Here is a 47417-nt window from a genome sequence, read left to right on the forward strand (position 1 = left end):
TCGTCGGTAACCACAAGCATTTCGCCGCGTTCGAAGGCGCGCAGCGCCTCCGCAACGCGTGTCTGGGACATGTCCACGTTTGAAGATCCTTTCAAGCCAAGCAGGTCGTTCGGGGTCACGGCGCCACCGGTGGCGGCGGCGATCCGTTCCGCGCTTTCGCGCGAGACCCAGACGCCCGGATCGTTGCACAGGGCGGTCACAGCCGCCGGCGACAGGCCGGCGCGGCGGGCAAAGGCCGACCGGGTTTCCTTGTTGAGGGTAAGCCAAGCATCCAGACGCATGCCCGGATGCTAGTCTCGGACAATTTCAGTTACAATGAAAAATATCGAGAAATTCAGTGATACTGAATTTATCCGACCTGCCCGCGGTGGCGCAGATAGTGATCGGCGATGACGCAGGCCAGCATCGCCTCGCCCACCGGCACGGCGCGGATGCCGACGCAGGGGTCATGCCGCCCCTTGGTCCGCACATCCACTTCCTCGCCCGACCGGGTCACCGAACGGCGCGGGGTCAGGATCGACGAGGTCGGCTTGACGGCAAAGCGCGCGACGACCGGCTCGCCGGAGGAAATGCCGCCGAGAATGCCGCCGGCATGGTTGGTGAGGAACACCGGGCGCCCATCGGCGCCGATCCGCATTTCGTCGGCGTTTTCCTCGCCGGTCAGGGAAGCCGCTTCGAAGCCATTGCCGATCTCCACACCCTTGACCGCGTTGATCGACATCAGGGCGGCGGCGATCTCCTGATCGAGCTTGCCGTAGAGCGGTGCGCCGAGACCTGCCGGCACGCCCTCGGCCACCACCTCGACCACGGCGCCGACGGAAGAGCCGTCCTTGCGGATCTGGTCGAGATAGTCCGACCAGCGCGCGGCCGTCGTCGCATCGGGACAGAAGAACGGATTGTTGCCGATCTCGTCCCAGTTCCAGCGGCTGCGGTCGACCTTGTGCGGCCCGACCTGCACCAGTGCGCCGCGCACCACGAGCCCCGGCACCACCTTGCGGGCGATGGCGCCGGCGGCAACGCGCGCCGCCGTCTCACGCGCGGATGAGCGCCCGCCGCCGCGATAGTCCCGGATGCCGTATTTGGCGTCATAGGTGAAATCGGCATGGCCGGGGCGGTAGCTCTCACGGATCTCGGAATAGTCTTTCGAGCGCTGGTCGGTGTTCTCGATCATCAGCGAGATCGGCGTCCCGGTGGTGCGCTGAACGCCGTGGTCGTCGCTCATCACGCCGGAAAGGATGCGGACCGCGTCCGCCTCGCGCCGCTGGGTCGTGTATTTCGACTGGCCGGGCTTGCGCTTGTCGAGAAAGGTCTGGATCTCGGCTTCGGTCAGTTCGATGCGCGGCGGACAGCCGTCGACGACGCAGCCAAGCGCCGGGCCATGGCTCTCGCCCCAGGTGGTGACACGGAAAAGATGGCCGAAGGTATTGTGCGACATCTGGGGATCCGGAACATGACCGACAAACGGACTGGCACAGGTCTTCTAAAGCGCCCGGCCGCGCAGGGAAACCGCAAAAGCGACAAGGGGCTTTCAGGCGGCAGCGCCGGAGGCTTGCTCTGCCAGCCGCTGCTTGAAATCCTGCGCGGCGCGCGCATAGCCGCCATCGGCTCCATCGATGAAATGGATATGGCGGTTTTCCTCAAGGCTGAAGACAAGGCAGGTCATCAGCGCCTCGTCCGAGAGATGCAGGCCGTAGACCAGGTGTCCCGCCGCCTCTCCCTTTTCCAGATAGGCGGTGAGAGCCTCCAGTTCGCGCCCGTCGAGGTCGAGCACGAGGCGCAGCATGTCGTCGAACTTGCGAAAGTCGGTGTTGAGCGCGAGCTGATGCAGATAGTGCTCCGGTTCGAACGGGCCGATGCGGCGGCCAGTGGCAACGCTGACGACGACGGCGACGCATGCAGCCATCCCGGCAAGGTAGGTGCGCCACCGGCTGCGGCGCCAGCCAACCATCCGCGCCTCGATCTTCAGCCCCGCAGGGGGAAAACGGAACTTCAGCGAACTTCGGCGCACCGGAGCGCTCGCGGGGTCTGCTCCCGTCAGATCGATGCCGAGCATGCCGCGAAGGTCGTCGAGAATCCCGCTCAACTCCTCCATGCGGCCGCTGGCGGGCCGCAGGAGCAGCGTCGCGATCCTGCCACGGCGCGCCGGCAGCGGCTCCCAGCGACAGGACAGGCCGTCGAGCGGCGCGGGCTCCACGACATCCGGCTCGACGAGCCGGTAGGGGGCGACGCGCGCCTCGTCCTTGAGAATCGTCTCCGCAAGCTCGATGCCGCCGCCCGAGAACATGGCCAGGTTGTTGCCCCGGCTGAGTTCGAACTTCGCGACCCGCAGATCGGCCCCCTCAGCCCGCAACGCGGCAACCGGAATGGCCGCGACCCGCAGATCGAGGCTGGCCGTCTCCCGCGCCATCGCGCGAACAGAGACGAGCGCACGACCGGCCTCCTCGGCAAGCGCCGGAGGCACCGCCACCAGCGCGCCGTCACCGCCGAACACGAACGGAAGCTCGATGCGCCCCGCCACGTTCAACACTGCAGAAACGACTGCCGCCGCAACCATATTGACATGTTTGTAGCGCCCGGCGGCGATGGCATCGCGCGAGCGGACGATGTCCGAGGCCAGAAGGATCCAGTCATCGGGAAGCGGCTCGAAGGCGGCCGCATCGCTCACTTTCGCGAACTCGCTGAACACCGGTAAGGCTTGGTAGAAGTGTCCGGTTCCCTCGGTCATATCGCTCACGACACCATCCTTCCGCCTCACGCGGCAGTGTCCGCCACCGCTGCACCGCAGGCAAGGCATTCCGCCCTGCCAGTTGCCGATATCAGGAGCGGATCGAATCTCTTCAAGAACGGATATGGGCGCCGTCAGGCCTCCAGCAGACGCTTCCGCAAAGCGTGCAGACGCCGGGAGAGATCCCTCACCTCCTCCGGGTCGAGTCCGACGGCGGCCGCGATGCAGTCGGGCACCGCGCGCGCCGCCTGCTCGAGATCGCGCCCTTTGGGCGTCAGATGAACCCGCACGACCCGCTCGTCCTCGGCGTCCCGCGTGCGCCGGATCAGCCCGAGGCTTTCAAGCCGCTTGAGCAGCGGCGTCAGCGTGTTGGACTCCAGATCCATGTGCCGGCCGATATCCTTCACCATGCGGTTGTCCGCCTGCCACAGCAGCAGCATCACCAGATATTGCGGATAGGTCAGGCCGATATCGGCCAGCGCCTGGCGGTAGAGATGGTTGAAGGCGTGGGATGCCGCGTAGACGGAAAAGCACAGAAGCTCTTGCGGCAGACCGCGGGTCGCCCCGTCATCGTCAAGCATGTTGGGGTCAAGCATGTTGGGGTCGGGCGTATCGGGCACCATGTCGGATCTCCTATGAGCCGGATATAGATCGCGCGCGATCTTTTATCAAGCCCTGTTCCCGGCCATGCAAAGCCGCCGCGGCCGACGCCCTTCGCCGGCTGGCGACCCGGTCGATGCGGCGACCGGCGCCATCGAAACGCCATGCTTGACTGGCAGACTGAAAGACGTGTGGACATTGCGTCCGGGCAGGAGGCGTAGCCGCCGATCACATCGGCGAAGCAGTCACAACTGGCACCCCGCTTCAAAGCGCCGATGAACCGGCGACGTCCATTCGCGCTTCTGCCGATCCCCACTTGACGCCAGAGCCGAGGTTTTGTTCGATCCCGCCCCGGACCATAAGGGCGGGTCCACGGAGAACACGATGAAACGCATGCTGCAGATGATCCTTGCCGCCGTCATGCTGACGCTTGCCGGAACGGCCGCGTCCCTGGCCGGCGAAGTCGAGGCGACCATTGTCGAGATTCGTCCCGACGCATCCGTGCTGGTGCTGTCGGACGGCCAGACCTATGCCATCCCGGTCGACTTCTTCGTCGACGACCTGAAGACCGGCATGCGGGTGCTGGTGTTCTACGACGAGACGACCAGCAACCGCATGCTGACCGACGTCCAGATCCTCGACTGACCGCCTCCGGCGGTCAGACCCACTCTATCTCCCCGTCCTTCCAGACGAGAAACCGATCCTGCGGGATGTCGAGCGTCGGGATCTCCTGAGGCGGCATCGGCAGCAGGCGGCCTTGCAGCACGCGCATCACTCCGCCGTGGGAGACCACCACGGCGGGGTGCGTGATCGTGGCGAGCCAGGCGTCGATCCGGCTCGACAGCATCCGGTAGCTTTCGCCCTCCGGCGGCACGAACCCCCACTTGTCGGCCTTTCTGGCCGCGGCCTGTTCCGGGGAGCGCGCGGCGATCTCGGGAATTGTATAGCCTTCCCAGGCGCCGAAGGTGATCTCCCGCAGCCGTTCATCGCGCTGGTAGAGATCCGTCGGCAGGCCGAGTTCGCCAAAGATCAGGTCCATGGTTTCGACCGCCCGCGACAGGGGCGAGACGAAATAGGACAGGTCCTGCAGCGGGATGTCCTGTTCCTTCAGGTAGTCCCGCAGGGCGGCGCCATTGCGCCTGGCCTGGTCGCGTCCCGTGTCGTTGAGCGGGATGTCGCGCTGCCCCTGCATCCGGCCTTCGGCATTCCAGTCCGTCTGCCCGTGGCGGATGAAGATCATGAAGGGGGGAGCGAAGCGGGCCGCACCCGCCCCGGAATTGTTCCCGGACTTGTTCATTGCACCTCCGAAGACGCGCCATCGCGGCCGACGCTCACCCGCCCTTGCGGACAGGGGGACCGCTGTTCGGCGCTCTTGCCATTTCGGGAAAGGTCAGTCCTTGACCACCGAGATGTCGGGAGCATCGACTGCCTTCATGCCGACAATGTGGTAGCCGCAATCGACGTGCTGGATTTCGCCGGTGACACCGCGCCCAAGGTCCGACAGCAGGAACAGGGCGGCATCGCCCACCTCCTCGATCGTGACCGTGCGGCGCAGCGGGGCGTTGTACTCGTTCCACTTGAGGATGTAGCGGAAGTCGCCGATGCCCGAGGCGGCGAGCGTCTTGATCGGGCCGGCCGAGATCGCGTTGACGCGGATCGCGCCCTTGCCGAGGTCCGCCGCGAGATAACGCACGCTCGCCTCGAGCGCCGCCTTGGCAACGCCCATGACGTTGTAATGCGGCATGACCTTCTCGGCGCCGTAATAGGTGAGCGTCAGCATCGAGCCGCCGTCGGTCATCAGTTTCTCGGCGCGCTGCGCGACGGACGTGAAGGAGTAGCAGGAGATCTGCATCGTGTTGCGGAAGTTCTCCGCCGAAGTATCGACATAGCGACCGGTCAGTTCGTCCTTGTCGGAGAAGGCGACCGCGTGCACGAGAAAGTCGATCTTTCCCCACATCTCTTCGAGGCGGGCGAAGACGGCATCGATGGTGGTCTCGTCCAGCACATCGCAATGACCGACCACCTGTGCGCCCAGTTCGGCGGCCAGCGGCTCCACCCGCTTGCGCAGCGCATCGCCCTGATAGGTCAACGCGATCTCCGCGCCGGCATCGGCGAGCGCCTTGGCGATCCCCCAAGCGATGGACCGATTGTTCGCGACACCCATAATAAGGCCGCGCTTCCCAGCCATCAGTCCCTGCGTCATCGCCATGCTCAAGTCTCCAGCAAGTCCATACACGCGGCGTTCGCCATACGGGCCGAACGCCAACCGCCCCGCACCGCAACCGGCAGTCCGGGACGGTTCCTATGGCACAGCCCCCCCACCGCTTCAAGCCATCGCCAGCCGCCTGTCCCACATCGACTGCTTCGCAAAATGTGATATGCGTGACCCTCCACGCTCCCTGTCCTCGTTTTCCAGATCCCGGTCCAGCCATGTCCGACGCCAGCCTCCTCGCCCCGCTCATCGACATTGTCGGGCCGCGCAACGCCCTGACCGACCCTGCCGATACAGCCCCCTATCTGCGGGAATGGCGCGATCTCTATCAGGGGCGCACACCGGTCGTGCTGCGGCCGGGCTCGCGCGAGGAAGTGTCGGCGATCCTTGCCCATGCCGACAGGACAGGCCTGAAGATCGTGCCGCAGGGCGGCAATACCGGGCTCGTCGGCGGGCAAATTCCCGATGATTCCGCTACGGAAATCGTGCTCAGCCTCGGCCGGCTGAACCGCATCCGCGATGTCGATGCGCAGGGCTATACGATGACCGTGGAGGCCGGGTGCACGCTGCAGGCGATCCATGACGCAGCCGGAGAGGTCGACCGCCTGTTCCCGCTGACGCTCGGCTCGCAAGGCTCCTGCCAGATCGGCGGCAACATCGCGACGAATGCCGGCGGCACCGCGGTCCTTGCCTATGGCAACACCCGCGACCTCGTTCTCGGACTGGAGGTCGTGCTCGCCGACGGCCGTGTCGTCGACGGGCTCCGGGGCCTGCGCAAGGACAATACCGGTTACGATCTGAAACAATTATTTATCGGCTCGGAAGGCACGCTCGGCATCCTCACGGCGGCGGTCCTGAAGCTCTATCCGCGCCCGCGCGCGCAGGATGTCGCCTTCGTCGGACTGGCCTCGCCGCAGGACGCGCTGGAGCTGTTCACCCGCGCCAGGGCCCGCGCCGGTGCCATGCTGACCGGGTTCGAACTGATGCCGCGCGTCGGGCTGGAGTTTTCCGTCCGCCACCTTGCCGGTGCGCGCGACCCGCTGCAGGCCCCCTCGCCTTGGTACGTGCTGATGGAGCTTTCCTCCGGCACGGACGGCGAGGAAGGCGAAAACCCGACCCGCATCCTGATGGAGACCATTCTCGGCGAGGCTTATGAGGCCGGACTGGTCGAAGATGCCGCCCTTGCCGAATCGGTCGCCCAAGCCTCCGCCTTCTGGCATTTGCGGCACGGCATGTCGGAGGTGCAGCGCGAGGAAGGCGGCTCGATCAAGCACGACGTCTCCGTCCCCGTCGCCAGCGTTCCGGCCTTTCTCGACGAGGCGATCGCCGCTGTCGAGGCCATGGTGCCCGGCTGCCGGCCGGTGCCGTTCGGCCACATGGGCGATGGCAACATCCACTTCAACGTCAGCCAGCCGGTCGGCGCCGACAAGGCCGCCTATCTGGCGCGCTGGGACGAGATGAACGACCTCGTCCACGGCATCGTCCTGAAATATGGCGGATCGATCTCGGCCGAACACGGGATCGGTCGGCTGAAGCGGGACCTGCTCGCGCAGGTCAAGTCCCCGGTCGAGCTGGAGCTGATGCGCCGGATCAAGGCGGCCTTCGATCCCAACAACACGCTCAACCCTGGGCGTATTCTCTGACCGTCAGAACAGGTCGAGCTGGCCGGCCGCGGGTCCGGCCGGCTGCTCCTTCGCCGTCTTTCCGACCGATGCCTCGCGCGACGACGGCGCCGGTCCGCCTGGCGTCTTCTCAAGGGTGATCGGCGCGGTCAGGGCCTCGTCGTCATCGCGAGCCGAATTGACCCTCCGCGACACCGGAACGGCCTCGAAGAAATCGTCCGGCGCCGGTTTGAGCAAGGCGACCGCCTCCTTGACCGGCGTGCCGCCGACATCGAGCCAGGCGTCGAAGTCCGGTCGCGCGATCACGGCCGGCATCCGGTGATGGATCGGCGCCAGCGCGCCGTTCGCCGGAACGGTCAGCAGGGCCCCCGTCTCGATCTCGCCGCCATCCGGATCGCACCACTCTTCCCAAAGACCGGCCAGGGCGACGAGGCCTCCCTGACGGGGCCGTATGTACCAGGGTTGCTTGGAGCCATCCTCGGCAAGGTGCCATTCGTAATAGCCGCTGGCCGGCACGAGGCAGCGGCGATGGCGAATGGCCGCGCGGAACGAAGGCTTGTCCGCAACCGTCTCCGCCCTTGCATTGACGAGCAGCGAGAAGGTCGAGGGATCCTTCACCCATCCCGGCACCAGCCCCCAGCGCACCAGGGCAAAGCGTCTCGCCCCATGGGCCTGGCGGATGGTCGCGATGGGTTGGGTCGGCGTGATGTTGAAGCGCGGGGGCATGCCCTCCGCACCCGGCGCGGCGCCGAGATAGTCGAAGACGCTGCGCAACTCCTCCGAAGAGGCCTTGAGGGCAAAACGGCCGCACATGAGATCCCGATCCTGTTGCCGGTCGCCGCCGGACCATCGTTTCAAGTTGCCAGTTATCGTATTCGCGCAATTAGGCAAATCGAAACCCCATGCAGTTAAAACTGCCGAGATGAGATCGTCAAAGGACGTCAAATGAGCCTCGCGGAACCGACATTGGGAGAAGGGCACCTATCGGCTGAGCGGCTCCTTGCGGCGAACATCAATCCGCGCACGGGGCTGGCCACCGACTACCTCAATCATTTCAACGAGGTGGTGATGCTGCTCGAGATGCTCCCGGATATGCCGGAATGCGCCGAGGACGTTCTTGACTGGCAGCCGCTCAGCTATGAGCAGCATTTCGAGGCCTCGAACTTCGCCGAGAAGCATCTGGCGATCGAGGCGTTCCAGGCGGCCCCTTCCACCGTGCGCAAGGCCCTGAAGGACGTTGTCGCGACCCTGGACACCGCCGTGTGCGAGAAGCAGGGCCGTTTGCGCGAAACCGACGATATCATGGCGGTGGCGCCGGCCGTCGCCCTGCAGACCGTTGAAGAGATCAAGCCGCTGATCGCCACCGCAAGCGCGATCATTCACGGCCATCTCGATGCGTCCGATGTTTCCGAGACGGACTCGCAAGCCTCGATCGACGCCCTGTTCGCTTGAGAGCCATGGGCGGTGCGAATCACCCACGGCTCGGGGTCAGCATTCTCCTGCAACAGCGGGACGAGGTGCTGCTGATCAAGCGTGGCAAGCCCCCCTTTGCCGGCCACTGGAGCCTGCCGGGCGGGACGGTCGAGTTCGGAGAGCGGCTGCGCGAGGCGGCGGCGCGCGAACTCTTCGAAGAGACCGGACTGTCGGCGCAACTGGAGCCGGTACCGGTCGAGATCGTCGAACTGGTGCCCGACACCGCCACCGGGACACGCCATTTCGTCATCGCCGTCTTCCTCGCCCGCCAGCCGGAAGGCAGGCTGCGGCCCGGCGACGACGCCGCGGATGCCGCCTTTTTTCATGCCGACACCCTCGGCGGGCTCTCCATGACGCCAGGAACCGCAGCGCGGATCCTTCGCCTGATCGGCGGCCTGCGCCCCGAATGAGGCGCGCCGCCTCCCCTTGCGGAATGAACCGGGACAGCGCATCTTGCCGGCCATGACCCGCCGATCCCGTTCCGCTTCCGGCTCCAAGCGCCTGCGAGCACTCGCCCTGCCGCTGGCCGTCCTGCTCCTTGCCGGGCTGGGGCATCCTGCCCTCGCCCAGGTGCCTCCCCGCACCGACGACCCGCCCTACGAGGCCGATCTGATGCGGCTTTCGGAGATCCTTGGCGCCCTCCATTACCTTCGCCCGCTCTGCGGGTCCCCGGACGGCAGCGTCTGGCGCGACCAGATGGAGGCGCTGCTGGAGGCGGAAGTGCAGGATGACGAGCGCAGGCGGCGCTTCATCGAGCGCTTCAACCAGGGTTATCGCGGCTTTTCCTCGGTCTATCTCAAGTGCACGCCAGCGGCCGAAGCCGCACTTGCGCGGTATATCGAGGAGGGCAGCGCCCTGACCCGCAATGTCACCACCCGCTACAACCGCTGAATTGCTAAACCGGCGTTAACCATATTCCGCGGATTTTAACGAATGAGTTAAGCTTTTCTTTACGGTCCCGCCGCGACTCACGCAAAGTGAGCGCATCAAAATGCCACGCCTTTTCCGGGGCGGAGGCCAGCAGGCGGGCCGAGATGCGCGACACCGACAACACCGACGCCGAGTTCGACGAGGCGACAGCCACCGACCAGGACATCCGGCGGATGGCGCTCGGCTATATCGACCATGCCTTCGCCGAGGCCGTGGCCGACGGTCTCGATTCGGCCGCGGTCGCGCATGCCGCCTTGTTTACAGCCTTTGCCGACCTTGTCATGACCTTTGGCGAGGAAGCCGTCGCGCAACTGGCGGAAGGCCTGCCGGAGCGGGTCCGGCGCGGCGACTACACCCTGTTCAAGCCCATGCATTGATCCGCCGCGCCTTTCGCGCGGCGCTTGTCGAGACGTCAGGGCAACCCACCTGACCGCCAAACCTTGGGCCCTGCTCCTACAGATACAGATGGGCGAAGATCGCGAGGCCGAACAGGCAGAGCGTGCCGCCCGCCACACGGTTGATCCACAGCAGCCAGGTATCGTTCATCCGCTCGCGAAGATAGGACACGAGCGAGGCAAGAACGATCCACCAGCCCAGCGCCCCGGCCAGCACGCCGGCAACGAGAAACACCGCCCCCATATAGTTTCCCGGATCGGGCGCCCAATCGCCCAGGCTTCCGAAGATCGCCAGAAACCCCAGAACGACGCCGGGATTGGTGATGGTCATCACGAAGCCGCCGGCGAGCCCCGCCGTGAACCCCTTGGGCGCAGCGGCGCCGGCCTCGAAATGCGGTCTGGTCATCAGGACGCGAAGGCCGAACAGGATCACGATCAGACCGCCCACCGACTGGATGATCCAGCTCTGCTTCTCCACGAAATCGGACACGACGGTCACGCCAAACGCCGCAAAGGCCGCATAGAGCCCATCGGCCAGTACCGCCCCCAGGCCTGCGGACAGTCCGGGCAACAGGCCGGATCGGAAAGAGCGCTGGATGACAGCAATATTGACGGGACCGACCGGAGCACTGGTGACAATGCCGATGCCGAGGCCGATGATGAAGAAGAAGATTGGTTCCTGCAAAAGCTACCGACCCTTTGCCCGCGGATGTGACCGCAGCTTGCCCTGTCGACAATCCCTATCCAAGGGCGCTGGCAAGCTCAACAGTCCGATAGAGACATTCGTGGATAGCCGCTTCGGGCGGCCGCCCATCCCTCGAAGGGCGTGGCAAACCACATACCTTGCCAAGGCGCGATTCCACCGCCAGATCACTTGGTATAGGGTCGAGTTCCACGACCTCCCCCAACGACAGGAAGGATCGACATGCACCCTGTTCCCCCGCTCGCTGCCCTCCTGCTCGCCGTCGCTTTCGGCGGCCCGGCGGTCGCGGAGGCCGCAACCGTGAAGACGGAACGGATCCAGGTGGCGCCGAGCGAGGACCCCGCAGACGGGACGCGGATCCCGTCCGACGCGCTGGAGACGCCGGCAGCGCCCCCCGAACCCGCCACCGACGCGTCCGGCGCGCCGGGCGTGCAGCCCGAGGCCCTGCCCGAGGTGCTCTACGGCGAGGCGGACCTGCCCAAGCCCGTCGCCCGCACCCGGTCCCAGTTGCTGGAAGCCGCCTATGCGGGCGACCTCGAGCGCCTGCGCATGGTGCTGGAGGCCAACGAGATGATGCCGACGCTGACCTTCGGCGAGATGGACGACCCGATCGAGTTTCTCAAGGCCAGTTCCGGCGACGGCGAAGGCCTGGAGGTGATGGCGATCCTCACCGAGATCCTTGAGGCCGGCTATGTCCATGTCGACAAGGGCACGGCACAGGAAATGTATGTCTGGCCGTATTTCTCGCGCATCCCGCTGGCCCGGCTGACCCGGGAGCAGAAGGTCGAGATGTACCGGGTGGTCACGTCCGGGGATCTCGCCGACATGGAAGCCATGGGAGCCTGGACTTTCTATCGGGTCGGCATCGGCCCGGACGGCACCTTGCATTATTTCGTCGCCGGCGACTGAGCGAGCGGCGGGCCGCAAGCAAGCGCCGCCCCGCATCGGTCCTGTCGCACCCGCCCGACAGCCAAGCGCCTATTGCCGCGTCATCACGACGAAATCGGTGCCAAGGCCCGAATGCAGGTTGAACGGCCGGTCGGTCACCATCAGCGACGAGCCGAGCGCCAGGTTCTCCTCGACGAAGGCGCGTGCCTCGTCGGCCCACTCGATCCGGTCGAGAATGGCGTTGGGTGAACGGCTGCCCGTTTCCTCCGCCGCAACGGTCATCCAGCGCGGCGCGGCGCCCGGTTCGACGTCGGCGATGGCCGTGAAGAGATGGGTGCCCAGCGGCTGATCCGCGTCCTTCAGCACCACGTTGCCGGAGTAAACCTCCTTGAAGTTGCGCCGCACATAAAGGCGACCGGTGGCAGGCCCCACCTCCCCGGCTTCGGCATAGAGGGCGCGCAGCACCAGGTCGGTCGGATTGCCGGTGATCGGCAGTTCTGCCCCCTCCTGGAACAGCCGGATGGCGGCACGGGTCTTTTGTCCCAGCACCCCGTCCACCGGTCCGGGACCATAGCCGAGACGGTCGAGCACGCGCTGCATGTCGCGGATGCGCTCCTGGGGCGATGCCGGCGTCACCAGGATGCGCAGCGGCTCGGTGGGAAGCTTCAGCCCGACATCGGCGGCACCGACGGACCCGACCGTCGCCGCATCGCCGTCCGTAACGGCGCCGGGCAGGCCGGGGCGCAGTTTCACGTCAAGGCTCGCGACCGCCATCGCCGGCAGGCGGAAGGCGGGCAAGGCCGAATGGCTGACCGCGCGCGGCTCGGCGCGTTTGCGGGTGACGATCACATGGGCACCGCGATCCGTCATCGAGAAAAGCTGCTGCGCGAAGCCGCGCGGCATCCGGATGCAGCCGTGCGAGGCCGGATAGTTCGGCACCACACCCTCATGCAGGGCAATGCCGGACCAGGTCAGGCGCTGCATGAAGGGCATCGGCGCGTTGTTGTAGAGATTGGAAAAATGCCGCCGGCGCTTTTCCAGGATGCTGAAAACCCCCGTCGGCGTGCCGTGCCCGCTCTTGCCGGACGAAATGCGGCTCGTCTCGACCAGGGTCGTCCCGCGATAGACCTCGAGCATCTGGTCGTCCAGTGACACGAGGATCTGCAAGGGCATGTCCGTGGCGGGCTCGGCATCCGTGCCGGCCGCCGCGCCGGCACCCGCGACTACGGTCATCGGCGCGGGATCGCGGGCGACCGCCGGGCCGCCGGAAATGGCCAAGGCTCCAGAGGCGGTCAGCATGGCGGCAAGGGCCAGCGGAAAGCGGCTCGCCACCGGGGACGTCTTGCGTGCGTTCTCGATCATTCGCCCAACCTTCAAAGTCTCGCGGATGCGACTTGGTCCGAAACCTAGCCGAAAGCCGTAAATCCCTCGTTATTTCCAGCAGATCCTTCGCATTCGGGGCCTCAACTTACCGTGATTGCCGTCACAGGCCTGCGTTTCCCGGCGCCGGGACCGATTCGCGACTGTCCACATGAAAGCGCCCATCAACACAAAAATAACCTTGCGCAGACCGGACAGTTCCTGATTGCGACTCAGGTCGCGATTCGGAATCGTTTAACCAAGACGGCCCCTCCGGCCGGGAAGCCCAGACGACAAGACAAATGATCGCGCCGCCCAAGTCGGGGCCGGCAAAGGAGATTGCCGTGTTCAAGTGCCAGAACAGCCAGAACCGCGCCAGCACCCCGCTCTTCACGGATATCAACGACATCCGCATGTCCGATTGCCCCGTCGAGGTCGACGCCCTGCCGGCGGTGAACAGGCTGCTGCATCATCATCCCTGCTTCCGCAACATGAGCGAGACCTTCGAGGCCGGGCTTTTCGACATTTTCGAGATGAATTTCGTGGAGTGCAATCCGGTCCAGGAGCGGGCCTTGCGCGAATTGGTGCATCTGCTGTCGCGGCGCATCCTCGACATCTTCGAGGCCTCGCTCCTGATGAAGCAGCTCGCGCTGGAGGACGGCACGGCGGTGCTGGCGAGCGGCCAGATCTCCGCCTTCATCGAGACCGCCCGCGAGGAGGCGCAAATCCAGTGCCTCGACATCAACGAGTTGCGGCCGGCCTCCGAGGACCTCGCCTATGCGGCGGTGCTCAGGACGATCTTCGAGGAACTGCGCGCCTATCTCGGCTTGCCGACGCTCGATCTCGAATTCCTCATCACCGACATCAAGACCTGCATGGATCTGGTGATCCAGCGGCATGTGTGGCGGCGCATCCGCATCGAGACGGAAACTCATCGCCGGGTCGGCGAGCAGATCGAATCGCTGATGGCGCTCGCCAGCGACGCGGGACACACCCGAATCCCCCGGCTCTTCACCATTCGCCCGATCCCGGCAAGCGCCCGCATCGCATCGATCACGGCGGTCTTCGGCAGCGGTCGCGGCTCCCTGCCCAGCCCGGCCTAAGCCCGTCCCCTCGCCCGTCCTGAACGCCGCGTTCAGCCGCGCGGCAAGGCTTCGTGAAACAGCACCGGCTCGCCGGTCGAGGGCGCGGCGAGGTCCCCCTGCCACATGGCAAGGCGGCCCCGCACCATCGTACCGACCGGCCAGCCCTGAACGGACGTGCCGTCATAGGGCGTCCAGCCGCATTTCGAGGCGATCCAGCCGTTGGTGATCGTCTCGCGGCGCTTCATGTCGACGATGGTAAAGTCGGCGTCATAGCCGAGCGCGATCCGCCCCTTGCGGGCGATGCCGAAGAGCCGCTGCGGCCCGGCCGAGGTCATGTCGACGAATCGGGCAAGGCTGAGCCGGCCGGCATTCACATGGTCGAGCATGATCGGCACCAGGGTCTGCACGCCGGTCATGCCGGAGGGCGAGGCCGGATAGTCCTTCCGCTTTTCCTCCAGAAGATGCGGCGCGTGGTCGGAGCCGAAAATATCCAGCAGCCCCTGCTCCAGGCCCCACCAGAGCCGGTCGCGATGGCGCTGTGCCCGCACCGGCGGGTTCATCTGCGCCAGCGTGCCGATCCGGTCATAGGCTTCGTCGGTCAGCGTCAGGTGGTGCGGCGTCACCTCGATGGAGGCGACATCCTTGTGCGGTATGAGGAAATCCACCTCCTCCGCGGTCGACAGATGCAGGATGTGGATGCGCGCTCCGACGGAGCGGGCGATGCCGACCAGCCGCTGCGTGCAGGTCAGCGCGGCGATCTCGTCGCGCCAGACCGGGTGCGAGCGGGGATCGCCCGGCCGGCGTTCGCCGGCGCGCTCGCGCAGGCGGAACTCATCCTCGCTGTGAAAGGCCGCACGCCGCCGCGTCTTCGACAGGATGCGGGCAACGCCCTCATCGTCCTCCACCAGCAGATCGCCGGTCGAGGATCCCATGAACACCTTGATGCCGGCGGCTCCCGGCAACCGCTCCAACTCGGGCAGGTCGTCGACATTGTCGCGCGTGCCGCCCACCCAGAAGGCGAAATCGCAATGCATGCGGTGCCGGCCGCGGGACAGCTTGTCTTCCAGCGTCGCGGCGCTGGTCGTCAGCGGATTGGTGTTGGGCATCTCGAACACGGCGGTGACGCCGCCCATCACCGCGGCGCGCGAGCCGGATTCAAGGTCTTCCTTGTGCTCCAGTCCGGGCTCGCGGAAATGCACCTGCGTGTCGATCACCCCGGGAAGAACATGCAGGCCCCGGCAATCGACCACTTCGCCGGCCGAGGTTTCGGCAAAGCTGCCGATCCCGGCGATCCGGCCGGCGGAGACGGCGATATCCCGTTCGATCGCACCGTCCTGATTGACGACGGTGCCTCCCTTCAGGACGAGATCGAACGTAGGGGACATGCGGCGCTCCTTGCTGCCTGGACCTGATCGATTGCATGAACGGCGAGCCGCTCAGGCCCCAGTTCATACAGGAGATCCGGCTCGACCGCACGCCAGCGTGCGCAACGTCCTTCCAGCGGCTCGGAGGCAAAGGCCCGCCCGCCGTGGTCGAGGCAGTCGGAGAGATAGAGCGTCGGCGCCTGGCCGTCGTCGGCGAAACGGAAGGCGAAGATCCGCGCGCCATCGCTGAAGGCGCAGGTGAGGCGGATCGGCTGGCCGGCCGTCCCGCGCCGCCCGGCGATCGCCATGAGCTGTGCCAGCGTCGTGCGAAGCGCGGTCGGCGCATCCTCGTCGAGACCGTTGGACAGCATCATCAGGAAGAACAGCTCCGAATCGGTCGTGCCCCGGCGCAAAGCGTAGTAGTCGTCGGCGATCACCGCCTCCATGTCGCGCCGCAGATGGCCGAAATTGCCGATGCCGCCATTGTGCATGAAGGCCCAGCGCCCATGGGTGAAGGGATGGCAGTTCTCGCGGGAGGACGCGCCGGTCGTCGCCGCCCGCACATGCGCCAGGAAGAGGCCGGAGCGCACCAGCCGGCAGATGCTCGGCAGATTGGTGTCGGCCCAGGCCGGCAGCACGTCCTTGAACAGGCCGGGTTCGGGAAGGTGGCCGTACCAGGCGATGCCGAAACCGTCGCCATTGACGCGCAGCTTCGCCTCCTGGGCATCCTGGCTCTGCACCAGCAGCGAGTGGCGCGGACGGGCGATGATGTTTTCCAGCGGAATTTCGGCACCGATATAGGCAGCCAGGCGACACATGTCAGCAAACCCCAGAAACCGCCGGACATGCCGGCTACAGGCCAGAAAGTGGAGTACGAGTCCGGTGAGGATGGTAGTGTCAATGGGGTAACAAACCGTGTCGAATTTTCGGCATCCGGTCCCGCCCTCAGGCTTTTGTGCGAGTTTCCCACCGAGCGGCCATGCAGATCCGCCCTCCCCTTGTTGGCCGCGCCGTTCAGGCCTAAGTCGCCAGAAACGGATTGCGGTCGGCATGAGTCGGACTGCACCATCGGCCTTCACCGCGACGAGATCGAAGGAGCGGCCACGCGATGAGTGAAGACACTTGCAGGACGGATCCCGCCCCGGCCACCGGCCAGGGGGCAGAGACCGTCTTCGTTCCCCTTCCCGCACGCGCCGTGCTTCGCGTCGCGGGGGCGGACGCACACGGCTTCCTGCAGAACCTTTTGACCTGCGACATGGACGCCGTCGATGCGACCGGAGCCGGCTATGGCGCCCTGCTGACGCCGCAGGGCAAGATCCTGTTCGACTTCCTGGTGATGCCGGCCGATGGCGGCTATCTCCTCGACACCTGGCGAGAGACGGCAAACGAGCTGGCGCGCCGGCTCGGCTTCTACAAGCTGCGCTCGAAGGTGGACATCGCCGATGCCAGCGAGACGCTGACGGTCGCGGCGGCCTTCGGGCGCAAGCCGGAGGCGGAGAGCTGCCTCGTCGTCGCCGACCCCCGCCTTGCCGGGTTCGGCTGGCGCGTGATCGGCCCGCCCGTCATCGTCGGCGCCCTTGCCGGTGGCGAGACCGAGGCGAGCTACCACGCGCGCCGCGTTGCCTTCGGCCTGCCGGAAGCGCCGTTCGATTTCGCGCTCGGTGATGCCTTCCCGCATGACGCGGACATGGACGATCTCAACGGCGTCGCCTTCGACAAGGGCTGCTTCATCGGCCAGGAAGTGGTCAGCCGCATGCGCCATCGCGGCACGGCGCGGCGCCGCATCGTCCAGGTGACCGGCGCGCGCGACCTGCCCGCCACGGGAACGGAGATCCTCGCCGGCGACAAGCCGGCCGGAACGCTGGGGACCGTCGCCGGCAGCGCTGGCCTCGCGCTTGTCAGGCTCGACCGGATCGCCCAGGCCCGGGCTCGCGGCGAGCCGGTGACGGCGGGCGGCGTGCCGATGGAGCCGGCCTTGCCGGCGTTCGCCCGCTTCGCCTGGCCGGAGCCCTCCGCCAGCGCCGAGACAGCCGAATGACGGCGGGCGCCCCGATGATCCGACCGGCACGAAAGAAGCCGGAGCCCGCGCGGGCCTGGCAGCGCATGCTGTCCGGCCGGCGGCTGGACCTGCTCGACCCCTCGCCGCTCGATGTCGAGATCGAGGACATCGCTCACGGCCTTGCGCGCGTCGCGCGCTGGAACGGCCAGACGGTCGGCGACCACGCCTTCTCCGTCGCCGAGCATTCGTTGCTGGTGGAGCGGCTTGCGCTGCGGATCGAGCCCGGACTTTCGCCGGAAAGCCGCCTGACGATCCTGCTGCACGATGCCCCCGAATATGTCATCGGCGACATGATCTCGCCGTTCAAGGCGGTGATGGGCGGCAGCTACAAGGAGATCGAGGCGCGGCTGCAGGCCGCGATCCATCTGCGGTTCTCCCTGCCCGCGACGACGCCGGCGGTCCTGCGCAAGCTGACCAAGAAGGCCGACCACATCGCCGCCTATTTCGAGGCGGTGGAACTGGCCGGCTTCGACGACGAGGAGGCCGTCCGGCTGTTCGGCGCGCCGACGGGGTTTCCGACGCGCCGCGGCCAGCCGCCCCGTCTCGGCCTGCACGCCTTGCCGGCGGCGGAGGCACAAAGACTGTTCCTTGAACGATTTTCCGAGCTGGACCGACGCCGTTCCCCGTCCGGCCGGTGACAGGCCCCGCGTCACACCCTAAATAAATCGGAACCTGGAATATAGAACCTCACCGCCCCCCAGGGCGACGAGCCGCACCGCAAACCGCCACCGGAGATGCCATGATAACCGTCTGTTCGCTCGCCCGTTTGCAGGACACCGTGGAGCGGACCGGCGCGCGCCGGATGATCACCTTGATCAATGCGGGAACGCGGGTGGATCGACCCGAAATCATCACTACCGAGAACCATCTGTTCCTGGCCTTCAACGACATCACCGCCCCGGCGGAAGGGTTGACGCCTCCCGGCGAGGCCCATGTTCGCGACCTGCTCGATTTCGTTCACGACTGGGACCGGACGACGCCGATGGTGATCCACTGCTTCGCCGGCATCAGCCGTTCGACGGCGGCGGCCTTCATCACCACCTGCGCACTGGCGCCCACCGCCAATGAGATGGCGCTGGCGACGGCCCTGCGCCGCGCCTCTGCCTCGGCAACGCCGAACTCCCGGCTCGTCGCGCTCGCCGACGAGGTGCTCGGGCGCAACGGCCGCATGGTCGAGGCCGTCCGCTCCATCGGCCGGGGAGCCGATGCCTTCGAGGGCACGCCGTTCAGCCTGTCCGTCGCACCGCGCGACCCGCGCCCGGTTCCGGGGCGCGCATGATCGAGATCGGTCTCAACGCCGTCATCGTCTCCGTTGCCGCTCCCCAGCCGCAGGTTCTGACCATCGCGGCCCCTCCCGACCCCCGCGTCCCCTCGCTCCCGTTCGGGCCCTTTGACCCGACCCGCCACCGGACCTTCGAGATCGGCCTGCGCGAATGGGTGGAGGAGCAGACCGCCTTGAAGCTCGGCTATGTCGAGCAGCTCTACACGTTCGGCGACCGGGGCCGCCACCACATCCATTCCGATGCCGGACCGCATGTGGTTTCCGTCGGCTATCTCGCGCTGGCGCGCCAGACCCCGAAGTCCGACGAAACCCTGACCCAGCAGAACGCCCAATGGCGGTCCTGGTACTCGTTCTTCCCCTGGGAGGACTGGCGCGACGGCATGCCGGCCATCGTCGAGCGCGAGATCCTGCCCGCGCTGGAGCGATGGACGAATGCCCCCGTTCCCAGACACAGCCCGCCGCGCGGCAACACCCGCGAGGACCGGGTGCACCAGGCCTTCGCCATCACCGACGGGATGTGGAACGAGGAGCGCGTACTCGACCGCTACGAGATGCTCTATGAAGCCGGGCTGCTGGAAGAGGCGCGCCGCGACGGGCGCCCCGCGGCGCAGGGGCGCGACAGCCTGCCGCCGCTCGGGCAGCCGATGCTGCACGATCACCGCAGGATCCTGGCGACCGCCATCTCGCGGCTGCGGACCAAGCTGAAATACCGGCCGCTGATCTTCGAGCTGATGCCGCATGTCTTCACCCTGACCGACCTGCAGCGCTGCGTCGAGGCGATCTCCGGCCGGCACATTCACAAGCAGAACTTCCGCCGGCTCGTCGAGAAGGGCGATCTGGTGGAGCCCACGGGCGAAACCTCGACCCAGACCGGCGGACGCCCGGCTGCCCTGTTCCGCTTCCGCCACGAGGTCCTGAAGGAACGCCCGGCCCTCGGGCTGCGGGTCGGCGGGCGCTAGAGCATATTGAATCTGGGCCGATTTCTTGTCGACCAGGTGGTTCCACCTGATCGGAAAGCGCTCTACCGCCCCGTCTTCTGCACATAGGTCTGCGTCGCCACCTCGGCCTCTTCAAGCAGATCCCAGAGCTGCGCCACCTTGTCCGGCCCCATGGCTCGGCGCAAGGCGCCTTCCGCCCGGCGCCAGCCGGAGACTGCCACCTCGAACTCCGTCCGGCCGGCCGCTGTCAGCGTAAAGCGGCGCTCGCGGCGGTCGGTCCCCGGCGCTCCCACGACCAGACCTGACGCATCGAGGCGCTCCAATGCCCGGGTCAGGGTGCTGCGGTCCGCCCCCACCACGTCGGTCAGTTCGGAAGCCGTCATCGCCTGGACTTCAGCAAGCGCAGCGAGAACGGCGAACTGCTGGGGCGTCAGGCCGCTGCCGCTGTCGGCGATGGCCCGCTCGTAGAGACGCGTGACGACACGTCCGGCCCGGTGGATGCGGTGACAGGAGCAAAGGAGGTTGGATGCCATGCAGCAGCCTATCACACCGACCCTATGCGTGCATAGGCACGCAGTTCCGGCATTCCCTTGATCGGAAGAAGCCCGGCTGTTCGCCCTGCCTGTTCAGCCTGGCGCGCTTGCGCCCGCTCTCGCCTCATGTTTATGTGCATATGCACGCTTATGAGAGGACTGACAGATGAATATCGAGACTCGGAGCTTCGGCCTTGCCGATCCGGCTGAAGCGGCAAAGCTCACAGGCATCGGGCAACTGGAGGCGATGCTGACTGGCCGCTTCCCGGCCCCGCCCATCTGCCGGACGATGAATTTCATTCTCACAGCGGCGACGGAGGACGGGTTCGCCCGTTTCGAGGGCGAGCCGTCCTTCGATCATTACAATCCGCTCGGCACGGTACATGGCGGCTGGATCGCAGCCATTCTGGACTCCGCCCTCGGCTGCGCGGTTCACGCAACCCTTGGCGCCGGTGAGGGTTATACGACCATCGAGTTCAAGGTGAACAACGTGCGGCCGGCCTTCGAGACCAGCGGCCTTCTCACCTGCGAAGGCAGGGTGCTGCACCGGGGCCGGCGCATGGCGACCTCCGAAGCCCGGCTCGTCGACAGGGCCGGGAAGCTGATCGCCCATGGCGTCGAGACCTGCATGATCTTCCCCGCCGGCGAGCCACGCTGACAGCAAGCCGCTTGCACTGGCGCGTTCCGGCGCTATTGATCCGCTCATGTCGAGCCAGCATCAGCCCCAAGTCCGGCCCCTGCCCGAGCGCATCTATGCCCCCGCACGCGAGCCGTTCCTCGTCGTGCTGCATCGCGACGCGGACATTCTGGTGATCGACAAGCCGAGCGGCCTGCTCACCGTTCCGGGCAAGGACCCGGCGCTTGCCGACTGCGTCGCGGCCCGGGCCCTGTCGCTCGATCCCGATGCCCGCATCGTCCACCGGCTCGACATGGACACGTCCGGCGTGCTGGTCCTCGCCCTGCATCCGGCGGCGCACCGGCATCTGGGCCTGCAGTTCGAGCGGCGCCATGTCGCCAAGACCTATGTGGCGCGGGTCGCCGGCAGCGTCGGCGAAGACAGCGGCACCATCGACCTGCCGCTTCGCTGCGACTGGCCCAACCGGCCCCGGCAGATGGTCGATCCGCAGCAGGGGCGGCCGGCGCGCACTCACTGGAGCGTCATCGCTCGCGAACCGGACGCGACACGGCTGCTGCTGGAACCGGTGACCGGCCGGTCGCATCAGTTGCGGGTGCATATGTGCGCCCTTGGCCACCCGATTCTCGGCGACCCGCTCTATGGCAGTGCTGAGTCGCGCGAAGCCGCTCCGCGGCTGCACCTGCACGCGGCCAGCCTGACGCTGCATCATCCCGAGGGCGGAAAGCGCATCACCTTCTCCTCCCCCTGCCCGTTCTAGAAACGCCTGTCCGGCAAACCAATTCCGCCGGTTCGGCGCTCCCGGCATTAACCAAGAGCAGGCCCGCGCTCCCCCGTCCGGCGGAAGATTTCCGCGGAGTTTCGGCCCTATTAACCCTCTCTCAAGGTTAAAAGGCGACGATCAAGTCGAACGATCCCGCGTCGGCCTCTGGCTCGGCGCTCAGACCCGATAGCCGCATGGACCGGAGTTGCCGCGTATGACTGGCACGGTGCAGACATTCGAACCCCGCCAGGTTCCGAGTTGGCTCCTCACACGGGACGTCGGCCCGACGCGCAAGCGCCGTAGCGGCAAGACCCGCAGGATTGCACGATGGCGCCTCGCGGTTCTCGCGCCGGCCGCCTATCTTGCCTGGACCGGCGGCATCGCCCAGCAGGACATCACCGCCCTCATCGAAGCGACCCGGGGCAACGCCCCGCGCTGGATGTCCGCCATCGAGGCGGCTCCGCATTCGAGCAGCATCGCGCCCAGCCTCGTTCTGGCCGATGCCTCCCAGGGGCGCACGCCCGACACGCCCGACTACGCCGTGACCAATGCGGCTCCCGGAACCGATGCCGCCGTCATTCGCGGCCTTGAGAACTTCGCCAAGGAAAGTGCGCCGAAGGCTCCTCCCGCGCAAACGCCGGTCAACCGCAAGGTCAAGGGCGATCGCTTCGTCTCGCTCGCCCCGGACCGCCAGATGACCGGCGTCGCCGCCGGCTCGGTCTACACCATGGCCAGCCTGATCGGCACCAAGAGCCAGCCCGACCTGCCGCACGTCGCCTTCGTGCGCCCCAATCTTCCGACCGCGGCCGAGACGACGGCAGTGGCCAGCGCCAAGGGCAAGACGAAGGGCGAGGCGCTCGACCTCGTTCGCCTTGCCATGGCCCGCAACGTTGCCGCGACGAGCGTTTCCTATGCCAGCGCCTATGCGCCGCAGGGCATGGACAACGTGCGCGCGCCGTTCGAGGCGCTGCTGGGCGGCTCCGGCCTGCCGCAGAGCGTGGAAGACGAAGCGGCGCTCGAGACCAATGCCAAGAGCGACCCGTTCTGGTGGGCGGACCGGGCCTTGCCGGCAAGCGTGATCACCGCCAAGGAGCAGCGCTGCCTGGCCGAGGCCGTCTATTTCGAGGCGCGCGGAGAGCCGCTGGACGGTCAGGTCGCCGTGGCGCAGGTCGTCCTCAACCGGGTTCGCAACCCGGCCTATCCGGAGACCATCTGCAAGGTGGTCTACCAGAACCGGCATCTGCGCAACCGCTGCCAGTTCTCGTTCGCCTGCGACGGCATTCCCGACGTGATCAACGAGAAGCCGCAGTGGGAGCTTGCCCAGAAGGTGGCGCGCGAGACGGTCTCCGGGCAGCGCTACCTGGAAAAGGTCGGAGCCTCGACCCACTACCACGCCACCTATGTGAACCCCCGCTGGTCGCGCTACATGAAGCGGCTGGAGCGGATCGGCCAGCACATCTTCTACCGCACGAAAGGTGGCGGCTGGAGCTGATCCGCCCGCCCGTCCCCCCGCTTTCCCGGCCGCGCGGCGGCGTTTTCCCCGCTATCCAGACGGGCTAGGCTGCCGCGCCGCGCGCCGGCAGCCTTCCGTTCAGCATTTCACCCTAAGCCGTTTCCCAGTTCCGGCGCGCCAGCGCATTGACAGCAATTCCATTCAATTGATCGATTTCCGGGAGACGGCGATTTCATGTTTCTCCTGTATGCACGCGCACAGCTTTCCGCAGTCATATCGTCATCCTCCACATGCAAATTGGACAGGCGTCAGTCTGAGTCGGCCTCCCTCCGTGACGGGCTGATGGCTCGCAAGGTCATGCGCGAGGCGACCGCGCCGGCGTCCTCCGGCGACGGGGGCACGAACCGCGAGGACATCCGAAAACCTTTGGAAGACGGCCAGCGAGCAAGGGCAACCGGAATGGCAGGGGCAACCGGAATGAAAGACACAGCCGAAGGGATCGCCGGCAACCGGCGTACCGGTCCCAGCCTGCCGCTCTTCATGACCCAGGCCGAGGCCGCGCTCGACTACGCCTTCCAGCCGATCATCGACATCCATTCGGGCGAGGTCTACGGCTACGAGGCCCTGCTGAGGCAGGTCGAGAAGCTCGGCTTCCGCGCCCCCCGCGACGTTTTCGATCATGCGGCCGACATCGGATGCCTCGCCGAAATCGAGACGCTGTTGCGGCGCAAGGCGATCGCCAAATTCTCCCGCATGGGCGTTTCGGACAAGATCAAGCTGTTCCTCAACATTGACGCGAGGAATATCGCCGCGATCGACGAGATGCTCGAAGCGACCGTCTCGGCGGCCAGGGTCTACGGCCTTTCACCCGGCAACATCTGCCTGGAAATCCCGGAGATCCACGAACGGCTGGCTCAGGACGGTCTGCGCAGCCTCGTCGGCAAGGCGCGCGATCGCGGCTTCGGGATCGCGCTCGACGATTTCGGCCAGGGCTACTCGCAGCTTAGGGTGCTGTACCAGTACGAGCCGGGCATCCTCAAGATCGACCGCTTCTTCATCACCGCCCTGCAGAACGACGCGCGCAAGCGGCTGTTCGTGTCGAGCGTCGTGGAACTGGCGCATGTGCTCGGCATCCGCGTCGTCGCGGAAGGCGTCGAGACACCGTCCGAGCTGCGCGCCTGCCGGGATGTCGGCTGCGATCTTGTTCAGGGGTATGTGATCGCCCGCCCGTTCACCGACCTTGCCGAGCCCCGTTCGATCTATGCCGTTCCCACGGACCGCCCGCACCGCGCCGACATGCGCAAGTCCGTCGACCGGGACTTCCTCGAACGGGAGATGGTCAGGCTCGAGGCGATCATTGAGACCGGCAGCGTCGCGCAGGCGCTGGAGATCTTCCAGGCCAATCCCCACCAGACGGTGCTGCCGGTGGTCAATTCGGCCGGCGAGCCGCGCGGGCTGATCCGCGAACCGGACCTCAAGAGCTTCCTCTATCTCTCCTTCGGCCGGGACCTCCTGCTCAATCCGACGATCGACAACCACCTGCGCCGCTTCATCCGCCCCTGCGCGGTGGCGGACATCAACGCGCCGCTCGACCGTCTCGTGGATCTCGGCTCGGACGACTTCTCCGACGGGCTGCTGGTGACGCGCGGCGGACGCTATGCCGGGTGCCTGCTCGCCGGTTCGCTGCTGAAGATTTCCAACGAGGTTCGCCTGCAGATCGCCCAGGACCAGAATCCGCTGACCAAGCTGCCCGGCAATTCGGCGATTTCCGACTATGTCTCGCGCGCCTGTGCCGACCCGTCCCGCGACCGCGCCTTCTGCTATGTCGACTTCGACAATTTCAAGCCGTTCAACGACGCCTATGGCTTTCGCATCGGCGACCGGGCACTGATCCTGTTTTCGGAGTTGATGAAGCGCCGGCTCGACACGCTGCGCGCCTTTATCGGCCATGTCGGCGGCGACGACTATTTCGTCGGGCTGGAGGAATGGTCGCCGGATCGCACCCTTCGTCTGATGTCGGATCTGCGCGGCGAATTCGCCCGCAATGTCGAGAGCCTCTACAGTCCCGAACACCGGCGGCAGGGCTATATCCAGGCCGAAGACCGCAAGGGACGGTCGCAGACCTATCCGCTGCTGACCTGCTCCATCGCCATCCTGCACATCCCGACCGGGCTTTCGATCGAGAATCTCGACCTGCTGAGCAATCACATCGCCCGGCTCAAGCACCGGGCAAAGGCCGAGCCCGGCGGCGTCACTGTTGCCAGCTTCGGCGCCGACGGCGAGGATCGCTCCTCCAGCGAGGCCCTTCACAGGATGGCCGACAGGCTGCGCGAGGCGCTGTAATCCGCGCGGTTCAGCCGATCTCGATGTCGAGCCCCAGGTCGAGCACCGGCGCGGAATGCGTGATCCAGCCGACCGAGATCAGATCGACGCCGGTTTCGGCAATCGCGGCGACAGTGTCGAGGGTCACCCCGCCCGAGGCTTCCAGCACCACACGTCCGCCGGCGATGGCGACCGCCTCGCGCAGCGTTTCGGGCGGCATATTGTCGAGCATCACCACGTCGGGACGCGCCTGAAGCGCCTCGCGCAACTGGTCGAGCGTGTCGACCTCCACCTCGATCCGCACGAGATGCCCGGCGAAACGCCGCGACGCCTCGATGGCGTCCCGCACCCCGCCGGCGACCGCGATGTGGTTGTCCTTGATCAGGATCGCATCATCCAGCCCGAAGCGGTGATTGGCGCCGCCGCCGCAGCGCACCGCGTATTTCTCGAAAGCCCTGAGACCCGGCGTCGTCTTGCGGGTGCAGACGATGCGCGCCTTCGTGTGGGCGATGCGGTCGGCGAACGCGGCCGTTGCCGTCGCCACGCCGGACAGGTGGCCGAGATAGTTCAGCGCCACCCGCTCGGCCGACAGCATGCCGCGCGCAGGTCCCCACACCCGCATCACGACGTCCCCCGGCTCCAGCCGGTCGCCATCGCGGGCGAGCCGCTCCACCTCGATCGACGGATCGCTGAGACGGAAGGCGGCGGCGGCAAGATCAAGGCCCGACAGGCGGCCGGGGCGGCGGGCGGCGATGACCGCTCTTGCGCCGATCTCCGGCGACAGCGTCGCCTGGGCAGTGATGTCGCCCGCCCTGCCCCAGTCCTCCAGCAGCGCGGCGCGCACGGCATCCTCCACCATCAGGGCAGGCAGAACCGGCAGGTTGGTCGCGGTACCCGCCATCAGCCCTCTCCCCCGGCCGGCAGCGCGGCGACGGCCTTGCGGCCGATCTCGCTCTCCGCCGCCTCGCGCACGACGGCCGCGACATCGCTCGCGGTCAGATAGGAGCGCCGGGCGAAGGCCGCATCCTCCTGCGGATAGTCGGCGCGCGAATGGCTGCCCCGGCTTTCCCGCCGCAGCAGCGCCGCCGCGGCGACCGTCTTGCCGGCGGTCATCATGTTGCGGATCGAGCGGCGGGTGCAGCGGGTCTCGAGCGCATCGATCACGGCGAGTGCCGCCGTCAGGCCCTCGGCCGTGCGAACGACGCCGACCCCGTCGGCCATGGTCTGGCGCAGCAGGCTGATCGCCTCGCGCTCCACCTCGTTGCGCCGGCTCGGCTCCTGGATATGGTCGTCGATGCCGGGCCAGTGGGCGGTGCGCGGGTTGGGCATCTGGTTCTGGATGTCCTCGGCGACGCGCGCGGCAAAGACCACCGTCTCCAGCAGCGAGTTGGAGGCCAGCCGGTTGGCGCCATGGGCACCGGTCGAGGCGACCTCGCCGGCCGCCCAGAGATTGTCCAGCGAGGTGCGGCCGTTGGCGTCGGTCAGCACGCCGCCCATGTGATAGTGCTCGGCCGGCGCCACCGGGATCGGCTGGCGGACGGGATCGATGCCGGCCTCAAGGCAGGCCGCATGGACGGTCGGAAAGCGGTCCGCGAAACTCTCGCCGATCGCCTCCCGGCAATCGAGAAAGGCGCCGCGCCCGGCAAGGTTCTCCGCGAAGACGGCGCGCGCCACCACATCGCGCGGCGCCAGATCCTTGAGGGGAACCTCCGCCATGAAGCGGCGGCCGTCGGCATTGATCAGCGTCGCACCCTCGCCGCGCAGGGCCTCGGAGGCGAGCGGCGCCGGATCGCGGCCGACATTGAGCGCGGTCGGATGAAACTGCACGAATTCGGCGTCGGCGATCACCGCCCCCGCATTGAGAGCCATGGCGAGGCCCTGGCCGTTGGCCTCCGGCGGGTTGGTCGTGACGGCGTAGAGATGGCCGATGCCGCCGGAGGCCAGCACCACCGCATGCGCGGGAAACGCCAGGCGCTCGCGGTCGCCGCGCCGGCGGGCGAGCACACCGGTGACGATGCGTCCCTCATGCTGAAGCTGTTCGCCGAGATAGCCCTCGACCACGCGGATCGACGGGGTCTTGCGCACCGCCGCCACCAGCGCGTCCATGATCGCCCGGCCGGCCATGTCGCCGCGCACGCGCACGATGCGGTTCATCGAGTGGGCGGCCTCGCGCGACAATTGCAGGCGGCCCTCCAGGTCCATGTCGAAGGGAACGCCATAGCCGAGCAGGTCGCGAACCCGGTCGCCGGCCTCCTCGGTCATCAGGCGGACGATCTTTTCCTCGCACAGCCCGCCGCCGACGGCGATCGTGTCGGCGGCATGGGCGGCGGCGCTGTCCTCGTCGGAGACGGCTGCGGCAATGCCGCCCTGCGCCCAGGCGGAGGAGGCGCCTTCGCCGATGGGTGAGGCGGAGAGGATGGTGACCGGGCGCGGCGCCAGTTTCAGGGCGCAGAACAGGCCGGTCAGGCCGCCGCCGAGAATGACGACATCGTCGATATGGGAAGTCACGGGACGTGGCGACGTCATGAATTTCGTCCGGAAGACCGGCTGCCGGGCGGCAGCCGGAGGAACGACGGTCGGGGCGGGCCGCCACGCGGCGCTGCCGGACGCCAAGCGCCCGGCATCGGCTCAGTTGCCGTTCGACCGGCGATCAGCTCTTGAGGTTGATCATCCGCTCGACCGCACGGCGTGCGCGGGTGGCAACCTGCGGATCGACCGTGACCTCATCCCGCATTTCCAGCAGGCAGTCGAGGATCTTCGACAGGGTGATGCGCTTCATGTGCGGGCACAGGTTGCACGGCCGCACATAATCGACACCCGGCGTCTCCGAGGCAATGTTGTCGGCCATCGAGCACTCGGTGACCAGCATCACCTTCTCCGGCCGGTTGGTCTTGACCCAGTCGATCATGCCGGCGGTGGAGCCGGTGAAATCGGCCTCGTCGACCACCTCCGGCGGGCATTCCGGATGGGCGATGATCTTCACGCTCGGCTCGATCTCGCGATATTCGCGCAGCTCCGCCGCTGTGAAGCGCTCATGCACCTCGCAGGCGCCGGCCCAGGTCAGGATCTCGACATCGGTCTGCCGCGCGACATTGGCCGCCAGATACTGGTCGGGGATCAGCAGCACGCGCGGCGCGCCGAGGCTCTCCACCACCTGCACCGCATTGGCCGAGGTGCAGCAGATGTCGCATTCGGCCTTCACGTCGGCCGAGGTATTGACATAGGTGACGATCGGCACGCCCGGGTGCTTTTCGCGCAAGGCCCGCACATCGGCGGCGGTGATCGACTCGGCCAGCGAGCAGCCGGCCTTCATGTCCGGGATCAGCACCGTCTTGTCCGGATTGAGGATCTTCGCCGTCTCGGCCATGAAGTGGACGCCGCACTGGACGATCACGTCCGCATCGGTCTTCGCCGCTTCCTTCGCCAGCGCCAGGCTGTCGCCGACGATGTCGGAAACGCCGTGGAAGATCTCCGGCGTCATGTAGTTGTGGGCGAGGATGACGGCGTTGCGCTCCTTCTTGAGGCGGTTGATCTCATGGATCACCGGCGCCAGCACCGGCCACTCGATCTCGGGGATCAGGTGGCGGACCTTCTCATAGATCGGCGCGGTCGCCTCGGCGACTTCCGCAGTATAGGCAAGATGAGGACGCGGCAGCATCGAATAGCCGCTGGCCCTTGCGGGTGCGGCGGTCGAGCATCCGGACATGCTGCCGATATCGAGTGCGATGGTGGCCATGGCGACCTCCTGACTTCATCCGGGCTGCGGCACCGCCGCGACACCCGCCCCCTACCGAGCGGCCTGACATCCATTGGCCTTTCGGCCGGACGAATGTCGTTTTGCTCAACTTGAGCATAAACTGGTGTTTAAAAAACGCGGCCTTAGCCGACGCTTATGCTCTCTTGGCGCATATATAGGCGTGCCGGACGCGCTTGCCAACGCGTTTGTTGAAGAGAAGCCGGCTTTTTGTCGGACAAATCCGGAAAACCCATTTTCCGCAAAGACTTGCGGCACGGATGCGGCGATGGACCGAATTGTCGCAGCCGGGGCCGACAGGCTGCCGGCGACCATCCTCCGGACGGCAAACCGGGCGCGGAAGCCGGGAGAGCTCTCCGTGCCGAGGACCGAGACCTTACGGACCTTGACTGCCGGATCGCATCCGACCGCCCCCAACTCATTCACGCCGTAAATGCAAAGCGCAAAGATCTTTCACTTTTCGACATGGGCGGCTTCCTCCATAGTCGCGATCAAACTGTCAGCCGGGCCCGGTCCAGCCGGGCCGCCGATCTCAGGACCCCCGTCATGACGTCCCCCGTCTCCGCCCCGCTTCCCAAGGCGTCCGTCAACCTGCCGCTGATCATCCTCTGCGGCTGCCTGATCGCCCTGCTCAGCTTCGGCCCGCGCTCCGCGCTCGGCCTGTTCCTCGCCCCGATGACCGAGGCGCGCGGCTGGTCGCGCGAGATCTTCGCCCTCGCCCTCGCCATCCAGAACCTCGTCTGGGGCGCGGCGCAGCCGGTCGCCGGCATGGTCGCCGACCGGTTCGGCACGGCGCGCACGCTCGCCTTCGGCGGCATCGTCTACACGCTCGGCCTGTTGCTGATGGCCCAGGCGGAAAGCCCGCTGCTGCTGCATGTCGCCGGCGGCGTGATGATCGGCCTCGGCGTCGCCTTCTCGTCCTTCTCGCTGGTGCTCGCCGCCTTCGGGCGCGCCGTCACGCCGCAGCGCCGCTCGCTCGCCTTCGGCATCGGCACGGCGGCCGGCTCCTTCGGCCAGTTCCTGTTCGCCCCGCTTTCCCAGGGCCTTATCGACGGGCTCGGCTGGCACGACAGCCTCTATGTGCTGGCCGGGCTGATGCTGCTGATCCCGTTCCTGGCCGTGGCGCTGAAGGGCAAGCCGGCCGCCTATGTGCCGGGCTCGGCCATTGCCGACCAGAAGCTCACCGAGGCGATTGCCGAGGCCTTTCGCACCCGCGGCTTCATCCTGCTGACCTTCGGCTTCTTCGTCTGCGGCTTCCACGTCGCCTTCATCACCGTGCACCTGCCGCCCTATATCGCCGATCTCGGCCTCGATCCGAAATGGGGCGCCATCGCCATCGCGCTGATCGGCCTGTGCAACGTCTTCGGGGCGCTGGCCTCGGGCTATATCGGCGGACGCTGGTCGAAGCCCTATTTCCTGTCGCTGATCTATCTCGGCCGGGCGATTGCCATCACCCTGTTCCTGATGGCGCCGGCAACGCCGCTGAGCGTGCTGATCTTCGCCGGCACGATGGGCTTCCTGTGGCTCTCCACCGTGCCGCCGACCTCGGGCCTCGTCGCGGTGATGTTCGGCCCGCGCTACATGGCAACGCTGTTCGGCTTCGTGTTCTTCTCGCACCAGATCGGCTCGTTCCTCGGCGTCTGGCTCGGCGGCCGGCTCTACGACCAGACCGGCTCCTATGACGTGATCTGGTATCTCGGCATCGCCCTCGGCCTCTTCGCCGCCATCGTTCACTGGCCGATCAAGGAAGAGCCGGTCGCGCGGCTGGCCGGCGCACCCGCCCAGTAAAGGCAGGCGGGACCTCCACGACACACGAAAGGGCGCGGGACCTGCCGGTTCCGCGCCCTTTTGTCGTTTTGCAGTGCCTGCCGTGTCAGCCGGCGATCTTCGAGAAGTCGGCGACCTCGCGGGTCGCCTCGCGGATCTCGGCGAGCAGCCGCAGGCGGTTGAGGCGCAGGTCCGCATCCTCGGCATTGACCAGGATGTCGTCGAAGAACCGGTCGACCGGCGCGCGCAGGCCGGCCAGCGCCGTCATCGCGCCGGCAAAGTCCTCGCGCGACAGCGCGTCGCGGATCTCGGCGCGCGCCGTGTCGATGGCCGCCGCCAGGGCGATCTCCGCCGGCTCGGCCAGGTGATCGGCATGCGGCGCGCCGGAAATGACAGTGCCGTCCTTCTTCTCCTCGGCGCGCAGGATATTGGCCGCGCGCTTGGTGCCGGCGAGAAGATTCGCGCCGTCCTCGGTCGCCAGGAACGCGCCCAGCGCCTCGACCCGGCGCACCACCATCAACAGGTCGTCCTGCCCCTCCAGCGCGAAAACCGCGTCGATGAGGTCGTGACGGGCGCCCTGCTCGCGCAGATGCACTTTCAGCCGGTCGGCGAAGAAGGCGAGAAGGTCGCCGCCGGCCTCTGCCATCGCGACATTCGCACGGACAAGGAGCCTGGACAGCGACAGCCGCAGCCCGTTCTCCAGCACGATGCGGATCACGCCGAGCGCAGCGCGGCGCAGCGCGAAGGGATCCTTCGAGCCGGTCGGCTTCTCGTCGATGGCCCAGAAGCCGGTCAAGAGGTCGAGCTTGTCGGCGAGCGCCACGGCGACGGCGACCGGATCGGTCGGCACCGCGTCGGACGGGCCTTGCGGCTTGTAATGCTCCTCGATGGCGCGGGCGACAGAGGCGTCCTCGCCTTGCCGCTCCGCATAGGTGCGGCCCATCTGGCCCTGCAGCTCGGGGAACTCGTAGACCATCTGCGTCGGCAGATCGGCCTTGGCGAGACGGGCGGCGCGCGCCGCCTTTTCCACATCGGCTCCGACCAGCGGCGCGATCTCGCGCGCCAGCGCCTCGAGCCGGTTCACCCGCGCGCCCTGCGTGCCGAGCTTCTCGTGGAAGACGACGCTGTCGAGCTTCGGCAGCCGGCTTTCCAGCGGCGCCTTGAGGTCGGTTTCCCAGAAGAAGCGGGCATCCGACAGGCGGGCGCGGATCACCTTCTCGTTGCCGGCGATGATCGTCGCCCCGCCATCCGAGGCAACGATGTTGGAGACGGCGACGAAGCGGTTCGACAGGCGGCCGGTTGCCGGGTCGCGCAGCACGAAGCATTTCTGGTTGGCGCGGATGGTCAGGCGGATGACCTCGTCGGGCAGGTCCAGGAACGCCTCGTCGAAGCTGCCGACCAGCACCACCGGCCATTCCACCAGGCCGGCGACTTCCTCCAGCAGCCCCTCGTCCTCGACCAGTTCCAGGCCAAGCGCCATGGCGCGGTTGCGCGCGTCGTTGACGATGATGTCCTTGCGCCGGTCGGCATCGAGCACGACCTTGGCCTTTTCCAGCTTGTCGGCATAGTCGTCCAGCCTCCGCACCTCGAAGGCGTCCGGCGAAAGGAAGCGGTGGCCGCGCGTCGTGTTGGACGAGACGATGCCGTCGATCTCGAAGGGCACCACCTCCGGCTCCTCGGTCTCCGGCCCGAAGGTCGCGACGATGGAGTGGAGCGGGCGCACCCAGCGAAGCTGCCCGGCGCCCCAGCGCATCGACTTCGGCCACGGGAAATTGCGGATGATGCCGGGCATCGCCTCGGCGACGATGTCTGCGGTGGCGCGGCCGGGCTTTTCGATCACCGCGACATAGAAATCGCCCTTCTTCGGATCGGAGACGACCTGCGCCTCGTCGATGGAGGCAAGCCCCGCGCCGCGCAGGAAGCCTTCCAGCGCCTTCTCCGGCGAGCCGACGCGCGGGCCCTTGCGCTCCTCGCGGGTCGGCTTCGACCCCGCCGTCAGCCCGGCGATATGCAGCGTCAGCCGGCGCGGCGTCGAAAAGGCCTTGGCGCCCTCATAGGTGACACCCGCATCGACCAGCGCATTGGTCACCAGCGACTTCAGGTCCTCGGCCGCGCGGCGCTGCATGCGGGCGGGAATTTCCTCGCTGAAAAGCTCCAGGAGAAGATCGGGCATCGGGAGGTCTCGAATGGTTGCGCCGCCGGAACGCGGCGGCCAGGACTGTTGCGCGTCCGTTAGCAAGAGCGGGGGAAAAAGTCACCCCCCGCGCGAGCTGTCAGAGCATGGGCGGGGCATGGGCCGGGCCTACCAGCCGCCGCCGCCGCCACCGCCGCCGCCACCGCCCGAGAAGCCGCCACCGCCGCCGCCGGAGCTCGACGACTTCGGCGCCGGCAGCGAGGAGGTGAAGGTCGACGACATCGCCCCGACGCTCTTGCCGAGCGTGCCGGCGATGTTGCGCGTGTCGAAGCTGCGCCCGGAATACCATTTCGGCGCATAGGAGGCGGCGACAGCCGCCCCGGCGGCGGTGAGAAGCCAGGCCTCGAACGCCTTCGACCACGGCTTTTCGACATCGAGGGCGACCGCATAGGGCAGCAGCGTCTCGAAATGCGAGGGGCTCATCTCCGGCGCGCCCTGCATGTTCATCCGGTCCTTCTCGGCGACCTGGAGATACATCTTCAGGCCCTCGATCTCGTCCATCACGCTGCGGCCGAGCGCCGTCGGCGCGCCGATCAGGAAGTAAAACAGGAAGTTCACCGCCAGCAGCGCCACGGCGACGAGCGCCAGCGGAGGGATGTCTCCCAGCGTCTGCAGCAGCAATGCGGAGACCGTCAGATGCCCCATGGTGATGATGGCGAAGACGATGAAGATGAAGGCGATGCGCACGGTCACCCCGCGCGAGCGGCGCATGCTCTGGCCGATATGGACGGCGAACAGGACGCCCATGAAGGTCACCATGAAGATCGGGGCCATCAGGGCGACCTGGTCCTCGGTAAGGCTGCCGAAGACGAGAAGAACGAAGATGGTGATGACCGACAGGACCACGCCGGGGATCAGATAGGCGCTGTTGGCCTTGTAGTAGCGATTGCGGTTCTCGCCCTCGATGGCGCCGCGGAAGGCCTTGCCGAGCGACTGGACCGAGGTGCCGTTGGCCTTGGAGACGGTGAAGTCGCCGCCGCGCTTGTCGAGCCAGCGGGCGATCGCCTTCTCGCCGCTGGGCAGGTCGGCGTAGTCGCCGCGCGCCGCTGCCGGGCGGATCATCGTCAGGTCGCCGGCGAGGTCGTCCAGAACCAGCTTGCCCTTGACCGCCAGGCTGAGACAGGCGGCGGAGAGCGCCCGCCAGCCCTCGTCGCCGAAGCCCTTGCGCGCGATGTAGTTGGACAGGGCCGGCGAGATGCCCTCCGGTCCCTCGAAACGCGGAAAGATCACGCCTTTCGGCGGATCGCGGCCGACCTGCCACCAGGCCCAGAAATAATAGCCGAACACCAGCACCAGGCCGATGCCGCCAAGGATCTCGCCGAGATGATCCTGGAGAAAGTAGCCGAATTCCTGCTGCGCGGTCGGCGCCGCCACCACTCCCTTGGGCATCTCGACGACGACGGTCAGCCCCTCGCGCGGCGCCAGCGGCCGCGTCGCGACGAAGAGCACGCTGCCGCCGCCGTCCTCGACGCGGGCAGTGGCGTCCCGCCCGGTGGCGCCATAGGCGCCGGTATAGGCGGCGTAGTCCGAGACGGTCGCCCCGCTCGGCAGCACGACGCGCGCCACCGCGCGGTCGATCGGGAAGCCCCACTCGTTGCCGGTGGCGTTCCAGTAGACCTCGTCATGGGTCTCGAAGAACCTGATCTGCCGGTCCGTGCGGTAGACGATGGTGTAGGTGTAGATGCCCGGCTGCAGGAAAACATCCTCGTGGCCGATATAGATGCGCACGCCGCTGCCGCCGCGGTTGACCGAATAGCCGTCCTCCTCGCCGTCGCGGGTCACCGAGACGAGATCGAACCCGGCCCGGGCGCGGCGCCCGTCCGCCGTCTCGAAGACGAGAGGAATGTCGCGATAGATGCCGCGGCGGATCTGATTGCCTTCGGCGCGAACCCGGATCGACTCGGTGACGGTCAGTTCGCCGTCCGGGGCGACCTCCACCGTGGCGTTGAAGGCGAGGATGCGTTCGTCGGCCCGCACGGTCGCGGGGGCGAGCAACAGGACCGCCAGGACCAGCGATGCGGCCAGGGCGTTGAGGAGAGAGAGGGCGCGCATGGTCGCGGCGCCCTCAGAAGCTGACCTTGGGCACCGCCCGGTCGGCGGGATCCTCGATCTCGAAATACGGCTCCTGGGTGAAGCCGAAACGGCTGGCGACCAGGTTGGAGGGGAAGCTCTCGACCACCACGTTGAGGGCGCGCACCGCGCCGTTGTAGTAGCGGCGGGCCATCTGCAGGGCTTCCTCGACCTTCTCCAGCGACGCCTGAAGCTCGCGGAAATTGTCGCTCGCCTTGAGGTCCGGATAGGCCTCGGCGACGGCGAACAGCCGCCCCAGCGCCTGCGACAGCAGCCCTTCCGCCTGCGCCCGGCCGGCGACGTCGTTGCGGTCGATGCCCGCCGCCCTCGCCCGCATCTCGGTGACCGCCTCCAGCGCCGCCCGCTCGTGCGTCGCGTAGCCCTTCACCGTCTCCACCAGATTGGGGATCAGGTCGGAGCGACGCTTGAGCTGCACGTCGATGCCGCTCCAGCCCTCGCGCACCATCTGCCGCTTCCGCACCAGATCATTGTAGAGATAGACGAGATAAAGGCCGATCAGGACGATCAGGCCGAGCACGATCCAGGTAGCCATCAGGCGACACCCTCTCCGGTCACGATTGGCGCTTACGCTACTGCAAGCCGGCCGCAGTGGAAACCGCGACGACGCCGGGAGATGTGACGCAGGTCACCGGCCGGGTGTTTGTCTCCCCGCCCGCGCCGGTCTCACGCGGGAGCGTAGCCCACTCCGCCCGCTTCCGTCTCTAGGAAGGCGGCGCCGCAGGCCTTGGCGAGTTCGCGCACCCGCAGGATGTAGTTCTGCCGCTCGGTGACGGAGATCACGCCGCGCGCGTCCAGCAGGTTGAACGCGTGGCTCGCCTTGATGCACTGGTCATAGGCCGGCAGCACCATCTGGTGGACATTGGTCCTGGCGGCGGCGCCGGCGGCGAGAATGGCGCGGCATTCGCGTTCCGCGTCCTCGAAGTGGCGGAACAGCATGGCGGTGTCGGCATGCTCGAAATTGTGCCGCGAATATTCCTGCTCGGCCTGCAGGAAGACGTCGCCATAGGTCACCTTCTCGGCGCCCTCGCGGCCGTTGTAGTTGAGGTCGTAGACGTTATCGACCCCCTGGATATACATCGCCAGACGCTCCAGGCCATAGGTCAGCTCGCCGGCGACCGGCGCGCATTCGAAGCCCGCCACCTGCTGGAAGTAGGTGAACTGCGACACTTCCATGCCGTCGCACCAGCACTCCCAGCCGAGCCCCCAGGCGCCCAGGGTCGGGCTTTCCCAATCGTCCTCGACGAAGCGCACGTCATGCAGCGAGGGGTCGAGGCCGATGGCATAAAGAGAGCGCAGGTACAGGTCCTGCAGGTTCTCCGGCGACGGCTTCATGATCACCTGGAACTGGTAATAGTGCTGCAGCCGGTTCGGGTTCTCGCCATAGCGGCCGTCGGTCGGCCGGCGCGAGGGCTGCACATAGGCCGCCTTCCACGGGCGCGGGCCGAGAGAGCGCAGGGTCGTCGCCGGGTGGAACGTGCCGGCGCCGACTTCCATGTCATAGGGCTGCAGCACGACGCAGCCCTGATCCGCCCAGAACCGCTGCAGCGTCAGGATCAACCCCTGGAAGGAGTTCTCGGGCCGCATATGCGCCGGCACCGTTTCGCTCGTCATCTGCGTCGTCCTTGAATGCAAGAATGGATTGGCCCGGCAGGGCCCGGGCGACAGGTGCCATCAACACCCGGTGCCGTCAAGGTGCGCGAGTGCCTAGATCCGCCGGTTTCGCCCAAGGCTGCAAACTGTGTCCGGGGTCACATCGCCTCAGCTCCCGTTACGTCATTCTCATGGGGCGATGACGATAGAGGAGGAAGATAAATCCCGCGCCATCGAGGACCGGACGCCGGGGATGGTCCCCGGCCCGACACTCGGAGGATTGAATCATGTTGAAACTTCGCACTCTTGCAATGGCCGGCCTCGCCACCCTGGCGATCGCCCTGATGGCCACCGGCGACATGGCCCATGCCAAGAACAACAATGGACAGGGCGGCACGTCGAGCGGATCCGATCCCTCGGGCGGCCGCGTGTGGAGCCACAAGGAACCCGCGGACGGCGTCATTCTCTGCGCCACGCGGAGCTGCATGAAATCGTCGCCCGCCGCCGCGGTGACGCATGTGCCCAACAATCCGAACGGGCGGCCGTACCGGCGGCCCATCGTCGAGAACGAGACCTGCAGCACGACGCGCTACGTCTATCCGAACGGCACGGTCATCGTGCAGTCGAGCTGCCCGCGCGCGGTGATGGGCGTCATCTCGACCCATCGCTAGGATCGGGCTTCGACGAAGATGTCAGACGCCTGAAAACGACCGGCAGGGGGCTGCGATCCGATCGCGGCCCCTGTCGTTTGCCTTACCGTCAGTCCTTGGGGCGGTAGCGCCCCGTCTCCGGATCCTGCTCCAGCGTCTTTGCCGGCAGTTCGCCGCCCGTCCGTCGGGCCGCCTCCGACACCCGGCGCTCGACACGGGCGATTTCGCGCCGCACCGCGCGTATCAGCAGATAGCCGCCAATGGCGAGGCCCGCCGCCGCGATCACATTGACCATCCCGTCCTCCCGATCCTCACAGTCCGAAGCGGGCCCAGAGCGCGCGCTGTTCCAGCGCACCGATCGCCTCATCCGCCCATCCCTGCGCCAGGCCGGCGCCGACCGCGACACCCACCCCCTGACGCCGCGCGAACAGCGAGCGCGGTGCCCCGATCAGCCGCATCCGCACGCTCTCGCCGAAGCGTTCGCGCAGCACCGACCGAATATCGCCGATGCGGTCGACAAGACCAAGGTCGCGCGACGTGGTGCCGGTCCAGAACAGGCCGGAGAACAGGTCGGGCGTCTCGGACAACACATCGCCGCGCCGCCTGCGGACCAGGGCGATGAAGCTCTCGTGCACCTCCTGCTGGATCGCCTTGAGGTGCCGCACATCCTCCTCGCGCTCGGGGCGGAAGGGATCGAGGATCGCCTTGTTCTCCCCGGCCGTGTGGACCCGGCGCTCGATGCCGAGACGGGCGATCGCCTCGGCGAAGCCGAAACTCGCCGAGACGACGCCGATCGAGCCGACGATGGAACTCTCGTCGGCGATGATCTCGTCGCCGGCCAGGGCGAGCATGTAGCCGCCGGAGGCCGCCACGTCCTCGACGAAGACCAGCACCTCCTTCTTCTTCTCGCCGGCAAGCTGGCGGATGCGGTCATGAATCAGCCGCGACTGCACCGGCGAACCGCCCGGCGAATTGACCACCAGCGCCACCGCCGGCCCGTCGAAGGCGAACAGCTTGTCGATCAGCGGCGCGGCCGTTGCCAGCGACAGGCCCGGCCGCAGGGGCGAGGCCATGCCGATGGCACCTTGGAGGCGCAGCACCGGGACGGTGGTCGGGACATCGCCCCATTTTCCGGGAAGGTGCTTGCGGAGTCTGTCGAACAAGGGGTGTCCTCGGGCTCTGAGTGGTCTGGCTGAAATACCTGTGTCTTCGGCATATAGGTCTGCGATGCGGCGATAAAAGAGCCGCCGTCAGGTGCCGGAGGCCTCGTCGAGAGCCGCCCGGATCGCCAGGAAATCGCGCCAGGCATAGCGCTTCTGCACCGGGCTGCGCAGCAGATAGGCCGGATGCAGCGTCGCAACGGCACGGATCGTCGCGCCTTGCGCGGCCGGTCCCAGCGGCAGGTCGAGCCAGCGACCGCGCAGCCGCAGGATGCCGTCCTGCACGCCGGTCAGCGCCTTGGCGGAGGCTCCGCCCAGGAACACCAGCACCTTCGGCCGCACCAGCTCGATCTGGCGCAGCACGAAGGGCTTGCAGATCTCGGTTTCCTGCGGGCTCGGCGTGCGGTTGCCCGGCGGGCGCCAGGGCACGACATTGGTGATATAGACCTCGCCGCGCGCCAGGCCGATCGCCTCCAGCATCCGGTCGAGCAACTGGCCGGAACGCCCGACAAAGGGCAGACCGCGCGCGTCCTCCTCCCGCCCCGGCGCCTCGCCGACAAACATCACCCGCGCATTGGCCGGCCCGTCGGCGAAAACCAGCGACTTGGCGGTGAGCTTGAGGTTGCAGCCGTCGAAGCGGGACAGCGTCTCGCGCAAGTCGTCCAGCGTCGCCGCCGTGCGGGCGGCCTCGCGGGCGGCAACGACCACCTCGTCTCCCGGCACGACGGCAGCCCCGGCCGCCATTGCACCTTGTGCGGGAGCTGCCGGCGCCCGCATCGGCGGGGCAGACCTCGGTGGCTGAGACTGGGGCGGCTGAGACTGGGGCGGTTGAAACTGGGGCGGCATCTGCCGCGCAGCGGGCCCGGCAGTTGGGGCAGCCGGCATTCCGGCCGGCGCTGTGCGCGCGGCGGGCACCGTCTCGGACAGGGCGAAGGCGTCGGAGGGCTCCAGTTCCAGCCATCCGTCGGCGCCGGCAGAGATGTAGAAATCGAGCAGCGCCTCGAGCGCCGAGGAGACCTTGCGCTCGCCCTCGGCCACCGTCGCGGACGGGCCATCGTCGTGCCTGCGGTCTGTCGGGTCTGCGGGTTCCATGCGGCTGTTGTGCCGCATCGCTCCCGGCAGCGCAATCGTTCCCGCCTTGACGGCGAGCGACACGTTCGGAATATTCCTCTTACGTAAACGTCATATGGCAGCCATTGGCTTATCGACATTGCGGCGCCTTTCGCGCTGCACTAAACAGAAAACGCTGAGACCGAGGCACGCGGCACGAGAGGGAGAGAGGCATGAGCGACACGGAGACGCTTGGCGAACGCGAAAGCATGGAATTCGACGTCGTCATCGTCGGCGCCGGACCGGCGGGACTGTCGGCGGCCATCCGGCTCAAGCAGATCGCCGAGGAGAAGGGCGAGGAGCTCTCCGTCGTCGTGCTGGAAAAGGGCTCCGAGGTCGGCGCCCACATCCTGTCGGGCGCGGTGGTCGATCCGATCGGCGTCGACAGGCTGCTGCCGGGCTGGCGCGAGGAGGCGGACACGCCGTTCAAGACGCCAGTGACCGCCGACCACTTCCTGGTGCTGGGTCCCGCGGGCTCCATGCGGCTGCCGAACATCATGATGCCGCCGTTGATGAACAATCACGGCAACTACATCGTCTCGCTCGGCAATGTCTGCCGCTGGCTCGCCGGCAAGGCGGAGGCGCTCGGCGTCGAGATCTATCCGGGCTTTGCCGCCGCCGAAGTGCTCTATGACGACACCGGCGCCGTGGTCGGCGTTGCCACCGGCGACATGGGCATCGGCCGCGACGGCAAGCCCAACGCCAATTTCACCCGCGGCATGGAGCTGCGCGGCAAATATGTGCTCATCGCCGAGGGCGTGCGCGGCTCGCTCGCCAAGGAGCTGATCGCCCGCTTCGATCTCGATGCGCATTCCGACGTGCCGAAATTCGGCATCGGCATCAAGGAACTGTGGCAGGTCGACCCGTCGAAGCACCGGCCGGGCCTGGTGCAGCACAGCTTCGGCTGGCCGCTCGACAACCGGACCGGCGGCGGCTCGTTCCTCTATCACCTCGAAGACAACCAGGTCGCGGTCGGCTTCGTCGTCCACCTCAATTACAAGAACCCCTACCTCGCCCCGTTCGAGGAGTTCCAGCGGTTCAAGACCCATCCGGCGATCCGCGAGACCTTCGAGGGCGGCAAGCGCATTTCCTATGGCGCGCGCGCCATCACCGAGGGCGGCTTCCAGTCGGTGCCCAAGCTCTCCTTCCCCGGCGGGTTGCTGATCGGCTGTTCCGCCGGCTTCGTCAACGTGCCGCGCATCAAGGGATCGCACAACGCGATGCTGTCCGGCATGCTGGCGGCGGAGGAGATCATGGCCGCGCTCGGACGCGGCGAGGCGAATGCCGAGCTTACCGGCTACGACGCCGCCTGGCGCGCAAGCGAGATCGGCAAGGACCTGAAGAAGGTCCGCAACGTCAAGCCGCTGCTGTCGCGCTTCGGCACGCTGTTCGGCACCATGCTCGGCGGCTTCGACATGTGGACCAACGAGCTGTTCGGCATCTCCCTGTTCGGCACCGTCTCGCATGGCAAGCGGGATTCGGAGAGCCTGGAGCCGGCGGCCAGGCACAGCCCGATCGCCTATCCCAAGCCGGACGGCAAGGTGTCCTTCGACAAGCTCTCCTCGGTGTTCCTGTCGAACACCAATCACGAGGAAGACCAGCCGATCCACCTCAAGGTGAAGGACATGGCGCTGCAGAAGGCATCGGAGCACGATGTCTATGCCGGCCCGTCGAACCGCTACTGCCCGGCCGGCGTCTATGAGTGGATCGAGGAAGGCGAGGACGCCCCGCGCTTCCAGATCAACGCGCAGAACTGCGTCCACTGCAAGACCTGCGACATCAAGGACCCGAACCGGAACATCACCTGGACGGTGCCGGAAGGCGCGGGCGGCCCGAACTACCCGAACATGTAAGGGCGTTCGATACCAAGTGCAGGCAGGGGATGCTCTCAGGCAAATCCCCTGCCCGCCGCCAGCGTCTCCTCGACGAAATCGTCGATGAATGCGTCCAGCGCCGGCCAGTCGGTGAACTCCATCTCGCCGGACGGGTCCATCTCGACGCCCTTCTGCCGCAGGATGCGGTGGATCACCCAGCGCTTGAGAAACCCCATCTGCCGGTCGCGCACGGCGCCGGCGGCAAGATGCAGGCGCGTCGGCTCCCAATCGAGATCGTCGAACATCACTTCTGCCGCCTCGCGGGCATTGTCGATGTCCTCCGCCTTTTGCGAGGAGGCGGACAGGCTGACGGAGACAAAGGCCGTCGGGACGCTCTCCAGCCGGGCGCGCTGCCGGCGGATGAAGTCGAGCATTTCGGGCTGATGCCGGCTGACATGCAGGGAGGCGGCGAGCACCGCCGCGTCGAAGGAGCCGAGCTCGAGCGAAGCCGCCGCCTTGGCGTCGACCAGCGTCACGCTGTGCCCCGCGCCCTTCAGCCTTGCGGCCACCCGCTCGGCAATCTTGCGGGTCTGTCCCTCGGTCGTGGCATAGACCACGAGGAAATGTGCCATTCCATCCATCCTGCAGCGCCGCGTCAGACATGGCAGGATGCATCAGCCGGACGAAGCTTTCATGACGGAAGTCAACACGATCATGACAAAGCCGGCAAAGGAAATCGCGCCGTCAGGCGCGATTTCGCGTCAGCGCCTCCACCGCCGCGAAGGCGGACATGTTGACCACGCCGCGTGAGGTCACCGACGGCGTCAGGATATGCACCGGCTTGGCCGTTCCCAGCAGGATCGGGCCGACATGCAGGCTGTCGGTCATCACCTTCACCAGGTTGAGCGCGATATTGGCGGCATCGAGCGAGGGGAAGACCAAAAGGTTCGCCTCTCCGGTCAGCCGCGAATCCGGCATCACCCGGCCGCGCATGGCCAGCGACAGGGCGCTGTCGCCATGCATCTCGCCGTCGACTTCCAGGTCCGGCACCATCTCCTTGAGCAGGTCCAGGGCCGCGCGCATCTTGTCGGCCGAGGCCATGTCGCGCGAGCCGAAGTTCGAGGCGGACAGGAGCGCTGCGCGCGGCGTGATGCCGAAGCGGCGGATTTCCTCGGCCGCCAGCATCGTCGTCTCGGCGATCTCGCGCGCCGAAGGATCGACCGTCACATAGGTGTCGGTGAAGAAGGTCGCGCCGTTCGAGTTGATCAGCAGCGACAGGGCGGAGAAGTCCTGCACGCCCGGCGCATTGCCGATGATGCCGCGCACATCGGCCAGGTGCTTGGAATAGCGCCCCTCCAGGCCGCAGATCAGCGCGTCGGCCTCGCCCCGGTGCAGCGCCAGCGCGCCGATCACCGTGGTGTTGGAGCGCACCATGGTGCGCGCGGCCTCCGGCGTGACGCCGCGCCGGCCGATCAGCGAGAACAGCGTGTCGACATAGTCGCGGTAGCGCGGATCGTCTTCCGGATTGGTGCATTCGAAGTCGCGGCCCGGCCGGATCTTCAGGCCGAAGCGCTCGCAGCGGCTCTCGATCACCGAGGGACGGCCGATCAGGATCGGCCGCGCCAGCCGGTCCTCCAGCAGCACCTGCGCGGCGCGCAGCACGCGCTCGTCCTCGCCGTTGGAATAGATGATCCGCGTCTCGCTGGCGCGCGCCGCCGCGATGATCGGCTTCATGATCAGGCCGGAGCGGAAGACGAAGCGGTTCAGCCGGTCGTGATAGGCGTCGAAATCCTCGATCGGGCGCACCGCGACGCCGGTCTCCATCGCCGCCCGCGCCACTGCCGGGGCGATGCGCAGGATCAGCCGCTGGTCGAAGGGCGAGGGGATCAGATATTTCGGGCCGAAGGTCTCGGAGACGCCGCCATAGGCGCGTGCGGCCACTTCCGAGGGCTCCTCGCGGGCGAGTTCGGCGATCGCGGCAACGGCGGCGAGCTTCATCTCCTCGTTGATCGTGGTGGCGCCGACATCCAGCGCGCCGCGGAAGATATAGGGGAAGCACAGGACGTTGTTGACCTGGTTCGGATAGTCCGAGCGGCCGGTGCACATCATCACGTCGTCGCGCACGGCGAGCGCGGCCTCCGGCATGATCTCCGGCTTGGGATTGGCCAGCGCCAGGATCAGCGGCCGTGCGGCCATCGCCGCGACCATCTCCGGCTTCAGCACGCCGGCGGCGGACAGGCCGAGGAAGACATCGGCGCCGGGGATCACCTCGGCCAGCGTGCGCGCGTCGGTCTCCTGCGCGAACAGCGCCTTCCACTCGTCCATCAGGGTCTCGCGGCCCTTGTAGACGACGCCCTCGATGTCGGTGACGAAGATGTTCTCCCGCGAGGCGCCGAGCGAGACCAGCAGATTGAGGCAGGCGAGCGCCGCCGCCCCCGCGCCGGAGGCGACGATCTTGACCTTGGCGATGTCCTTGCCGGCAAGTTCCAGCGCGTTCTTGACGGCGGCGCCGACGATGATCGCCGTGCCGTGCTGGTCGTCATGGAAGACCGGAATGTTCATCCGCTCGCGCAGGGCGCGCTCGATCATGAAGCATTCGGGCGCCTTGATGTCCTCCAGGTTGATGCCGCCGAAGGTCGGCTCGAGCACGGCGACCGCGTCGACGAACTTGTCGACATCGAGCTCGTCCACCTCGATATCGAAGACATCGATGCCGGCAAACTTCTTGAAGAGGACCGCCTTGCCCTCCATCACCGGCTTGGAGGCCAGCGGCCCGATATTGCCGAGCCCGAGCACCGCCGTGCCGTTGGAAACGACGCCGACGAGATTGGCGCGCGCGGTGTATTCGGCCGCAAGCGAGGGATCGCGGGCGATCTCCAGGCACGGCGCGGCAACGCCGGGCGAATAGGCCAGCGCCAGGTCGCGCTGGTTGCCGAGCGGCTTGGTCGCCTGGATCTCCAGCTTTCCCGGGCGCGGATGGCGGTGATAGTAGAGCGCGGCCTCATCGAGATCGTTGGCGGGCAGGGTATCGGTTTTTTTCTCGGTCATCGCGATCCACTTAAGGCTGGCAGGCGGCGGGTCCGCTGGCACATCCGGTCCACGGCGGTCACCCGCCCCTCGCGCCCGCCGGCTCGGCGGCGCGGGCGAGCGGCGCGAACAGGACGAGGATGCGAATCAGCAGGTACAGGACCAGCGCGTTCAGGCAATGCCATACGAAATGCGTTCCCAAAGGGAAAGACGGGCAAAATGGGATATCGCTCATTCTGAAAGCAAGCGAAATCACGAAAACCGTGCCCGCAAGTGCCAGCGGCGCGCTGGCCGGCGGGCATCGCCGCGCTGCAAGGGCGGCAACGCCGAAGATGGCGAGCGCGGCCGGTGCATAGCCGGCGGAGGATCCGAGGATCCCGGAGAGCTGCGGCGCCACGCCGTAGCTGGCGGCGAGGAAGGCCAGCGTCGCCCCGATCGACCAGCCGAGGCCGAGGCCGAGGATGCGCCGCATCGCCAGGAAGAAATAGGCGTAGATGAAGACCGCGATCGGCACCACGTCGGCCAGCGCCGACCAGCGATTGGCGAAGGTGTGGAACAGGAAGGAGCCGATGCCGACCACGGCGACCACCACGACCAGAAACAGCACGCCGGCATCGCCCGGCGCCCTGCGCCGCCACAGCAGCCAGGCGAAAAGGGCGGCGATCAGGAAGGCGCCGTTGGTCACCGCGTTGACCGGCTCGGCCCAGAATTCCGGTCCCAGCCGCTCGCAATAGGCATTGATCGGTCTCGTCCAGTCCATCGTCCGCTCCTCGTGCCGCCCCACCGGTCCCCTGCCAGTCGGTCCTCGCTGGCGCCCGAGTGTGACCCGCCCTATCCTTGCGGGCAAATAGCAACCATCGCCTCAGGGCAGGGCCCTGCGCTCCACGAGGATCATCACGCCGATGCATCGCATTGATGACAGCCGTCCCTTCGTTCCGCTCAACATCGCCGTCCTCACCGTCTCCGACACCCGCTCGCTGGAGGAGGACCGCTCCGGCGGCACGCTGGTCGCCCGGATCGAGGAGGCCGGCCACCGCCTGGCGGACCGCGCCATCGTCACCGACGACGTGGAGAAGATCCGCGCCGTGGTTAGCGCCTGGACCGCCTCGCCCGATGTCGACGTGGTGATCACCACCGGCGGCACCGGCTTCACCGGCCGCGATGTCACGCCGGAGGCGATCGAGCCGCTGTTCGAGAAGACAATGGACGGTTTTTCCGAAGTCTTCCACCGCATCTCCTACGACAAGATCGGCACCTCGACCATTCAGTCGCGGGCGACCGGCGGCGTCATCGACGCGACCTATGTCTTCGTGCTGCCCGGCTCGCCGGGCGCCTGCAAGGATGCCTGGGACGGCATCCTCAAGTGGCAGCTCGACTACCGGCACATGCCCTGCAACTTCGTCGAGATCATGCCTCGCCTCGACGAGCATCTGAAGCGCGGCAAGCTGCGCGAGGCGTGAGACGCGGGGCCGCGGATCCACGCATCCTCTTCACGGATGCGTGAGCGCCGCTTTCCGTCATGCCCGGCGGGCCTAAGTGCCGCTGGGGAGCCTTGGGACCAATGGGAGGGTTTACGGACATGATCGAACTCAGCCTCAACCGCAGGACGCTGCTGACCGGCGCCGCCGTCACCGCTCTTGCCGCCCCCGCCATCGTCTCCGGCAGCGTGCGCGTGCGCGCCGAAGCGCCGATGCTCGGCGCCGCCGGCCCCACCTTCAACCGCATCAAGCTCGGCGACTTCGAGGTCACCACCCTGCTGGACGCCGCGCGCGCGATGGACGGGCCGCATCCGATCTTCGGCGAGAATCAGGAGGCGGCGGCGGTCGCCGAACTGCTCGACGCGAACAACCTGCCGTCCGACAAGATGGTCAACGGCTTCACGCCGGTTCTCGTCAACACCGGCGCGCAGCTCATCCTCTTCGACACCGGCCTCGGCGGCGATGCCGGCACGCTGACCGCCCAGCTTGCCGCAGCCGGCTACACGCCCGAGCAGGTCGACATCGTCGTGCTGACCCACATGCACCCCGATCACATCGGCGGGCTGATGACCGGCGATGCGCCGGCCTATCCGAACGCCCGCTATGTCGCAGGTCAGGCCGAATACGACTTCTGGTCCGCCGAGGAGCGCCTGTCCGGGCCGACCGAGCGCGTCGCAACGCTGGTGCGCTCCAACGTGACGCCATTTGCCGAAAACATGACCTTCATCGGCGACGGCGGCGAGGTCGTCTCCGGCATCACCGGCATCGACACGTCCGGCCACACGCCGGGGCACCTCTCGTTCCATGTGGAGAGCGGCGGCAAGCGGCTGCTGATCTGGGGCGATGTCGCGAATCATTTCGTCGCCTCGATCCAGCGTCCCGACTGGCATGTCCGCTTCGACATGGACAAGGAGAAGGCGGCGGCGACCCGCAAGCGCGTCTTCGACATGGTCGCGACCGACAGGATCCCGGTGACGGGCTATCACATGCCCTTCCCGGCGCTCGGCTATGTCCAGGCGAGCGGCGAGAGCTATCGCTGGCTGCCGGCCGCCTATCAGTTCGCTCTCTGAGCAGACGCTCGCCGGCGCCCTTCGCCACCCCTTTGGCCCTCCCGGACGGCGCACCGCGCCGAGCCGGGACGGGCTGGGGGGGCAGGACCGGCGGAAACGATGCACAGGCCGGCGCCTCGCCCACAGGCTGTCGTCCCGGTTCCGGCGAAGCCGGAGAGCCGGGAACCATTGCCACCCTCAGTGGGTGTTTGTCGCTCCCCCCTCTCCTTGCGTCTTCCCGGGCGTCTTCCCGGGCAAGGCGCAGCCGCGACCCGTATGTGGACGGCCCCCTGAGGGCAAGCGATTAGTCGAGGAGTGCCCGGATCGACAGCGGTTCGTATGTCCGGCCTGTTTCGGCGGCATGGTGAACCGCCATGGCCCAAGATGGGTTGC

46 protein-coding genes (1 of these 46 running past the window's edge) are annotated in these 47417 nt (G+C 67.2%); 21 read left to right on the forward strand and 25 right to left on the reverse strand.

The features are described from left to right. The 4 genes from ribB to P2PM1_RS05720 form a co-directional block, all read right to left on the reverse strand. On the reverse strand, nt 1–281 hold the 5' end (the start) of the coding sequence (gene ribB / locus P2PM1_RS05705; protein ID WP_186386894.1) for a 3,4-dihydroxy-2-butanone-4-phosphate synthase. 1039 nt of this gene lie to the left of the window's left edge; 281 of the gene's 1320 nt are visible here — the first part of the coding sequence; the start codon lies at nt 279–281; its stop codon lies beyond the left edge, outside the window. Between the two features lie 68 nt (nt 282–349). Further along, on the reverse strand, nt 350–1435 hold the full coding sequence (gene aroC, locus P2PM1_RS05710; RefSeq protein WP_186394951.1) for a chorismate synthase: 1086 nt from the start codon (nt 1433–1435) through the stop codon (nt 350–352). A 93-nt stretch (nt 1436–1528) separates the two neighbouring features. Further along, nucleotides 1529–2725 (reverse strand): DUF3095 family protein, encoded by a 1197-nt coding sequence (locus P2PM1_RS05715; protein ID WP_186398488.1) that lies wholly within the window; start codon nt 2723–2725, stop codon nt 1529–1531. Nucleotides 2726–2859: 134 nt separating this feature from the next. Next, nucleotides 2860–3348 carry a MarR family winged helix-turn-helix transcriptional regulator gene (locus P2PM1_RS05720; RefSeq protein WP_186398460.1) on the reverse strand — a complete coding sequence of 163 codons (489 nt, stop codon included), beginning with the start codon at nt 3346–3348 and terminating at the stop codon, nt 2860–2862. 361 nt (nt 3349–3709) lie between these two features. On the opposite strand from P2PM1_RS05720, the gene P2PM1_RS05725 reads away from it, so the two are divergent. Beyond that, the gene (locus P2PM1_RS05725; protein ID WP_186398461.1) at nt 3710–3970 is read left to right on the forward strand and encodes a DUF1344 domain-containing protein; all 261 of its coding nucleotides are present in this window, start codon (nt 3710–3712) and stop codon (nt 3968–3970) included. Nucleotides 3971–3983: 13 nt separating this feature from the next. Here the strand turns inward: P2PM1_RS05725 and P2PM1_RS05730 are convergent, their stop codons facing one another. Both P2PM1_RS05730 and fabI read right to left on the reverse strand, forming a co-directional pair. Next, nucleotides 3984–4622, reverse strand: a complete 639-nt coding sequence (locus P2PM1_RS05730) for a histidine phosphatase family protein (RefSeq protein ID WP_186398462.1) — start codon at nt 4620–4622, stop codon at nt 3984–3986. A 93-nt stretch (nt 4623–4715) separates the two neighbouring features. After that, entirely contained in the window at nt 4716–5534 is an 819-nt protein-coding gene (gene fabI / locus P2PM1_RS05735) for an enoyl-ACP reductase FabI (protein WP_186386900.1), read from the reverse strand. 221 nt (nt 5535–5755) lie between these two features. Between fabI and P2PM1_RS05740 the strand changes: the two genes are divergently transcribed. Beyond that, nucleotides 5756–7180 carry an FAD-binding oxidoreductase gene (locus P2PM1_RS05740; RefSeq protein ID WP_186394955.1) on the forward strand — a complete coding sequence of 475 codons (1425 nt, stop codon included), beginning with the start codon at nt 5756–5758 and terminating at the stop codon, nt 7178–7180. Between the two features lie 3 nt (nt 7181–7183). Here the strand turns inward: P2PM1_RS05740 and P2PM1_RS05745 are convergent, their stop codons facing one another. Beyond that, nucleotides 7184–7972, reverse strand: a complete 789-nt coding sequence (locus tag P2PM1_RS05745) for an SOS response-associated peptidase (RefSeq protein WP_186398463.1) — start codon at nt 7970–7972, stop codon at nt 7184–7186. Nucleotides 7973–8104: 132 nt separating this feature from the next. Between P2PM1_RS05745 and P2PM1_RS05750 the strand changes: the two genes are divergently transcribed. The 4 genes from P2PM1_RS05750 (at nt 8105) to P2PM1_RS05765 (ending at nt 9939) form a co-directional block, all read left to right on the forward strand. Further along, nucleotides 8105–8611 (forward strand): hypothetical protein, encoded by a 507-nt coding sequence (locus tag P2PM1_RS05750; RefSeq protein ID WP_186386903.1) that lies wholly within the window; start codon nt 8105–8107, stop codon nt 8609–8611. A 5-nt stretch (nt 8612–8616) separates the two neighbouring features. Further along, nucleotides 8617–9042 (forward strand): NUDIX hydrolase, encoded by a 426-nt coding sequence (locus P2PM1_RS05755; RefSeq protein ID WP_186394957.1) that lies wholly within the window; start codon nt 8617–8619, stop codon nt 9040–9042. Between the two features lie 52 nt (nt 9043–9094). Then, nucleotides 9095–9523: a TIGR02301 family protein gene (locus tag P2PM1_RS05760; protein ID WP_186394958.1), complete on the forward strand. Its 429-nt coding sequence runs from the start codon at nt 9095–9097 to the stop codon at nt 9521–9523. A gap of 143 nt (nt 9524–9666) precedes the next feature. Beyond that, complete coding sequence (locus P2PM1_RS05765) at nt 9667–9939, forward strand: hypothetical protein (RefSeq protein ID WP_186386906.1); 273 nt, start codon at nt 9667–9669, stop codon at nt 9937–9939. Nucleotides 9940–10015: 76 nt separating this feature from the next. On the opposite strand, the gene P2PM1_RS05770 is transcribed toward P2PM1_RS05765, so the two are convergent. Beyond that, nucleotides 10016–10642: a LysE family translocator gene (locus P2PM1_RS05770; protein ID WP_186386907.1), complete on the reverse strand. Its 627-nt coding sequence runs from the start codon at nt 10640–10642 to the stop codon at nt 10016–10018. A gap of 240 nt (nt 10643–10882) precedes the next feature. Here P2PM1_RS05770 and P2PM1_RS05775 point away from each other — a divergent pair, with 240 nt between their 5' ends. Next, entirely contained in the window at nt 10883–11569 is a 687-nt protein-coding gene (locus tag P2PM1_RS05775; RefSeq protein WP_186398464.1) for a hypothetical protein, read from the forward strand. Between the two features lie 69 nt (nt 11570–11638). Here P2PM1_RS05775 and P2PM1_RS05780 read toward each other — a convergent pair whose 3' ends face one another. Next, complete coding sequence (locus P2PM1_RS05780) at nt 11639–12910, reverse strand: L,D-transpeptidase family protein (protein ID WP_186398465.1); 1272 nt, start codon at nt 12908–12910, stop codon at nt 11639–11641. A gap of 299 nt (nt 12911–13209) precedes the next feature. Between P2PM1_RS05780 and P2PM1_RS05785 the strand changes: the two genes are divergently transcribed. Continuing rightward, complete coding sequence (locus P2PM1_RS05785; protein ID WP_186394961.1) at nt 13210–14010, forward strand: hypothetical protein; 801 nt, start codon at nt 13210–13212, stop codon at nt 14008–14010. Between the two features lie 32 nt (nt 14011–14042). Here the strand turns inward: P2PM1_RS05785 and P2PM1_RS05790 are convergent, their stop codons facing one another. Both P2PM1_RS05790 and P2PM1_RS05795 read right to left on the reverse strand, forming a co-directional pair. Next, the gene (locus P2PM1_RS05790) at nt 14043–15377 is read right to left on the reverse strand and encodes a dihydroorotase (protein WP_186398466.1); all 1335 of its coding nucleotides are present in this window, start codon (nt 15375–15377) and stop codon (nt 14043–14045) included. Then, a complete protein-coding gene (locus P2PM1_RS05795; RefSeq protein WP_186386912.1) occupies nt 15350–16174 on the reverse strand; it encodes a class II glutamine amidotransferase in 825 nt (274 codons plus the stop codon). Before P2PM1_RS05795 ends, P2PM1_RS05790 begins: the two co-directional genes overlap by 28 nt. A gap of 290 nt (nt 16175–16464) precedes the next feature. On the opposite strand from P2PM1_RS05795, the gene P2PM1_RS05800 reads away from it, so the two are divergent. The 4 genes from P2PM1_RS05800 to P2PM1_RS05815 all read left to right on the forward strand — a co-directional run bounded on the left by P2PM1_RS05800 (nt 16465) and on the right by P2PM1_RS05815 (nt 19656). Further along, entirely contained in the window at nt 16465–17394 is a 930-nt protein-coding gene (locus P2PM1_RS05800; protein WP_186398467.1) for a folate-binding protein YgfZ, read from the forward strand. Continuing rightward, nucleotides 17391–18053 (forward strand): hydrolase, encoded by a 663-nt coding sequence (locus P2PM1_RS05805; protein WP_371636425.1) that lies wholly within the window; start codon nt 17391–17393, stop codon nt 18051–18053. The genes P2PM1_RS05800 and P2PM1_RS05805 overlap by 4 nt, the downstream gene beginning before the upstream one ends. A 101-nt stretch (nt 18054–18154) precedes the next feature. Next, nucleotides 18155–18694 carry a tyrosine phosphatase family protein gene (locus P2PM1_RS05810; RefSeq protein ID WP_186394964.1) on the forward strand — a complete coding sequence of 180 codons (540 nt, stop codon included), beginning with the start codon at nt 18155–18157 and terminating at the stop codon, nt 18692–18694. Then, nucleotides 18691–19656 carry an NAD regulator gene (locus P2PM1_RS05815; RefSeq protein WP_186394965.1) on the forward strand — a complete coding sequence of 322 codons (966 nt, stop codon included), beginning with the start codon at nt 18691–18693 and terminating at the stop codon, nt 19654–19656. The genes P2PM1_RS05810 and P2PM1_RS05815 overlap by 4 nt, the downstream gene beginning before the upstream one ends. A 62-nt stretch (nt 19657–19718) precedes the next feature. Here the strand turns inward: P2PM1_RS05815 and P2PM1_RS05820 are convergent, their stop codons facing one another. Continuing rightward, nucleotides 19719–20168 carry a MarR family winged helix-turn-helix transcriptional regulator gene (locus tag P2PM1_RS05820; RefSeq protein WP_186398468.1) on the reverse strand — a complete coding sequence of 150 codons (450 nt, stop codon included), beginning with the start codon at nt 20166–20168 and terminating at the stop codon, nt 19719–19721. Nucleotides 20169–20334: 166 nt separating this feature from the next. On the opposite strand from P2PM1_RS05820, the gene P2PM1_RS05825 reads away from it, so the two are divergent. The 4 genes from P2PM1_RS05825 (at nt 20335) to P2PM1_RS05840 (ending at nt 25361) form a co-directional block, all read left to right on the forward strand. Then, nucleotides 20335–20826, forward strand: a complete 492-nt coding sequence (locus P2PM1_RS05825) for a PaaI family thioesterase (RefSeq protein WP_186386917.1) — start codon at nt 20335–20337, stop codon at nt 20824–20826. 46 nt (nt 20827–20872) lie between these two features. Continuing rightward, nucleotides 20873–21562, forward strand: a complete 690-nt coding sequence (locus P2PM1_RS05830) for an RluA family pseudouridine synthase (protein WP_186398469.1) — start codon at nt 20873–20875, stop codon at nt 21560–21562. A 217-nt stretch (nt 21563–21779) separates the two neighbouring features. Next, nucleotides 21780–23057: a cell wall hydrolase gene (locus P2PM1_RS05835; protein ID WP_208985194.1), complete on the forward strand. Its 1278-nt coding sequence runs from the start codon at nt 21780–21782 to the stop codon at nt 23055–23057. A gap of 438 nt (nt 23058–23495) precedes the next feature. Beyond that, complete coding sequence (locus tag P2PM1_RS05840) at nt 23496–25361, forward strand: GGDEF domain-containing protein (protein ID WP_186398470.1); 1866 nt, start codon at nt 23496–23498, stop codon at nt 25359–25361. Between the two features lie 10 nt (nt 25362–25371). Here the strand turns inward: P2PM1_RS05840 and nadC are convergent, their stop codons facing one another. The 3 genes from nadC to nadA all read right to left on the reverse strand — a co-directional run bounded on the left by nadC (nt 25372) and on the right by nadA (nt 29046). Further along, nucleotides 25372–26241 (reverse strand): carboxylating nicotinate-nucleotide diphosphorylase, encoded by an 870-nt coding sequence (gene nadC / locus P2PM1_RS05845; RefSeq protein WP_186398471.1) that lies wholly within the window; start codon nt 26239–26241, stop codon nt 25372–25374. Next, nucleotides 26241–27866: an L-aspartate oxidase gene (locus P2PM1_RS05850; protein WP_186398472.1), complete on the reverse strand. Its 1626-nt coding sequence runs from the start codon at nt 27864–27866 to the stop codon at nt 26241–26243. The genes nadC and P2PM1_RS05850 overlap by 1 nt, the downstream gene beginning before the upstream one ends. A gap of 124 nt (nt 27867–27990) precedes the next feature. Beyond that, complete coding sequence (gene nadA / locus P2PM1_RS05855) at nt 27991–29046, reverse strand: quinolinate synthase NadA (protein ID WP_244293008.1); 1056 nt, start codon at nt 29044–29046, stop codon at nt 27991–27993. 594 nt (nt 29047–29640) lie between these two features. On the opposite strand from nadA, the gene P2PM1_RS05860 reads away from it, so the two are divergent. Further along, nucleotides 29641–30882: an MFS transporter gene (locus tag P2PM1_RS05860; protein WP_186398473.1), complete on the forward strand. Its 1242-nt coding sequence runs from the start codon at nt 29641–29643 to the stop codon at nt 30880–30882. An 85-nt stretch (nt 30883–30967) separates the two neighbouring features. On the opposite strand, the gene glyS is transcribed toward P2PM1_RS05860, so the two are convergent. The 4 genes from glyS to P2PM1_RS05880 form a co-directional block, all read right to left on the reverse strand. Next, a complete protein-coding gene (gene glyS / locus P2PM1_RS05865; protein WP_186398474.1) occupies nt 30968–33034 on the reverse strand; it encodes a glycine--tRNA ligase subunit beta in 2067 nt (688 codons plus the stop codon). A 129-nt stretch (nt 33035–33163) separates the two neighbouring features. Continuing rightward, a complete protein-coding gene (locus P2PM1_RS05870) occupies nt 33164–35107 on the reverse strand; it encodes a DUF2207 domain-containing protein (RefSeq protein ID WP_186398475.1) in 1944 nt (647 codons plus the stop codon). Nucleotides 35108–35120: 13 nt separating this feature from the next. Continuing rightward, complete coding sequence (locus P2PM1_RS05875; protein WP_186386926.1) at nt 35121–35678, reverse strand: LemA family protein; 558 nt, start codon at nt 35676–35678, stop codon at nt 35121–35123. A 131-nt stretch (nt 35679–35809) separates the two neighbouring features. Beyond that, nucleotides 35810–36757 carry a glycine--tRNA ligase subunit alpha gene (locus P2PM1_RS05880; RefSeq protein ID WP_186386927.1) on the reverse strand — a complete coding sequence of 316 codons (948 nt, stop codon included), beginning with the start codon at nt 36755–36757 and terminating at the stop codon, nt 35810–35812. Between the two features lie 266 nt (nt 36758–37023). Between P2PM1_RS05880 and P2PM1_RS05885 the strand changes: the two genes are divergently transcribed. Next, nucleotides 37024–37407, forward strand: coding sequence for a hypothetical protein (locus P2PM1_RS05885; protein WP_186398476.1), 384 nt, complete (start codon nt 37024–37026; stop codon nt 37405–37407). 88 nt (nt 37408–37495) lie between these two features. On the opposite strand, the gene P2PM1_RS05890 is transcribed toward P2PM1_RS05885, so the two are convergent. The 3 genes from P2PM1_RS05890 to P2PM1_RS05900 all read right to left on the reverse strand — a co-directional run bounded on the left by P2PM1_RS05890 (nt 37496) and on the right by P2PM1_RS05900 (nt 39701). Then, nucleotides 37496–37681 (reverse strand): hypothetical protein, encoded by a 186-nt coding sequence (locus P2PM1_RS05890; protein WP_186386929.1) that lies wholly within the window; start codon nt 37679–37681, stop codon nt 37496–37498. A 16-nt stretch (nt 37682–37697) separates the two neighbouring features. Continuing rightward, nucleotides 37698–38549: a S49 family peptidase gene (locus P2PM1_RS05895; protein WP_186394976.1), complete on the reverse strand. Its 852-nt coding sequence runs from the start codon at nt 38547–38549 to the stop codon at nt 37698–37700. Between the two features lie 87 nt (nt 38550–38636). Next, on the reverse strand, nt 38637–39701 hold the full coding sequence (locus tag P2PM1_RS05900; protein WP_244301422.1) for a uracil-DNA glycosylase family protein: 1065 nt from the start codon (nt 39699–39701) through the stop codon (nt 38637–38639). 128 nt (nt 39702–39829) lie between these two features. Between P2PM1_RS05900 and P2PM1_RS05905 the strand changes: the two genes are divergently transcribed. After that, nucleotides 39830–41509: an electron transfer flavoprotein-ubiquinone oxidoreductase gene (locus P2PM1_RS05905; RefSeq protein ID WP_186398477.1), complete on the forward strand. Its 1680-nt coding sequence runs from the start codon at nt 39830–39832 to the stop codon at nt 41507–41509. A 35-nt stretch (nt 41510–41544) separates the two neighbouring features. Here the strand turns inward: P2PM1_RS05905 and P2PM1_RS05910 are convergent, their stop codons facing one another. From P2PM1_RS05910 to P2PM1_RS05920, 3 genes are all read right to left on the reverse strand, one after another. After that, nucleotides 41545–42102 (reverse strand): flavodoxin domain-containing protein, encoded by a 558-nt coding sequence (locus P2PM1_RS05910; protein ID WP_186398478.1) that lies wholly within the window; start codon nt 42100–42102, stop codon nt 41545–41547. Nucleotides 42103–42214: 112 nt separating this feature from the next. Further along, the gene (locus tag P2PM1_RS05915; protein ID WP_186398479.1) at nt 42215–44518 is read right to left on the reverse strand and encodes an NADP-dependent malic enzyme; all 2304 of its coding nucleotides are present in this window, start codon (nt 44516–44518) and stop codon (nt 42215–42217) included. 58 nt (nt 44519–44576) lie between these two features. Then, the gene (locus tag P2PM1_RS05920; protein ID WP_186398480.1) at nt 44577–45257 is read right to left on the reverse strand and encodes a ceramidase domain-containing protein; all 681 of its coding nucleotides are present in this window, start codon (nt 45255–45257) and stop codon (nt 44577–44579) included. A 142-nt stretch (nt 45258–45399) separates the two neighbouring features. Between P2PM1_RS05920 and moaB the strand changes: the two genes are divergently transcribed. Beyond that, on the forward strand, nt 45400–45957 hold the full coding sequence (gene moaB, locus P2PM1_RS05925) for a molybdenum cofactor biosynthesis protein B (RefSeq protein ID WP_186398481.1): 558 nt from the start codon (nt 45400–45402) through the stop codon (nt 45955–45957). A 119-nt stretch (nt 45958–46076) separates the two neighbouring features. Beyond that, nucleotides 46077–47045: an MBL fold metallo-hydrolase gene (locus P2PM1_RS05930; RefSeq protein ID WP_186398482.1), complete on the forward strand. Its 969-nt coding sequence runs from the start codon at nt 46077–46079 to the stop codon at nt 47043–47045. Nucleotides 47046–47417 lie beyond the last annotated feature (372 nt).

The sequence above is a fragment of the Stappia sp. P2PMeth1 genome (assembly GCF_900185735.1).
Lineage (GTDB): Bacteria > Pseudomonadota > Alphaproteobacteria > Rhizobiales > Stappiaceae > Stappia.

Coding starts and splice junctions, on each gene's coding strand:
- P2PM1_RS05825 (WP_186386917.1), top strand. CDS start 20,335: ATGAATATCGAGACTCGGAGCTTCGGCCTTGCCGATCCGGCTGAAGCG.
- P2PM1_RS05840 (WP_186398470.1), top strand. CDS start 23,496: ATGAAAGACACAGCCGAAGGGATCGCCGGCAACCGGCGTACCGGTCCC.
- P2PM1_RS05860 (WP_186398473.1), top strand. CDS start 29,641: ATGACGTCCCCCGTCTCCGCCCCGCTTCCCAAGGCGTCCGTCAACCTG.
- fabI (WP_186386900.1), bottom strand. CDS start 5,534: ATGGCGATGACGCAGGGACTGATGGCTGGGAAGCGCGGCCTTATTATG.
- P2PM1_RS05915 (WP_186398479.1), bottom strand. CDS start 44,518: ATGACCGAGAAAAAAACCGATACCCTGCCCGCCAACGATCTCGATGAG.
- P2PM1_RS05720 (WP_186398460.1), bottom strand. CDS start 3,348: ATGGTGCCCGATACGCCCGACCCCAACATGCTTGACCCCAACATGCTT.
- P2PM1_RS05780 (WP_186398465.1), bottom strand. CDS start 12,910: ATGATCGAGAACGCACGCAAGACGTCCCCGGTGGCGAGCCGCTTTCCG.
- P2PM1_RS05875 (WP_186386926.1), bottom strand. CDS start 35,678: ATGGCTACCTGGATCGTGCTCGGCCTGATCGTCCTGATCGGCCTTTAT.
- P2PM1_RS05910 (WP_186398478.1), bottom strand. CDS start 42,102: ATGGCACATTTCCTCGTGGTCTATGCCACGACCGAGGGACAGACCCGC.
- P2PM1_RS05815 (WP_186394965.1), top strand. CDS start 18,691: ATGATCGAGATCGGTCTCAACGCCGTCATCGTCTCCGTTGCCGCTCCC.
- P2PM1_RS05870 (WP_186398475.1), bottom strand. CDS start 35,107: ATGCGCGCCCTCTCTCTCCTCAACGCCCTGGCCGCATCGCTGGTCCTG.
- P2PM1_RS05905 (WP_186398477.1), top strand. CDS start 39,830: ATGAGCGACACGGAGACGCTTGGCGAACGCGAAAGCATGGAATTCGAC.
- P2PM1_RS05740 (WP_186394955.1), top strand. CDS start 5,756: ATGTCCGACGCCAGCCTCCTCGCCCCGCTCATCGACATTGTCGGGCCG.
- moaB (WP_186398481.1), top strand. CDS start 45,400: ATGCATCGCATTGATGACAGCCGTCCCTTCGTTCCGCTCAACATCGCC.
- P2PM1_RS05835 (WP_208985194.1), top strand. CDS start 21,780: ATGACTGGCACGGTGCAGACATTCGAACCCCGCCAGGTTCCGAGTTGG.
- P2PM1_RS05775 (WP_186398464.1), top strand. CDS start 10,883: ATGCACCCTGTTCCCCCGCTCGCTGCCCTCCTGCTCGCCGTCGCTTTC.
- glyS (WP_186398474.1), bottom strand. CDS start 33,034: ATGCCCGATCTTCTCCTGGAGCTTTTCAGCGAGGAAATTCCCGCCCGC.
- P2PM1_RS05725 (WP_186398461.1), top strand. CDS start 3,710: ATGAAACGCATGCTGCAGATGATCCTTGCCGCCGTCATGCTGACGCTT.
- P2PM1_RS05765 (WP_186386906.1), top strand. CDS start 9,667: ATGCGCGACACCGACAACACCGACGCCGAGTTCGACGAGGCGACAGCC.
- P2PM1_RS05790 (WP_186398466.1), bottom strand. CDS start 15,377: ATGTCCCCTACGTTCGATCTCGTCCTGAAGGGAGGCACCGTCGTCAAT.
- P2PM1_RS05795 (WP_186386912.1), bottom strand. CDS start 16,174: ATGTGTCGCCTGGCTGCCTATATCGGTGCCGAAATTCCGCTGGAAAAC.
- P2PM1_RS05850 (WP_186398472.1), bottom strand. CDS start 27,866: ATGACGTCGCCACGTCCCGTGACTTCCCATATCGACGATGTCGTCATT.
- P2PM1_RS05930 (WP_186398482.1), top strand. CDS start 46,077: ATGATCGAACTCAGCCTCAACCGCAGGACGCTGCTGACCGGCGCCGCC.
- P2PM1_RS05750 (WP_186386903.1), top strand. CDS start 8,105: ATGAGCCTCGCGGAACCGACATTGGGAGAAGGGCACCTATCGGCTGAG.
- P2PM1_RS05800 (WP_186398467.1), top strand. CDS start 16,465: ATGAGTGAAGACACTTGCAGGACGGATCCCGCCCCGGCCACCGGCCAG.
- P2PM1_RS05760 (WP_186394958.1), top strand. CDS start 9,095: ATGACCCGCCGATCCCGTTCCGCTTCCGGCTCCAAGCGCCTGCGAGCA.
- P2PM1_RS05730 (WP_186398462.1), bottom strand. CDS start 4,622: ATGAACAAGTCCGGGAACAATTCCGGGGCGGGTGCGGCCCGCTTCGCT.
- P2PM1_RS05820 (WP_186398468.1), bottom strand. CDS start 20,168: ATGGCATCCAACCTCCTTTGCTCCTGTCACCGCATCCACCGGGCCGGA.
- P2PM1_RS05885 (WP_186398476.1), top strand. CDS start 37,024: ATGTTGAAACTTCGCACTCTTGCAATGGCCGGCCTCGCCACCCTGGCG.
- P2PM1_RS05755 (WP_186394957.1), top strand. CDS start 8,617: ATGGGCGGTGCGAATCACCCACGGCTCGGGGTCAGCATTCTCCTGCAA.
- P2PM1_RS05810 (WP_186394964.1), top strand. CDS start 18,155: ATGATAACCGTCTGTTCGCTCGCCCGTTTGCAGGACACCGTGGAGCGG.
- P2PM1_RS05830 (WP_186398469.1), top strand. CDS start 20,873: ATGTCGAGCCAGCATCAGCCCCAAGTCCGGCCCCTGCCCGAGCGCATC.
- nadC (WP_186398471.1), bottom strand. CDS start 26,241: ATGGCGGGTACCGCGACCAACCTGCCGGTTCTGCCTGCCCTGATGGTG.
- P2PM1_RS05920 (WP_186398480.1), bottom strand. CDS start 45,257: ATGGACTGGACGAGACCGATCAATGCCTATTGCGAGCGGCTGGGACCG.
- P2PM1_RS05715 (WP_186398488.1), bottom strand. CDS start 2,725: ATGACCGAGGGAACCGGACACTTCTACCAAGCCTTACCGGTGTTCAGC.
- P2PM1_RS05745 (WP_186398463.1), bottom strand. CDS start 7,972: ATGTGCGGCCGTTTTGCCCTCAAGGCCTCTTCGGAGGAGTTGCGCAGC.
- P2PM1_RS05890 (WP_186386929.1), bottom strand. CDS start 37,681: ATGGTCAATGTGATCGCGGCGGCGGGCCTCGCCATTGGCGGCTATCTG.
- P2PM1_RS05805 (WP_371636425.1), top strand. CDS start 17,391: ATGACGGCGGGCGCCCCGATGATCCGACCGGCACGAAAGAAGCCGGAG.
- P2PM1_RS05785 (WP_186394961.1), top strand. CDS start 13,210: ATGATCGCGCCGCCCAAGTCGGGGCCGGCAAAGGAGATTGCCGTGTTC.
- P2PM1_RS05880 (WP_186386927.1), bottom strand. CDS start 36,757: ATGACGAGCGAAACGGTGCCGGCGCATATGCGGCCCGAGAACTCCTTC.
- aroC (WP_186394951.1), bottom strand. CDS start 1,435: ATGTCGCACAATACCTTCGGCCATCTTTTCCGTGTCACCACCTGGGGC.
- nadA (WP_244293008.1), bottom strand. CDS start 29,046: ATGTCCGGATGCTCGACCGCCGCACCCGCAAGGGCCAGCGGCTATTCG.